General features: G+C 47.2%; 41 protein-coding genes and 5 pseudogenes (2 of these 46 cut by a window edge). 42 read left to right on the top strand and 4 right to left on the bottom strand.

The window, feature by feature from the left end; all coding sequences use genetic code 11:
• The 20 genes and pseudogenes from JO375_RS01555 to JO375_RS01460 all read left to right on the top strand — a co-directional run.
• Window positions 1-1,368 carry the 3' portion of a UxaA family hydrolase gene (locus tag JO375_RS01555; RefSeq protein ID WP_229522811.1) on the top strand. It extends 132 nt beyond the left edge of the window, so only the last 1,368 of its 1,500 coding nucleotides appear in the window; its start codon lies off the left edge, out of view; its stop codon occupies window positions 1,366-1,368.
• 124 nt (window positions 1,369-1,492) lie between these two features.
• The gene (locus tag JO375_RS01550) at window positions 1,493-1,939 is read left to right on the top strand and encodes an acetyltransferase (RefSeq protein ID WP_229522810.1); all 447 of its coding nucleotides are present in this window, start codon (window positions 1,493-1,495) and stop codon (window positions 1,937-1,939) included.
• 184 nt (window positions 1,940-2,123) lie between these two features.
• A complete protein-coding gene (locus JO375_RS01545) occupies window positions 2,124-2,981 on the top strand; it encodes a DNA-binding protein (protein ID WP_229522809.1) in 858 nt (285 codons plus the stop codon).
• A gap of 850 nt (window positions 2,982-3,831) precedes the next feature.
• Window positions 3,832-5,994, top strand: a complete 2,163-nt coding sequence (locus JO375_RS01540; RefSeq protein ID WP_229522808.1) for a DUF6055 domain-containing protein — start codon at window positions 3,832-3,834, stop codon at window positions 5,992-5,994.
• 252 nt (window positions 5,995-6,246) lie between these two features.
• Window positions 6,247-7,059 (top strand): DUF3891 family protein, encoded by an 813-nt coding sequence (locus JO375_RS01535; RefSeq protein WP_229522807.1) that lies wholly within the window; start codon window positions 6,247-6,249, stop codon window positions 7,057-7,059.
• Window positions 7,060-7,438: 379 nt separating this feature from the next.
• A complete protein-coding gene (locus JO375_RS01530) occupies window positions 7,439-8,584 on the top strand; it encodes a glucose-1-phosphate adenylyltransferase (protein WP_322098683.1) in 1,146 nt (381 codons plus the stop codon).
• Window positions 8,585-8,606: 22 nt separating this feature from the next.
• Entirely contained in the window at window positions 8,607-9,710 is a 1,104-nt protein-coding gene (glgD, locus tag JO375_RS01525) for a glucose-1-phosphate adenylyltransferase subunit GlgD (RefSeq protein ID WP_229522883.1), read from the top strand.
• Between the two features lie 45 nt (window positions 9,711-9,755).
• Window positions 9,756-12,209, top strand: coding sequence for a glycogen/starch/alpha-glucan phosphorylase (locus tag JO375_RS01520; RefSeq protein ID WP_229522805.1), 2,454 nt, complete (start codon window positions 9,756-9,758; stop codon window positions 12,207-12,209).
• Window positions 12,210-12,399: 190 nt separating this feature from the next.
• Window positions 12,400-12,951, top strand: coding sequence for a DUF2062 domain-containing protein (locus JO375_RS01515; RefSeq protein WP_229522804.1), 552 nt, complete (start codon window positions 12,400-12,402; stop codon window positions 12,949-12,951).
• Between the two features lie 194 nt (window positions 12,952-13,145).
• Window positions 13,146-15,821: a YhgE/Pip domain-containing protein gene (locus JO375_RS01510; protein WP_229522803.1), complete on the top strand. Its 2,676-nt coding sequence runs from the start codon at window positions 13,146-13,148 to the stop codon at window positions 15,819-15,821.
• Between the two features lie 282 nt (window positions 15,822-16,103).
• Window positions 16,104-17,078 (top strand): aldo/keto reductase, encoded by a 975-nt coding sequence (locus JO375_RS01505; RefSeq protein WP_229522802.1) that lies wholly within the window; start codon window positions 16,104-16,106, stop codon window positions 17,076-17,078.
• A gap of 71 nt (window positions 17,079-17,149) precedes the next feature.
• Window positions 17,150-17,416: a glutaredoxin family protein gene (locus JO375_RS01500; protein WP_229522882.1), complete on the top strand. Its 267-nt coding sequence runs from the start codon at window positions 17,150-17,152 to the stop codon at window positions 17,414-17,416.
• A 38-nt stretch (window positions 17,417-17,454) separates the two neighbouring features.
• Window positions 17,455-17,757 (top strand): annotated as a pseudogene (locus JO375_RS01495) (M20/M25/M40 family metallo-hydrolase); the annotation flags it as partial.
• A gap of 201 nt (window positions 17,758-17,958) precedes the next feature.
• Window positions 17,959-19,371, top strand: a complete 1,413-nt coding sequence (locus tag JO375_RS01490; RefSeq protein WP_229522801.1) for a discoidin domain-containing protein — start codon at window positions 17,959-17,961, stop codon at window positions 19,369-19,371.
• 286 nt (window positions 19,372-19,657) lie between these two features.
• Window positions 19,658-19,885, top strand: a complete 228-nt coding sequence (locus JO375_RS01485) for a hypothetical protein (RefSeq protein WP_229522800.1) — start codon at window positions 19,658-19,660, stop codon at window positions 19,883-19,885.
• 313 nt (window positions 19,886-20,198) lie between these two features.
• Window positions 20,199-21,113 (top strand): class I SAM-dependent methyltransferase, encoded by a 915-nt coding sequence (locus tag JO375_RS01480; protein WP_229522799.1) that lies wholly within the window; start codon window positions 20,199-20,201, stop codon window positions 21,111-21,113.
• A gap of 240 nt (window positions 21,114-21,353) precedes the next feature.
• Window positions 21,354-22,277 (top strand): annotated as a pseudogene (locus tag JO375_RS01475) (ABC transporter substrate-binding protein).
• 155 nt (window positions 22,278-22,432) lie between these two features.
• Window positions 22,433-22,855 carry a hypothetical protein gene (locus tag JO375_RS01470; RefSeq protein WP_229522798.1) on the top strand — a complete coding sequence of 141 codons (423 nt, stop codon included), beginning with the start codon at window positions 22,433-22,435 and terminating at the stop codon, window positions 22,853-22,855.
• A complete protein-coding gene (locus JO375_RS01465; protein WP_229522797.1) occupies window positions 22,852-24,228 on the top strand; it encodes a 4Fe-4S binding protein in 1,377 nt (458 codons plus the stop codon). The genes JO375_RS01470 and JO375_RS01465 overlap by 4 nt, the downstream gene beginning before the upstream one ends.
• A 105-nt stretch (window positions 24,229-24,333) precedes the next feature.
• Complete coding sequence (locus tag JO375_RS01460) at window positions 24,334-25,707, top strand: HAMP domain-containing sensor histidine kinase (RefSeq protein ID WP_229522796.1); 1,374 nt, start codon at window positions 24,334-24,336, stop codon at window positions 25,705-25,707.
• An 87-nt stretch (window positions 25,708-25,794) separates the two neighbouring features.
• Here the strand turns inward: JO375_RS01460 and JO375_RS01455 are convergent, their stop codons facing one another.
• Window positions 25,795-27,384, bottom strand: coding sequence for a multicopper oxidase family protein (locus JO375_RS01455; protein ID WP_229522795.1), 1,590 nt, complete (start codon window positions 27,382-27,384; stop codon window positions 25,795-25,797).
• A 255-nt stretch (window positions 27,385-27,639) separates the two neighbouring features.
• Between JO375_RS01455 and JO375_RS01450 the strand changes: the two genes are divergently transcribed.
• Together JO375_RS01450 and JO375_RS01445 are read left to right on the top strand one after the other, a co-directional pair.
• Window positions 27,640-28,341, top strand: a complete 702-nt coding sequence (locus JO375_RS01450) for a response regulator transcription factor (protein WP_229522794.1) — start codon at window positions 27,640-27,642, stop codon at window positions 28,339-28,341.
• A gap of 239 nt (window positions 28,342-28,580) precedes the next feature.
• Window positions 28,581-28,718, top strand: a pseudogene (locus JO375_RS01445) (carbohydrate ABC transporter permease); the annotation flags it as partial.
• Between the two features lie 248 nt (window positions 28,719-28,966).
• Here JO375_RS01445 and JO375_RS01440 read toward each other — a convergent pair.
• Window positions 28,967-29,114, bottom strand: a pseudogene (locus tag JO375_RS01440) (winged helix-turn-helix transcriptional regulator); the annotation flags it as partial.
• 75 nt (window positions 29,115-29,189) lie between these two features.
• Here JO375_RS01440 and JO375_RS01435 point away from each other — a divergent pair.
• The 15 genes and pseudogenes from JO375_RS01435 to JO375_RS01365 all read left to right on the top strand — a co-directional run bounded on the left by JO375_RS01435 (window position 29,190) and on the right by JO375_RS01365 (window position 46,971).
• Window positions 29,190-29,570, top strand: a complete 381-nt coding sequence (locus tag JO375_RS01435) for an NAD(P)H-binding protein (protein WP_229522793.1) — start codon at window positions 29,190-29,192, stop codon at window positions 29,568-29,570.
• The gene (locus JO375_RS01430) at window positions 29,539-30,135 is read left to right on the top strand and encodes an NmrA family NAD(P)-binding protein (RefSeq protein WP_229522792.1); all 597 of its coding nucleotides are present in this window, start codon (window positions 29,539-29,541) and stop codon (window positions 30,133-30,135) included. Before JO375_RS01435 ends, JO375_RS01430 begins: the two co-directional genes overlap by 32 nt.
• Before the next feature lie 123 nt (window positions 30,136-30,258).
• Window positions 30,259-31,097 (top strand): annotated as a pseudogene (locus JO375_RS01425) (cation diffusion facilitator family transporter).
• 164 nt (window positions 31,098-31,261) lie between these two features.
• Window positions 31,262-33,178, top strand: coding sequence for a heparinase II/III family protein (locus tag JO375_RS01420; RefSeq protein ID WP_229522791.1), 1,917 nt, complete (start codon window positions 31,262-31,264; stop codon window positions 33,176-33,178).
• Between the two features lie 16 nt (window positions 33,179-33,194).
• A complete protein-coding gene (locus JO375_RS01415) occupies window positions 33,195-35,105 on the top strand; it encodes a glycosyl hydrolase (RefSeq protein ID WP_229522790.1) in 1,911 nt (636 codons plus the stop codon).
• Window positions 35,106-35,160: 55 nt separating this feature from the next.
• Window positions 35,161-36,288, top strand: a complete 1,128-nt coding sequence (locus JO375_RS01410; protein ID WP_229522789.1) for a glycoside hydrolase family 88 protein — start codon at window positions 35,161-35,163, stop codon at window positions 36,286-36,288.
• A 242-nt stretch (window positions 36,289-36,530) separates the two neighbouring features.
• Complete coding sequence (locus JO375_RS01405) at window positions 36,531-37,001, top strand: RDD family protein (RefSeq protein ID WP_229522788.1); 471 nt, start codon at window positions 36,531-36,533, stop codon at window positions 36,999-37,001.
• A 101-nt stretch (window positions 37,002-37,102) separates the two neighbouring features.
• Window positions 37,103-37,822, top strand: a complete 720-nt coding sequence (locus tag JO375_RS01400) for a hypothetical protein (protein WP_229522787.1) — start codon at window positions 37,103-37,105, stop codon at window positions 37,820-37,822.
• Window positions 37,823-38,183: 361 nt separating this feature from the next.
• Window positions 38,184-38,936, top strand: a complete 753-nt coding sequence (locus JO375_RS01395; RefSeq protein WP_229522786.1) for a cyclase family protein — start codon at window positions 38,184-38,186, stop codon at window positions 38,934-38,936.
• A 163-nt stretch (window positions 38,937-39,099) separates the two neighbouring features.
• Window positions 39,100-41,067, top strand: a complete 1,968-nt coding sequence (locus tag JO375_RS01390; protein ID WP_229522785.1) for an ATP-dependent DNA helicase — start codon at window positions 39,100-39,102, stop codon at window positions 41,065-41,067.
• Window positions 41,061-41,360 (top strand): DUF6509 family protein, encoded by a 300-nt coding sequence (locus JO375_RS01385; RefSeq protein ID WP_229522784.1) that lies wholly within the window; start codon window positions 41,061-41,063, stop codon window positions 41,358-41,360. Before JO375_RS01390 ends, JO375_RS01385 begins: the two co-directional genes overlap by 7 nt.
• A gap of 288 nt (window positions 41,361-41,648) precedes the next feature.
• On the top strand, window positions 41,649-42,572 hold the full coding sequence (locus JO375_RS01380; RefSeq protein ID WP_229522783.1) for a PLP-dependent cysteine synthase family protein: 924 nt from the start codon (window positions 41,649-41,651) through the stop codon (window positions 42,570-42,572).
• Between the two features lies 1 nt (window position 42,573).
• The gene (locus JO375_RS01375; protein WP_229522782.1) at window positions 42,574-43,710 is read left to right on the top strand and encodes a bifunctional cystathionine gamma-lyase/homocysteine desulfhydrase; all 1,137 of its coding nucleotides are present in this window, start codon (window positions 42,574-42,576) and stop codon (window positions 43,708-43,710) included.
• A 71-nt stretch (window positions 43,711-43,781) separates the two neighbouring features.
• Complete coding sequence (locus JO375_RS01370; RefSeq protein ID WP_229522781.1) at window positions 43,782-43,949, top strand: hypothetical protein; 168 nt, start codon at window positions 43,782-43,784, stop codon at window positions 43,947-43,949.
• Between the two features lie 268 nt (window positions 43,950-44,217).
• A complete protein-coding gene (locus JO375_RS01365; protein ID WP_229522780.1) occupies window positions 44,218-46,971 on the top strand; it encodes a PHB depolymerase family esterase in 2,754 nt (917 codons plus the stop codon).
• 150 nt (window positions 46,972-47,121) lie between these two features.
• Here the strand turns inward: JO375_RS01365 and JO375_RS01360 are convergent, their stop codons facing one another.
• On the bottom strand, window positions 47,122-48,039 hold the full coding sequence (locus tag JO375_RS01360) for a hypothetical protein (protein ID WP_229522779.1): 918 nt from the start codon (window positions 48,037-48,039) through the stop codon (window positions 47,122-47,124).
• Window positions 48,032-48,184 carry a hypothetical protein gene (locus tag JO375_RS01355; protein ID WP_229522778.1) on the bottom strand — a complete coding sequence of 51 codons (153 nt, stop codon included), beginning with the start codon at window positions 48,182-48,184 and terminating at the stop codon, window positions 48,032-48,034. The genes JO375_RS01360 and JO375_RS01355 overlap by 8 nt, the downstream gene beginning before the upstream one ends.
• A 302-nt stretch (window positions 48,185-48,486) precedes the next feature.
• Here JO375_RS01355 and JO375_RS01350 point away from each other — a divergent pair, with 302 nt between their 5' ends.
• The 5 genes in view from JO375_RS01350 to JO375_RS01330 are tightly spaced (at most 46 nt apart) and all read left to right on the top strand, a layout consistent with a single transcriptional unit that may run on beyond the window.
• On the top strand, window positions 48,487-50,286 hold the full coding sequence (locus tag JO375_RS01350) for a VWA domain-containing protein (RefSeq protein ID WP_229522777.1): 1,800 nt from the start codon (window positions 48,487-48,489) through the stop codon (window positions 50,284-50,286).
• A 24-nt stretch (window positions 50,287-50,310) separates the two neighbouring features.
• The gene (locus JO375_RS01345; RefSeq protein ID WP_229522776.1) at window positions 50,311-53,700 is read left to right on the top strand and encodes a tubulin-like doman-containing protein; all 3,390 of its coding nucleotides are present in this window, start codon (window positions 50,311-50,313) and stop codon (window positions 53,698-53,700) included.
• 3 nt (window positions 53,701-53,703) lie between these two features.
• Entirely contained in the window at window positions 53,704-56,070 is a 2,367-nt protein-coding gene (locus JO375_RS01340; RefSeq protein ID WP_229522775.1) for a transcription initiation factor TFIID, read from the top strand.
• 46 nt (window positions 56,071-56,116) lie between these two features.
• Window positions 56,117-57,406 (top strand): vWA domain-containing protein, encoded by a 1,290-nt coding sequence (locus JO375_RS01335; RefSeq protein WP_229522774.1) that lies wholly within the window; start codon window positions 56,117-56,119, stop codon window positions 57,404-57,406.
• Between the two features lie 18 nt (window positions 57,407-57,424).
• Window positions 57,425-57,671: the 5' end (the start) of a beta-mannanase gene (locus JO375_RS01330; protein ID WP_229522881.1), read on the top strand. Its footprint extends 407 nt past the window's final position; 247 of the gene's 654 nt are visible here — the first part of the coding sequence; its start codon is at window positions 57,425-57,427; the stop codon falls past the right edge of the window.

Below are 57,671 nucleotides of genomic sequence, written 5' to 3'. Positions count from 1 at the left end.
GGACACAAAATTGCGTTGCAGAACATTCCCGAAGGTGAATACGTTCTGAAATACGGATATCCGATCGGTCACGCCACGCAGCCCATTCAGGCCGGACAGCATGTGCATACGCATAATACAAAGACCAACCTGACGGGTGTAGAGGAGTACACCTACAAACCCAAGCCGGCGCCTCTGCTATATCAACAGGAGAATCGGACGTTCCAAGGCTTTCGGCGGAAGGACGGCCGTGTGGGAATTCGAAATGAGCTGTGGATTGTACCCACGGTCGGCTGTGTGAACGGGATTGCCGAGCTCATTTTGAACCGCTTCAAGCAGGAAGTGGGCGATATTTCGCCTTTTGAACATGCGCTTGTGCTCAAGCATAACTATGGCTGCTCTCAGCTAGGGGATGATCATGCACATACACGCACGATATTATTGGATGCCGTGAAGCACGCAAACGCGGGTGGCGTGCTTGTGCTTGGTCTGGGCTGTGAGAACAACGAAATGAAGGAATTTAAGGAAGCCATCGGGGAATATGACCCGGAGCGGGTAAAGTTTTTGCTGTCCCAGGAAGTATCGGATGAAGTAGAGGAAGGGGTAAGGCTGCTGCATGAAATTTTTGCGGCCGTGCAGAAAGATCGCCGTGAGCCAGTTCCTTTGTCCGAGCTGAACATCGGCTTGAAATGCGGCGGATCTGACGGCCTGTCGGGCATTACTGCCAATCCGTTGCTCGGACGACTGTCAGATTATATGGCAGCGCAGGGTGGAACGACAGTGCTGACTGAGGTGCCAGAAATGTTTGGCGCAGAGACCATTTTGATGGAGCGTGCTGCTGATGAACAGGTATTCGGCAAGATCGTTCATCTGATTAACGATTTCAAGCAATATTTTCTGGATTACAAGCAGCCAGTATACGAAAATCCTTCACCGGGCAATAAAGCAGGTGGCATCACGACACTGGAGGATAAATCACTGGGCTGTACGCAAAAATCCGGTTCCTCCATGGTTACAGATGTTATTCAGTACGGCGAGCGTCTCAAGACCAAAGGACTCAACCTGCTTAGCGCACCAGGGAACGATCTGGTGGCCTCTTCAGCACTCGCTGCTGCAGGTTGCCAACTCGTCATTTTCACAACCGGACGCGGTACGCCTTTTGGCTCCTTCGTTCCAACGATGAAGGTATCCACCAACTCGCCGCTCTATAAGTCCAAACCGCATTGGATTGACTATAATGCAGGGTCGCTGGTGGAGGATGTCAGTATGGAAGAAGCGCTTCGCAACTTTGTCGATTACATTATCGATGTGGCCAGCGGAACCTGGGTAAACAACGAGAAAAACAATTTCAGAGAGCTGGCTATTTTTAAAAACGGTGTGACGTTGTAGAAGCTTGGAACACATCGGGAGGCGGAATTCATTCCGCTTCCTTTTTTGTTTGAATGTCTCTAAATAGGCGTGCTAGACTTAGAGGAAACACACCGTATTGCGTAAGGGAATTGGAGGAAATAAAGTGCAAAATGCAATTGTTGCTTATCGAGAAGAAAATCATGATCAGCTCGTAGATATTTGGCATCGGGCTGTACGCCGGACACACACTTTTTTAGAGGAAAAGGACATTCAATTTTATTATCAAATCGTACGAAATGGCGCTCTTAGAGAAGTGGAAATCTGGATGGATTGGAATGAAAGTGACGGTCCAACGGGTTTTATTGGGCTGGACGGACCTAAAATAGAGATGCTATTCGTCGATCCGGAGCGGCACGGACAAGGTATAGGCCGCCGGCTCATTCAGCATGCCAGGAAAATAAAGGGGACACATCTCAAGGTAGACGTGAATGAGCAAAATAAAAAAGCACATGCTTTTTACAAGCATTTAGGCTTTGTCCAAACAGGGCGGTCTGAACTGGATGGATCAGGCCGGGCATTTCCTTTGCTTCATATGGAGTGGAATCAGTGACCGAAGGTCATCCGCCCTCCATTTTTAAAATTGGAATATATTATCAGACTATGCTTGCGATATGTTTGATTTTATGATATAACTTAATTAAGTGATAAACACGTAATTAAGTTTTGTTTTAGATGGAATGTAGCTCATGCTTTGGTTTGATGGGAATTGGAAGTCGGACAAGGAGGTGGGGAGGGTGGATGATCTCATTCACTCCGACATTACTGATCTGGATACACTTGTTGATATGATCAAGCTGTCATTTTCATTTACTGATGGAGCATACATGATTGCTTTATGTGATCACTTGTATGTGCAAGCCAGCCGAAAATATCAGGAGCTCCAGCTTTATAAAGCGAGCAAGAAAGCTGTACAACTCATACATACCAAACGGCCGCTAGTGTATTACTACGGCTACAGTCATCTTATGAAAGGCATGGTCTTCCAAAAACAGGGCAATTATGAAGCCGCCCGGGATTGCATCGAAAAATATGCGGAATTGGGATGGTTTAATGGTCTTGACCTTCATGGAGAAGCAGAGGTCGAATATTATCGTCATGCGGCCAGAGCCAATTTGTATGCCCTTGACGTTTTGTCTGGAAATTCGGAAGTTTTGCAGGAATATGTCCAATTTCTTCAGGATAATCCGGAAGAGCTGTTGCCGGGGCTTTTGTCCATCGTAGAGGGGGCTTACAGGCATGGCTACTCTTTAGAGGCCATACTTAAGTCATTTACCCAACAAATTGATGATTTCAAATATTTAGAAGAGCCCGTTAATGTATCTTATTATTTTCGCTTCTGCTATCAACTGGCTCTCTACTATATCAAGCAGCACCAGTTTGTAACTGCATTAGACTATATTTTGCAATCACTCATGCTGTCAGATACTCTGGGCACGGAACATGAGCACGAGTTTAGAAAATGCACGGCTATATTTGAAATTTTTCGCTCCCAAGCTACGGCAACACAGCAAGCCCAATATATAACTATTCTAAAAGGAGTGTTAAAGGATGAAAAAATTGATTTCACAGCCTCTGTCGCTCAGTCTGTTTAGTTTGTTGGTGTTTGTTACAAGTCATGACCTTATTTCGATATTCTACCATGGCGCCAATCATTAACAGGACAGAAGTAAGGCAGAAACGAAGTTGTTTAGAGATATGAATTTGATTGGGAAGTTTGATGTGAACTTATAAAGTACACCAAATAGCAGGTGAGCTCATGATAATCCGGGCTTGCTTGCTATTTGGCGTTTTTATGAAAGGTAGTTTGTATTATATTGCGGTCAGAAACCATTGCCCCCAAGTAAGATAACGCAGTTTTTGTTGAACTGTACGGCAGTAGTAACGAAACCCTTTTCCCGGCTGATACGCTGTGGCATATTTCGTCATGTCACTTATCTGGGTTAACTATAGACCGCTACAACAGTGAGCCCAAGCGAAAGGAGCGTCATAAACCATTCCTGTGTCGCAATGCCCACTAGCGTACAAAGACCAAACATGATGATGCCAGCGCAACAAGCAACCTTTTTCATGCAAAGCTATTTTTGAATCGAACGAACCAATTCCTCCATCTAGCAATCTTCTCCTTAATGATTTGTTACTCTTGCACATACCAAACATAACACATTTATTTCCTGAAAGTCCTATTTGATTGTTTCATTTCTATAGTCTCCCTATTGCATTTTTTGTTTGGAAATATAAACCATAAAATTGTATATTAATACATTAATGCATTCATTTTTCTTTTGGTCAACCGATAAAAATAATAGGAGAATTCTTTTTTTTTCTGAAATGAAGAGAAAGGGGGTGTGCATTGACGACGCTCGAAGAGCATGGCTTATAAAGACCATGAACAAAAAAAGGATTTGCAAAACAAAATGACGTCTACACAGAAAGGAGAAAACAATGAAGAAGAAACATGTGACAAGAAAACCAAGAAAAGAGCGTGCGCTTGCAGCAGGAGTAAGTGCCTTGGCCGTGACATTGGCATTTACCGGGGGACTGTCTCTGCATACGCAGAGCGTATTGGCTCAAAGTGAGCCGGAAGCAAAAATGGTTGCCAATTCACTTGGCGAGAGCCGAAATGCGGTACAAGCAGCCTACTCTGTACGCGGTGTTCATAATGATGCGGAAGTGATTTCCAGATTAAATGCCAATGTATACGAATCGGAGCATTTTCAGTTCCTATGGGGAAACGGCGGGGAATATAAAAAAGTAACCAAGGCTTTCCTAGAGGGAAATGCAAAGATTTTGGAGGATAATTGGGGTTTATTCATAAATAAGCTTAAAATGACACCGCCTACCCGTTCGGTTCATGAGTGGATACGCGATAATAAAGATTACAAGGTCAACGTGGTCATTCTGGGAACCGGGCTTCATCTCTACGAGGGGGGATGGGCTTTTGCCGGACTTGACTCACAGGGGTACCCATACTTGATGTGCGCTCCGGATGCCATGAGTCCCAGAGTGCAACCAGGTTTACCAGTCCCTCACGAATTTGGACATGTAGTACAATTTGCCCAAGGAAGCAACAGCTGGAGAGGAAATGATTCCCTTGGTCCTTGGAGCGAAGCAGTGGGCAACTGGTTCCGGGAGGAATATACGTCCAGTGACGTTTATAAACAACAGTCAGGAACGGAGGGAGCAACCGACTTTTCCGCTCTATATTTACGCGCAAGCACGTTGACCGCCGTAAATGGACGGGCATATTACGAAGCCTGGCCGCTCCTGAAATACCTTGAGGAAAATCCGGATGGCTTACCGGGTTACGGATCGGGTTTTGTCGCAAAGCTGCTGCAGTCCGGGAAACCGGAAGACCCAACAGAGTCCATCTATGAGCTGATCCAAAGAATTAATCCTCAAGTAAAGGTGCAGGAGATGATTGGCCGTTTTGCCAGCAGAATGGCTACTTTTGATTTCCGTAATCAGAAGCTCTACAAGCGCAATGTCGAGAACATGCTCAGGTACGGAGAACTATATTGGCATCAGTATTATACGATGATGCTTAAGGTAGATGGAAGTGATAATGTCTATACCATTCCTTCTGAGCGTGCCCCTCAGGCTACCGGCTACAACATCATCCCGCTTGATGTGAAAATTCCGTTAAACGCTTCCTCCGCCACAGTACGAGTCAAATTGGATGGCTTGGCTAAAGTAAACGGTGCTGGCTGGCAAGCATATCTGATCGTTGAAAATGAGAATGGAAAAAGCCGGTACAGCCGTTCTTTCGGTAACGGGGAATCCGTCCAGGAAGAAGTCATCAAGGGGGAAAAAGCTTATTTGAGCGTGGCGGCAACCCCTACGTTGGAAAGCATGCAAAAAACCAAAATAGGTATTGGAAGCTGGCAAAGAAAGTTCTCCGAAAAAGTTATTCCTTTCGAATCAAAACCGCAATATCCTTATCAAGTCACCTTGGAAAATGCTGAACCGCAAATACGTAAGGCTGAAGAAAGTGCCGGCATCAGGGGGCACGTACACAGAAATGGCGGTGGCTTCGTAGCCGACACCGCTCGGGTCGACGATAGTGTCTATGTGGCTAAGAATGCCAAGGTTCTGGACAATGCGACCGTGACCGGGAATGTTCGCATTGAAGATTCTGCTGTGGTGCGTGGTGCCGCAAGGGTAAGCGGCTCAGCCAAGATTACAGACTATGCGCTGGTGTGTGGAAGCGCCCAGGTCGGTGAATCCGCTACCCTAAGCGGGTATGCGATTGCAGACGGTTCTGCAAAAATAACAGGTCATGGTCATGTAGGGGATCAAGCCGTTGTTACTGAACAAGCAGAAGTGTCGGAATATGGAAAGGTAGTTGAAAGCGCTTTATTGAAGGGGTATTATACTGTGAGCGGTCATGCCGTAGTTAAGGGGCTTTCGATTGGTCACGGTGGGGTCAGCAAGCGAGAACATGGAGGGGCCACCGGACAGGCTGTTACTTACGGCGATTTCTTCGATGATATGGGTTATACCATAAGTGGCGGTTCCTTTGCAGGCTATGAAAGTCTGGAGGCCTCGGTGAAAAATTTCAGGGACGGTTATGCTCGATCAGACGGCAAGGGCGGCTATATGCGCTAAAATGGCCAGTCCACAGACTAGAGTTTAAACGCCGGATATCGGCATGAACAAAACGAAAAATATTTGATATAAAATGACCTCATCCTCCACTTAACACTTCACCGTGGAATATGAGGTCATTTTTGGAAGCCGTTTTTGAGTAAGGAATTTTTACGCTTATCCTGATATAATGAAGCTAAGTTATAGCCATGGCCCTCAATCAGAAAGTTTACGCACATATCAAATGAATCCCTGAATGGAAGGGGACAGCATATGGTTATTTATGAAACGGACCAAGCTTATGTGATGACGGCGCAGCATGACCATGCTCTCATTGCAGGTGAACTGGCTTCAGAATGGGAAGAAAATGCCTTTAAAAACAGGCGGCATAAGCAGGATTTTGTATATGCGGCTCGGGAGCATGACCGAGGCTGGATTAGGCTGGATGCCGCTCCTTTTTGGAATGATCAGGTGTCTGCACCTTATACGTTTATTGATTTTCCGCCTAGCCCCCGTTTTGTGTTTTATCGTCTCGGGATCGACGAAGTCGAGCAGGTGAATCCGTATGCTGCACTGCTATGCAGCCTGATGTACAAGGAGCTCGTCGGACGAACGGAGCATGAAAAAACTCAGGACAAGCAGATTGCACGCGCTTATCAGGAAGCGGAGGAACAACGTCGGCACAGACTTAGACAAGAGCTGCCAGATGGTGTCACCTTTGACCATCAGGTACAGACGGATGTACGGAGAATGTTGTTCTGCGACGAATTAAGTCTCTTTTTGTGCAGCCGGGAACCGGGTACGCCTGCCGCAGATTATGAATGGTTTGCTGATGGTTTGAGCTTTCCGGCCGTTCGTCATGAAGGCGGACGGGTTCGGGCCGAGTGGTTATCGGAGCAGAGTGTAGGACTTTCCTTTTTTCCATTTAGAGGAAAATTCGGCGTTACTCATACTTTTAAGAAGGTAGACAAAGAGCAAATTCATGCCTCAGGTCTTCTGCAAGCCTACCGTTCCTGCGAATGGACGCATCGAACCTTTACCATTGAACATATTATGGAAATAAAAGAACACAAGGAGAATACCTGACCGTTCAACCGATCGGTCTCGCGCAGAGCAAAGCCTCCCTGAACCAACCACTCAGAGAGGCTCGTTTTTTGCTTGTTTAACGTTGTATGATTTTGCCGCAAGCGACCATTCTTTTTTTCTTCATGAAATATCGCCTCTTTCATCCCCGTCGGAACACGCCAACGATGTAAAATGATTAAAATGTTAAATGATGAACGAGATTTTACAATTTAGTGCTTCCTTACGCTCATTCCGCATAACTATGATCTTACCCTTTCCATGAATACTTACCCGTCCCTTCAGCAAAGACATGATTACGAGTATTTGTTTGCGTTTAATGGATATGATCAAATGTCCAGCTGCAATTGCTTTAGACGCACATGACAGGGAGGTCTTTGTGATGAGAAAGAAGGAAGTGATTGCCATGCTGCTTGCCGGCGGTCAGGGCAAAAGACTCAAAGGACTGACCCGCACACTGGCCAAACCGGCTGTATTTTTTGGAGGAACCTATCGGATCATTGATTTTCCTCTTAGCAATTGCGCCCATTCTGGTATCGACACTGTAGGTGTGCTGACCCAATACGAACCTTTGGTGCTTCATTCCTACATCGGCGTCGGCAGCGACTGGGATTTGGATCGCCTGGATGGAGGAGTTTTCGTGCTGCCTCCACATGAAAAAGAGAATGGGAATAGCTGGTACAGAGGCACGGCGGATGCCATTTACCGAAACCTGCATTTTTTGGATCAATATGAGCCGGAGCATGTACTCATTTTGTCAGGGGATCACATCTATAAAATGGACTATAGTCTCATGCTTGATTTTCACAAGGAAAAAGGGGCCGACTGCACGATTTCTGTTATCAATGTCGCGATTCAGGAAGCCAAACGATTCGGGATTCTGAACGCCGATGAGGATCTGAGAATATACGACTTTGAGGAAAAGCCCGAACAGCCGAAGAGTACACTGGCCTCCATGGGCATTTATTTGTTCAAGTGGGAAGTGCTGCGCCGCTATCTGCTGGAAAGCGCCAGCGACTCTGAGTCCTCGCATGATTTTGGCAAGGACATCATTCCCATGCTGCTCCAGCACGGGCGAGCACTGTATGCATATCCGTTTGCCGGGTACTGGAAGGATGTAGGCACGATTCAAAGCTTGTGGGAGGCCAACATGGACCTGCTGGCTCAGGACCCTCCTTTGGATTTGAATGATCCTTACTGGCGTATTTATACCCGCAGTCCCAATCAACCGGCTCAGTATATCACCCAGCGGGCGATCCTGAAAAACAGCATCGTAAATGAGGGTTGCATGGTGGACGGAGAAGTAAGGCATTCCGTGCTGTTCTATGGGGTCGATGTGGGCAGAGGCAGTATGATTACCGAATCTGTCATTATGCCAAACGTCAAAATTGGATGCAATGTACGCATTCATCGGGCGATCGTAAATGAAGGCGTCATGATTGATGACAACACAGTCATCGTGTCTGAGGATAGCTCGAAGGAAATTATGTTGTTCGATCAGGAAAGCCTGCTTCATGCACGAATATAACCGGATAAGGAAGGTGTCCGTTATTAGCCGACTCATTGGAGTTATCAATCTGGATCACGAGCTGGATCAATTGAAGGAGCTAACCTATTTCCGGTGCGGGGCCGCCGTTCCCTTTGCCAGCCGATATCGGCTCATTGATTTTACCTTATCCAACATGATGCATGCAGGGATGCATGAGATTGCACTGTTCGTCCGCCGCAAATACCGTTCGCTGCTGGATCATCTGGGGGAAGGACGGCCTTGGGATTTGGATCGCAGAAGGGGCGGCCTGTTCATTTTGCCACCAGACTGGAATGATCCGACGGATGTATCCCTCGGAGATTTGCAGCATGTACACAACAATCTCGATTTTTTTCATCGCTCAGCAGGGCAAACGATCGTGCACGCAGGAACGCAGCATGTCAACAAGGTGAATATTGCAGAGGTATACCGTTATCATCGGGAAAAGAATGCAGATGTTACCCTCGTCTACAAAGCGACAGAACAGCTCGAAGCAGAGCATGCGCCCTGCGTTCGATTGGAGATCGCTTGCGACGGACGTGTGACCGGCGTTCATCAGGAGCAGGATCATCATAATATTTATCTGGAAATGTTCGTGATGGACAAAAGCTTGTATCTGGATCAGGTAAAGCATTGCATTGCCCATCAGGATAACCATTTTTTCCGGGATGCCATTCAGCGAAATCCAAGCGGCCTGCGTATTTATGCCTATCCTTATGAAGGCTATCATGCGGTCATTAATTCCATCGAAAGCTACTATAAAAACAGTATGAAGCTACTGGATCAACAGCAGTTTCAAGCACTGTTTCAGAATTTGCCGGTGCATACCAAAATCAAGTATGAGGCCCCGACCCGCTACACGCACAGCGCCGAGGTGGATCATTCGCTTGTCGCCAATGGCTGTACGATTGGGGGCAAGGTTGAGAATAGCATTCTTTTTCGCGGGGTACGGATAGAAGAGGGCGCACGGGTAAGCAATTCGATTATTATGCAAAAATGCACGATCCGTACAGACGCAGTGGTCGAGAATGTCATTTTGGATAAGGATGTGCAGCTTACACCGGAACGGACTTTGATTGGAGACACCAAAGTTCCTTATGTTATTGCCAAAAATAGCGTCATTTAAAAGCTGCACACTGTACCTAAAACGGAAATACAGGAGGTTACACCTTTGTTCAGCAATAAAGAAGCATTTAAGTGCGCTTTCAAAGAACAATTGGTCGGAAGGCTGGGCAAACCGATGCAGGAAGCTCAGGCGGAAGATGTATATAAGGTTTTGGGCGGGATGATCCGCGATCAGGTTGGCAAGCAATGGGCGGAAACAAATCAGGCGTATAAGGAAGGGCAGGAGAAGCAGGTCTATTACTTTTCACTGGAGTTTTTGATAGGCCGACTGCTGGGCAGCAATTTGCTGAACCTGGGTGTGCTGGATATGGTTCGACAAGCGCTGGCAGAATTGGGCTGGGATGTGGAAGAAATTGAAGAACAGGAGGCGGATGCCGGGCTGGGGAATGGCGGTCTCGGCCGCCTGGCCGCCTGCTTCATGGATTCGCTGGCATCTCTCGGCTATGCTGGACACGGCTGCGGCATTCGCTATAAATACGGTTTGTTTGAACAGCGGATTGTAGACGGAAATCAGGTGGAGCTGCCGGATTACTGGCTGCAAAAGGGGAATGTCTGGGAGGAACGCCGTCCTGACAAGAAGGTCGAGGTTCACTTTTGGGGACGGGTCGAGACCCGTGAACAGGATGGCCGTCTCATATTTGACACGCTCGATGCCGAAACGGTCCGGGCCGTCCCATATGATATTCCGCTGATAGGCTATGGGCGTACGCAGGTGAACACACTGCGGATTTGGAGCGCGGAATCGGCGCTTGATCCTGTCCGGGGGCCGATTCGAGGCGAGGGCGGCTATTACCGCTTTCTGGACTACAACCGCTCAGTGGAATCCATCTCGGCCTTTCTTTATCCGGACGATTCCAATTATGAAGGCAAGTTGCTGCGCTTGAAGCAGCAGTATTTTCTGTGCTCGGCCGGATTGCAAAGTATTTTGCGTACGTTCGAGAAGCTTCGTTTGCCGTACAGTCGGCTGCCCGACAAGATCGCCCTGCACATTAACGACACACATCCAACGCTGGTGATCCCTGAATTGATGCGTATTTTGGTTGACCTAAAGGGCCTGGACTGGGAGGAAGCATGGGATATTACGACGCGGACAGTTTCCTATACCAATCATACAATCCTGAGTGAAGCCTTGGAACAATGGCCTGTCAGCATGGTACGGGAGCTGCTTCCCCGTATTTGCTTAATTATTGAAGAGATTAACAAACGTTATTGCGCCATGCTGCTGGAGCGTTATCCGGGCCAGGACATGAAAATTGGGCAAATGGCAATTATTTATGGTGAACAAATCCGTATGGCCCATTTGGCTATCGTCGGCAGCTACAGTGTTAACGGGGTGGCTGCGCTGCACACCCAAATTTTGAAGGAACGGGAAATGAAGCCGTTTCACGAGCTGTACCCTGACCGTTTTAACAATAAAACGAATGGGATTGCCCATCGTCGCTGGCTGATGCACGCGAACCCGGCGCTTGCAGACTTGTATGATGAAACCATCGGTTTACGTTGGAGAACGCGTCCACGCGAGCTCATCGATCTGCTTCGTTACTGTGAGGACGAGTCGTTCAAAGCACGGGTTCAGGCGATAAAGCAAAATAATAAGGTCAGGCTTGCCGAGCATGTTTTTGCAAAGCAGGGCGTACGACTGGATACGTCCTCGATTTTTGATGTACAAGTCAAACGCCTGCATGGCTACAAGCGGCAGCTGCTCAATATTTTGCATGTGATGCATCTATACAACCAGCTCCAAAATAATCCTTCGCTGGATGTGATGCCACGCACGTTTATTTTCGGGGCCAAGGCTGCTCCCGGCTATTTTCTGGCCAAGCAGACGATCAAGCTGATTAACAATGTGGCCGATACGATCAATCGGGATGTAAAAGTCAGGGACAAGCTAAAGGTTCTGTTCCTTGAAAATTATTCCGTGTCACTGGCCGAGCTCATCATTCCCGCAGCGGATGTTAGCGAGCAGATCTCCACGGCGGGGAAGGAAGCCTCAGGCACAGGGAACATGAAATTTATGATGAACGGTGCGCTCACGTTGGGTACATTGGATGGAGCCAATGTTGAAATGCATGAAATGGTGGGCGATGCCAACATGTTCATTTTTGGATTAAAGGTGGATCAGATTGAGAAATACGTTCGGGACGGCCAATATTCAGCGCACAAAACAGCCAACAGTGACGAAAGACTGCGCCAAGTGCTGGACCAACTGGTCAACGATGCTCCTTTTACGCGGCATGAGCGGGAATTTGAGGCCATTCACCAATCCATGATTGATCATAATGATGAATACTTTGTGCTCAAGGACTTCGCGGCCTATGTGGATACGCAGGTTCAGATTGAGCAGGTGTATCGGAGTCCGTCGGAGTGGACGCGGCGTGCCATTGTGAATATGGCCCATTCAGGTGCATTTTCGAGTGATTGCACGATTCAGCAGTACGCAGCCGAAATTTGGAACATTGCGCCGCTTGAGGGCCATGTTAACCAGCGAATCTTGTCCTAAAAAAGCGAAACAGGCGGAATAGCATTGCTTTTCGACCGCTGAGGGTTATAATGACAGTATAGACTTAAGTAAGGGTGGGGAACTTGCATAACCTCATTTCTGAACTAATTGTACTGTTGAAGGGGTCCTTCTATTGATAAAGCTTAATCCGAACAGGCGCAAAACTCATAAATCGAAGAAGAAATATAATATGTTCCAAAATATTTGGCGGGCAATTCGTCTGAATTTTATCAAGCTTTTGCGTGCACCCGGTGGTGTCAAAAAAATCTCCTTGGGCTTTGCCATTGGCTTTGGGCTGGAGATGATTGTCATTTCCACGGCTTCTCTCGTGTACCTGGTGTTTTATCCGGTGGTCCGTTTGTCTGGTGGTTCTTTGCCTGCGGCCATTGTGGGTAACGTAGTAGGCAAGCTGACCTTTTTGCCAATTGTACTGATGCCATTCGCCAAGCAGCTGGGAGCCTGGATTTATCCATTGCATTATCCGCGAAATGGCAGAAGCGGCCGGTTTCATGAGCATTCTTTTATGGAGCTGTTTCATGGCAACTGGTCTGTATTCAGAGACTTGCTGCATGGAGGGTTGCACATTCTGATCGGTATGTCGATCTTCGGCGTGGTATTGGGCGTAATATCGTATTTTGTCATCCAAGTCCTATATAACCGTTCCCTGTATAAACGGCTGGAAAAGCGAAAATTGCGTCACGGGGCGGCCTTTTCAGCGGCCAGACTGCTGAAGAATGGATAATACAGCAAATTAAGAAGCTCCTTGAGCCTATGATTAGGCTTGGGGGGCTTCTTTTGATATGGCAACTTTTTATATCTATGTCACGTCTAAGGGATACGTAAGATTGGCCTCATTCACTCAGATCGTTTACAATACGTTGCATACAACGGTGGACGACAGGTTAATGTACAAAGTAATACAAGGAGTGGTGAAGCTTGCGGAAGATATGGCAAATCTACTTAACCGACTGGAAAAATGTATTCAAGGTATCGACCGGGACTTTATTAGTCATTGGCATCATTCTTTTGCCTTCCGTCTATGCATGGGTAAACTTGAAGGCGATGTGGGACCCTTATGCGAATACATCAGGTATTAAAATTGCAGTTACGAGTCAGGATCAGGGTACTAAGATGAACGGGAAAAAAATAAATATCGGTGATGAGGTTTTACATAGTCTGCAACATAACAAGAAGCTTGGTTGGACCTTTGTGAATGAAGCGGAGGCACGAAGAGGTGTACTGAGTGGCGATTATTACGCCAGTCTGCTCATCCCCAAGGATTTTTCGAAGAAAATTACGAGCGTACTAACGGAAAATCCGCAAAAGCCGGAAATTGATTATGCGGTCAATGAAAAAATCAATGCGGTGGCTCCGAAAATTACTTCCTCGGGAGCAACTGCACTGACGAACCAGATTAGTCAAAACTTTATTGAAACCGCCAGTCAGGCCGTGCTGACCAAGTTGAAAGAAGCCGGGGTCAAGCTGGAAGAGGAACTGCCCACCATTCGCAACATTGAGAACCGGGTGTTGGAGCTGAACAATCGCCTTCCGGATATTAACAGATTAGGTAAACAGGCGATTGAGCTGGAGCAAAATTTGCCTAAAATCAAGGCGCAAGGACAAAAGATCATTGCACTAAAGGAGAAAATTCCTGACATTAATCGCGCAGGCGAGCTGGTGCTTAAAATGGACCGAAATCTCCCTGAACTGGATAAGGTGGCGGCGGTTATTTTGGACATACAAAAAAGACTGCCGGACATCCAACAGGCTGGAGACCGGATTGTCGAGCTGGATCAGAACTTTGACCAGGTGGGAAGTGCGTTAGCCACCGCTCTGGAGGACATGCAAACGGCGCTGAAGGTCATTCATGCTGCACAGAAAACACTCCCGGAAGTACAGAAAATCGCCGATACAGGCAAGGATTTTACAGCCGGTGTGCTTGAATTCCTGGACAATAACGATGGTGCGCTTGACTCCATTGGAGAAGTGGTCAAAGAAGACCTGCTGCTAGTACAGCAAATGGCGAATGAAGTTTCGGAGGTTACCGGCATCGTTCGCGGTGCCGATTTTGATCCTAAAGCAGCACAAGCGGCAGTGAACCGGGTTAGCGGAAGGCTGACGACAGCCGTAGGAGTGCTGGATCATATTTCTCAGTTGTTGAACCGTGTGAACGGATATTTACCGAGTCATCCGCTGGATTCGCTTATTTCGCGTGTGAACGGGCTGGAAGATCGTCTACGCCGTTTGAATAGCACGGTGACCAGCATTGGAGATGCGATCCAGCGTGGCGAGAAACCTGCACAGCAATTGCTGGATGATGCTGACCGTCTGGCTGGGGAGGTTAGCAGCGGAATTGACAGCATTTTGAGTAAATATGATACGGAGTATGCACCTGCCATCCAAAAAGCGCTGGATCAAATGAAAACCGTTGCCCGGAGCTCCGCCAATGTGTTGAATACTGCCCAAGAGCAGCTTCCTAATATTGGTAAAATATTAAATGACGCACAAGCTGCAGCAGAATTCGGTCAGCAGGAGTTGACTCGTCTCCAGCAGGACTTGCCGCAATATCGTGAGAAGCTGCATAAGGCGGCTACGACGATTCAGGGACGCATGGGCGAATTTACGAAGGATGTCAACAAAGCAGCCAACTTTGTAAATAACGATTTACCCACCGTTAAAGATAAGATTCATCAGGCGGCGGAGTTTGTACGCAACGATTTACCCAAAGCGGAGCAACAGTTTGTCAAAATGACTGACTTGATCGAAAACAAGTTCCCCGAGGCGGAAAAAGCGGTACATCAGGTTGCCAATTTTGTGAGAACAGATCTTCCGGCTGCCGAGGATTCCATCCGTCACGCGGCAGACACGATTCGTAAGCTAAGAGGGGAAAATGCACTCGGACGAGCTATTGCATTGCTCAAGGGGGATGTGAGAAAGGAAAGCGATTTTCTCGGCAGCCCGGTATTGTTAAAGCAGGAACGGATATACCCGATTCCTAACTATGGCTCTGCCATGTCCCCTTTTTACACCACATTATCGATTTGGGTCGGTGCGATGCTGCTGGTATCGATGTTCAGGGTCGACGTGGAGGACCCGGAAGGTACGCTTAAAAGCTACCAGGTATACTTTGGCCGCCTGATGACATTTTCCACCATCGGCATATTCCAGGCGCTTAGTGTATCGCTCGGAGACTTATTCCTGCTTGGAACATATGTGGATGCCAAAGTGGCATTTGTACTATCTTCCATGCTGATCAGCCTGGTGTTTACGGCGATGACCTATACGCTGGTATCTGTGTTCGGCAATATCGGCAAAGGGCTGGCAGTCATCCTGCTCGTGCTTCAATTCTCCAGTTCGGGAGGGACATTCCCGGTTGCGACGAGTACATCGTTCTTTCAGATGCTGAATCCGTTTGTACCTTTTACTTATGCGGTCAGTCTGTTGCGGGAAACGGTAGGAGGGATGCTGCCTGCAACGGTAATGCGAGATGTGCTGATGCTGCTTGTATTTATCGGTATTTGCTTCCTGTTCGGATTGGTGCTCAAGAAGCCGCTCAGCAAGTATACGAAAAAAATGGCCGAGCGTGCGAAAGAAACGAAATTGATTCCTTGATGGTAAAAAAAAGAGTGAGTTACGGCGGGGGGAGGGCGCTCCGCTGGCAACCACCGTAAAGTCACTTTTTTTCCTATGGGGTGGGTAGTATGAGAGGGAGATGCCTCGCGTATGCTGCTTCGGCAACTTCGGCATAATGCAGGGACTTTTTGCTATATATAGAGAAGTAATATGTGTTCAAGGTGTTTCAAAGCGCTTTTTTCTGTTGAATGAAATAAGTATGGCTGTATTATGGAATTTTTGTGGAATTTAAAAAATCTTTGAGCAAAGGCGGGAGATTGGATGGAATATTCATACCTGGGAAAGTCAGGCTTGAAGGTTAGTCGGTTATGTCTGGGCACGATGAATTTCGGACCCGAAACCGAAGAAAAGGATGCATTCAAAATCATGGATGCCGCACTGGATGCGGGCATTAATTTCTTTGATACGGCCAATGTATACGGTCGTGATCGCAAAGGATGGACAGAGGAAATTATCGGACGCTGGTTTCAGCAGGGTGAAGGAAGACGAGAAAAGGTCGTGCTGGCCACGAAGGTATACGGGGATATGAAAAATGAAAATGACGGTCCGAATGCAGGATCTGGCTTGTCTGCATACAAAATCCGCCGTCATTTGGATGCTTCTTTGAAGCGATTGCAGACCGACCACATAGAGCTGTATCAAATGCATCACATTGACTGGAACGTGTCATGGGATGAGCTGTGGGGCGTATTCGAATCCATTGTCGATCGGGGACAAGTGGATTATATCGGCTCCAGCAACTTTGCGGGCTGGCACATCGCTGTGGCGCAGGCTGAGGCAAAGGCACGGCGCTTCTTGGGGCTTGTATCCGAGCAGCATCTGTACAACCTGAATGAACGTACTGCCGAGCTGGAAGTATTGCCTGCAGCTCAGGCGCTGGGACTCGGTGTGATTCCCTGGAGCCCGCTCGCGGGCGGACTGCTGGGACGTAATGCATTAGCAGGTACAGGCTCCCGCAGCGCACGCGCCAAGGAAAAGATGGAACAGAATCGTGCGAAGCTGGAACAGTTTGCAGCATTGGCCCGCGAATTGGGCGAGAAAGAGGACGTGATTGCACTGGCCTGGGTCCTGTCCCATCCGGCTGTCACGGCTCCCATTATTGGCCCGCGGACATTGGAACAGCTGGAGGATGCTTTGCGGGTGCCTGAGGTCCAATTGACAGACGATGTGCTTGCCAAGCTGAACGAAATTTTCCCCGGCCCTGGCAAGCCTGCACCAGAAGCTTACGCTTGGTAATATCACACATCCATCGCAAAAGAAGCAGCAAATGAGGAGCAATCTCCTTCACTTGCTGCTTTTTATATAATCTGGACAGTACACAGGTTGTCTTGTGGAGTAAAACCGGCTGTCATTTTTGTGGAGAGATCCAATCCTATCTGGAGGCCCAAAATCAGCCGTATGAAAATATCCAAGTGGACGGAAATGATGCCCTGCGTAATGTGCTGGAGACCCAATACGGCATTCGTTACATTCCGGTCGTCGAGATAGGCGGGGATAACAAATATGAAGCTTTGCTTAACCCGGATCTGGAAGAGTTGACTAAAGCACTGGAAAGCTACAATCAAGCAGTATAGGCCGACCAAGCGGTAGGCCGACAGGCAATGGCCAGTCCACGAAAGCGGCCATTCGCTGGATTCAGGGTCCGCCGCCTGTGCTGAATGACAGCAAGCTGACCGTCATTGCGGAGCAGGCCGCTCGAGCCGCCGGTCTAAAGGCCGTTCGCCCCATATCATCCCCGGCGAGCGAGGATTTTGGGTTTTATCAGAAGAACATCCCCGGTGTATTTGTCTTTGTCGGCACTTCGGGGACCCGGGAATGGTATCATCCAGCCTTTGATCTGGATGAACGTGCGCTGCCGGGAACGGCGAAGCTGCTGGCTTCACTGGCAGAATCGGCGCTGGCATCCATAGAGTAGGGAGGTAAGTCTACTACTTCGATATGTATCCTCTCTTAGCAAAGAGGAAATTTTTTTAATTGACGTTTTTTTATCCCAGTGATAGTATAAAAATGTTATTTTATTCAAATTTAGAGGGGATATATAAGAGGATACGAGAATCATAGGTTTGTTATTCCCATGAATGATTATCAAAATTTACAGGTGATGGAGGTTAAAGAAATGGCGAAGAAAAAAGGAATGATGATGGCTTCTTTCTCATTGGTAATGGCTGCTTCTCTACTGGTTGGTGGGGCTAATGCTGGTGCAGCAGCGTCTGATTTAGAAAGCGCTTCCGATATTGAACCCATGAGCATTAGCTTGGCCGCTGCCAATATACCTGCAAAATTCAAGCCGTCGGTAGAATGGGTTTGGAAGAATAGAATGGTTAAAGAAGGCTCAACGAACCGTAAAAATTTGATTTTTGATCAAATCTATGCGGGAAAAGGAACGCTAAACTATGTAGTACGCTGGCAATCTCCCAAAAATCTCACACTTCAACAGCGTAAAGAGATGGCTTCTATGCTGAGCCGCCAGATCAATAACTGGAATAAGCAGCTGAAAGGTTACGATGGCTGGCCTTACAACAATATTACTGTCAAAATCGTTGGTTGGGCCGTTGCAAATCCAGCACAAATTATTAATAAACAATCAAATGAAATCGTTTACACCGACACTATTATCGATGATTTAAGCAAATCGAACCCAAGTATCCCTGCCAAGCTCCCGGTTGCGCCTGACGCTCTATCGCGATTTGAGCATTTTAATGATCCCAACTACTCGTATCCCGGCGGATTGGACAAGCGGTTTGATATGTATCTGTGGGCTACAGAAAATTTCGGGGGAGGAGCCGGCGGTGACTGGGGACAACGTATGAATGATGATTACATTCTGAGCACGGTGAACGCTGATGAGATTCAGATTACCGAACATGAGATTGGACATGGCTTTGGCTTAACTGATTTTTATGAAGAGCACGAGCGTCCACCAGGCGGCTTCCCAACCAACACCATTATGTGGGCCGGCAATTCTCCTAAAATAACAGAGTGGGATACCTGGATGTTGCGCTATACCTGGAGTCAGATCAAGAAGGATACTTCTCGTTTCCCAAGCGTGAATAATGGCGACGAGGGTCCTATCGATACATTACCTGACGAAAGCGCCAACATTGCGCCAGCTGCAACGGCCAGCACTTCCTATACTTCGCCTTGGGAAAATATAAGCGCACTTAATGATGGCTTTGATCCTGCCAACTCCAATGACAGAAGCCATACCGTGTACGGCAACTGGCCTGAAACGGGGACCCAGTGGGTTCAATATGATTTTGATCAAGAGCATACGGTATCGCAAACCAATGTATATTGGTTCAAAGACGGGGGTGGCATCGATGTACCCAAGTCTTACAAGATTAAGTACTGGAACGGTCGAGGCTGGTCCGATGTCAAGCAGGCTAAAGGATTGGGTACTGCGGCAGATCAATATAACACGACCACTTTTGCACCTGTAAAAACAACGAAATTAAGAATTGAAATGGTATCCAAAGGTTCGGCATCCACAGGGATTTTAGAGTGGAAAGTCGCAGCGAACAAACTGTAAGCATCACATTATTATTCAAAGGGTTGTCTCTTGCAATATGCAGAAGACAACCTTTTTTAATTCATAGCTAAACCGTTGGGAGTCTGAAGATATCAGGCTTTTTTTGTAGTTTAATTATGTACCACCTGCATCGCTAATATTTGGTTGCATGGATTACGGAGAATAAACGGGTGTACGATAATAGGTATAATGAACGTTAGACATGAAAGAAAAGAGGACGAAGAGCGATGAGTCAAGAAGTGGATGCTCCTTATGAAGTACATGTAGCATTACCGATCAAGGCGATATGGCTGAGGTTGTAGATCGTCTGGAGAGCCAGACTGCACAGGAACTGAATGACCAGGCATTGGCCTATGGTATCCCGCTGCCCGACGATATGGAGCAGCTTCGCAGGCTTGCTTTGCGGCTGCTATCCGGATGGTATGAGGAGTATTTTCGCCATGTGGATGCGAATATTGTAAGCAGGCTGGAGCAGGAAGCTGAACGGACCGAACAAGGAGAAGGAGGTATATAGCGCTACGCAATGGGTGGATCGTACAACCAATGGTTTCCGTTGGTTACAGCGCGCGGCTTTCGGCTGTGGATGAAATGTACGCGAGTATCCTTGGCTATATGGAGCGAAATTAGGCTGTACGCACAGGTTAGAGTTAATACTCTAAATAAATAGATGCAGATCCCAGATGAGATGGTGTCTACAACAAGAGTGATATTTTGTGTTGACAAAATTATTTATTTGTGCTAAAATTTTATTTTAATGTATTTGTGTATATAATAAGATTCTCCTGGCCAGGGGAATCTTATTTTTGTTTAATTAGGAGGATAATTGTATGAGGCAAAATGAGTCCAGCTTAACTTCGTTAATAGCAGCTTTTGGCCGAGCATATCATAGTAAATATGATACACCAAAAATTTTTGATGATTTTATTGCAAAAGATCTAATCTCCCAAAAAGAGTTTTCAGACATCAGTGAGAATATGATACAAGGAATACAGTTTTTCAACAAAGATGTTGCTCAAAGGTTTCAAGATGATCCGGATGAAATTTTAAAATGGATTACACAAGTCCAGCTTTCTCCAATACCCTTAGCACGTGCTGCGTATTGCGAAAAAGTATTACTTAATGAAGTTGTATTGGGATTAAAACAGTATGTGATACTTGGTGCTGGGTTAGATACTTTTTGTTTTCGGCATCCAGAATTGAATAGTAGCTTAGATATATTTGAAATTGATTACCCAGCTACACAGGAACTTAAAAAGAAAAGGTTAGATGTTGCCAATTATAAAATCCCGAGTAATCTTCATTTTGTTTCTATGGACTTCACCAATAATTTGGCTTATCCAAATCTAATAGATAAAGGTTTTGCTAACAAAAAAACTTTCTTTAGTCTTCTGGGTGTTTCTTACTATTTAACTAAAGAAGAAATTTCAACCTTGATGAATAATTTATTTGCCCTAGTCCCATCAGGAAGTTCTATTGTTTTTGATTATGCAGACGAAAAACTTTTTGAAGAAAAAGGTAGGTCTAATAGAGTTGAAAATATGGTGAAAATGGCTTCAGCAAGTGGAGAACCAATGAAATCGTGTTTCACTTATTATGAAATCGAGAATATGTTGGAAGAAACAGGTTTACTTATTTATGATCATTTATCACCAGCTACGATAAATGATCTTTTCTTTCGTAATCGGATGGATTATTTGTCTGCATTCGAAACGATTCATTATATTCATGCTATAAAAAAATAATCTTTCATTTAATAACAGACTTGCCTCTCAATCTATTACTAAGGATTGAGAGGTTTTATTATTTTTTCTTATTCGCAGTCTAAGCGAAAACGGTACCTTGGAATTGTTCTTATTTTTATTTAGAGCCTTTACATAAAAAACGAGTTCTCCCTTTACAGAACCGACATAGATTCCTATAATTAAAACTTTTTTGATCGAAATTTACATAATTAATTTGGGGGGATTATTTTGGAAAAGTGAATTATTGTACTTAGAAGTATAATTCTGGCAAGCTCTACTTTATTAGCTGCTTGCTCTAGCGGGGGATCGGATAGCGCTAGCCATACCAATCAATAGAGCAGAATAATGAGAACACGCAGACGGCTGATACAACGCAGCCATTAACGAGCCTGATGCAAGCTTCTGATCTGTCCAAATTGCGGAGGTGTCGCAAAAAAGAAACGACACGATTATTGTCAGTCTGACCGACCCGGCAGGCGTGTTCACGCCGTATTTTAACCAAAGCGGTTATGACGGCAACGTCATTTCGCAGTTGTGGACTCCGCTGGTTACGGTAGACGAGAAGGGGCTTCCGCACCTAATCTGGCGAAGAGCTGGGATATTTCCAAGGATAACCTGACCTATACGTTTCATCTGGTTCCCGGTACCCGATTCAGCGATGGCTCCCTTTTGACAGCGGAGGGGGATGCTTGGCAGTTCATTGAAACAGGCGATACCGACTTTGCTTCCTTTACTGTAACGCAGGAAAATATCGACAAGCTGAAAGGGCTTGGCTTTTTGAACATTTTGCCTTACACCCCAAGCACCGCCAACATCCCGGCTTCCCCTATATTCTGGTCCTACACGACGGACGGAATCAACCCGTATAACTATGACCAGGAAAAGGCAAAAAAGCTGCTGGATGAAGCAGGTTGGCCAGAAGCTGACCGAACCATTCGTCAATGGTGAAATCAAGGGATATGACAATCCAAAGGCCAAAGCGTTATTGAAAAAGGCTTGGCTACGACGAATATTGAAGAACGCAAGAAAGTATATAAAGAATTGTATTTACTGTTAAATAATGAATTATCTGTAATTTTAACCAACTACAAAAAGACGGTGTATGCCTACAATGGCCGGATGGAGCATGTAAAGGTCAGTCCGTTCATTGGTTTGCGCAGATGAGCCAACCACGGCGCTCGATGTGACAATACAAATATGGATTGAAATATCATCTTTTTTTGGGTTTTTGTGTTATTCGTGCAATTCCTACACAAATTCTACATACTTTCTTTTTACAATTACTCAGATAAAAGAACTTGAAAGGAAGGAAGAGATGAATGAAAACATGCGGAATCATCATTGTGCTAATTGGACTCCTCTCGTTTGTCAGCACAGCCTTGGCAGATGAAGCGACAAAATACGATGAGCATGGACAAGCAGGGCACAAAACGGTACACGAGCTACAAAACCCGGCAAAAGAAGAAATGACTTCTGATATGCAGATGGATGATACCCATTCCCACAGTATGACTATGGAGGAACACCAGCACATGGACATGAGCACCAGTAAGGATTCAGTTGCTTCTAATACATCTACGGAAAGTAGTGGACATGGAGAACATGGAGGACACAGCGAGAAAATCGTAGAAACTCCTCCAAATATCCTGGTATTAAGCACATTTGCAGGGATAATGGCGGCATTTATTCTCTATGGAGCCTGTCGTAAATGGTTACTGAAGAAGGGGCGTGCTCAAGCATGATCAACCCGGCAAATCAAACGCAGCAGGTGAACATCCCACCTGAAAAAAAGAAATATAACTTGTTGAATATTCCGTTTATAAAAGCCTTTATTAAGAGCCGATGGTATCCCGGAATATTCCAGTGGGCGGCTATGATCGTATTTTCTGTTATTGTATATGAGCTGGTTGCCGGAACGGTCAATCCCAGTCGAAATTTTGGGACTTCATTGACATGGGTGCTGTGGTGGCCGGCTATCCCCATTATTTTTCTGGTATTGGGCCGTTTTTGGTGCGCAGTCTGTCCATTCGGTAAGATCAGTGACATTGTTCGCAAGCTGGTCGGCAGCGAAAGGCCAATGCCGAAGTTTTTAAAGAAATATGGAATATGGATAATTGATATTTTTTTCATCATGATTACATGGTCCGATCACATCTGGGGAATCATTGAGTCGCCGCGCGGTTCCGGATATCTGCTGCTGCTTCTGACGACGATGGTTGTCGGTACTTCCGTATTTTTCGAAAGAAGAACCTTTTGTAAAACACTTTGTTTTCTTGGAGGATTAGCGGGCAACTATTCCCGTTCAGGTATGCTGGAACTTCGGGGAACATCTGACGTTTGCAAAACCTGCAAGACACAAGCCTGTTTTAAAGGTGACGGCAAGACAGAAGGATGTCCCATGTTTCAATTTGTCCGTACAATGGATGACAGTGCGGATTGTAACCTTTGCGGAAATTGCATAAAGTCATGCCCTAACCATTCCATCCGTATCACTCCGAGAATGCCGACTGCAGAGCTGTGGGGAATCAAAAAACCAAAAGCTGAGCATGCATTTTTGGCAGCGGTTATTATGGGTATTGTTTTTGTACAGAACCTTACGATGTTAGGAATTTGGCAGGATATTTTAAACGTAATTAGCAAGATCACGCAAACTGCCTACTACCCGGTGAATTTTACGGTTGCTTTTGTGATTTCTATGATGATTCCAATCGTCATGCTGTGGGGGACAGCGAAATTGACTGCCCGCCAGGAAACATTCGAGAAAGTGAAAGAGAATTTCGTGCGTTTTGGCTACGCCGTTATTCCGCTTGACTTGGCTGGCCACTTGGCGCATAATCTTTTCCACATGTTCACGGAAGGAAAAGCCATCTGGTTCAATACAGGTAATTTGTTTGGCTATAAATTAACTGGAGACCTGGCATTGGCTTCGGTGGGTACTGTACAGCTTATGCAGTATCTTGTTATTCTGCTGGGTCTTGTCGGTTCAGCTTATACCGTTTATCGTATTGGGAATAGGGCTTCCTGGAAAAAGCTGCTGCCTTATTATGCGCTGATGATTTTGCTGGCAGTAATCAATATGTATCTGTTCTCTTTACCGATGGATCACCGGGTATAACACAACAGCCAGTCTTCCTCGTACCACGGGTCGGCTGGCTGCTTTGTTTGCCAAAGCAGGATTGTTCCGAACAGGTTTAGGCTTTAGCAAGTAAAGGAGGATAGCATGAAATGGAATAAGGTTTATTTAAAACTCAGTCTCACCATGTTTAGTTTGTTTCTGGTGATTTTGGTCTTGCTTAGTATGGTCATCAACCAGCTTTTCAGCAACTTCTATACGAAAAAAGCACATGAGGAAGCAAATGAGCTGGCTTTACACTTATCCGTTATGCTTCGTGATCGAATCTATGCTGTGGAGACGATGGCCGAGTTTTCCGAAGCTAGCATTTATCTAGTGAATGGGCAGGGTCAATTTCTTGACATGTCCGCTTCTACAAAACAGAAAAAGATTCAGGCTTGGCCGAATGTATGGGAAAATGCACAATTGCTTCAGGGGAAGCAAATTGAAAAGGAGTTTACTGCAGGTGATCAGCTGTATTTATTGCATGGCATCCCTGTTCACAGTTCAAAAAATCCTGTGATCAAGGGAATTTACGTCGTGAGTTCCTTGGAGCATATGATCGAATCAATCCGGTCTGTTCGTTATCTTATCGGCTTGGCAGGCTTTGGTACACTGTTGCTGGCGCTCGGCTGTATTTTTATCCTGGCCAAAAAGCTGTCCGCTCCATTAGTAGAGATGGAAGCGGCTACCCGGAACATCGCAAAAGGAGAATTGGAAGTACGTCTTCCCGTCCGTTCCCATGACGAAGTAGGCTCATTGTCCAGTGCGATTAATGACCTGGCCATGGAACTCAAACGATATCGTGATACACGCTCCGAATTTTTTGCGAATGTCTCTCACGAGCTTCGAACTCCTGTCACTTATTTAAAGGGATATGCGAATGTCTTGACCCATGGACTTGTGGATCATGAAGAGGAAAAACAACAATATTTACACATTATAGCCGATGAGGCTCACCGACTAACGGTGATTATTAACGATTTGTTTGAACTTGCCAAAATGGAGGAAGGGAAAATGGCATTCCATTTAGAATCCGTTGATGTCAGACGAGCCGTTGAAAAGTCGGTAAATAAGGTGAGGATAAAAGCAGAGCAAAAGGGCTTACAATTGGTATCTGCTCTGGAAACGATACCGCGATGTTTTGTCGACCCTGTTCGCTTGGAACAGGTGCTCTTAAACTTGCTGGATAATGCCATACGTTATACCACAAAGGGGACGATCAAACTTACTTTGCAGCAAGAGAATGGATTCGGGGTCATTCTGATCTCCGATTCAGGGTCAGGAATTCCGGCGAATGAGCTTCCTTACATTTTTGAGCGGTTCTACAGGGTGGAAAAGTCTCGCTCTCGGGAGTTTGGAGGAACGGGGCTTGGCCTGGCCATTGCCCAAAAATTGGTGCAGTTGCAAGGAGGAACGATTGAGGTAGAGAGTGCAATGGGACAGGGGACCGTCTTTCGTTTGTCCTTTCCTTTTGTATAAACAGGAAGGATATGGAGAAATATGCCTGAATGTAAAGCCAGACTCCTTATCCAGGAAATCCGGCTTTGTACTGGGTAAAAATGTGCTTTATTCAGGAGTGTTGTTCAAGTCCGAATCAGGTTGGAATGGATTTAGGAAATCATTATATTTCAGGTCCGTCACCATACCAGCAGAGGCATGATGCAAGTCGTGGCAGTGAAACATCCAATCACCGGGATTATTGGCTGTAAACGCTACGATATATTCTTCTCCAGGTTTAACATTTAGAGTGTCCTTATATACGGGAGAACCTTTAAGCGGAATTCCGTCTTTGCTTAGGACTTGAAACGTGTGACCATGCAAATGCATAGGATGGTCATCGTTGGCAGAGGTATTTACAAAACGGACTTTCACCTTGTCCCCAGTTTGTACAGCAAGCGGCTCCGTGTCGGGATACACCTTGTTATTGATCGTATACTCCTGTTTTCCCTGTTGTGCACGGGTTCCTAGCTTCATGGTGTAGCTTACATCATACACATCATTCAACGAAAACTGTCCTGCTTGCGATTTACCATAGTTTGTAAGATCCACTGTAGGCAGTTTCGTTAATGGATCGGGTTGATCATTTGTTCCCTGTTCATTGGTGTATTGAATACGCTGCTTCATATTCGAAATCATTGGGCTGGAACCGTGCTCTTCCAGGTACCACGTTCCCGGGTTATCAGCCTGGAATTCAATATCCGTCCGTTCACCGGGGCCAATCGAAAGCAGCTTGTCCTTAACCCACTTAGGATCGGAGACAGCATTGCCATCGGTAGCAATGATACGGTAACGATGTCCATGCAAATGAAGCGAATGACTCAAATATCCGGCGTTAATCAAGCGCAGACGAACTGTGTCTCCTTGAGTGACCTGCAGCGGCTGCGAACTATTAATAGTTTGGCCGTTTATCGTATAGAGATCATACATACTCATATCATGCCCCGGCTGAGTAGATGCAGCTTGTTCATGTTGGCCATTTGCATCAGTTTCGGTTGAGGAATGACCCATGCCGTGCATGCTCATGCCCATGTCCATGTTCTTCATGGCTTCGTGACCACGCTCCGAGCTTGAACTCATCCATTCATCCAACATTAACGTATAATCCCGGTCCGCTTTCACCAGTTCATCTTCCACAATAAAGGAACCATAAAGCCCTTTATCGACTTGATTGACACTGTCCTGATGAGAATGATACCAGTACGTGCCGGGAACCGTCGCTTTAAAGGTATAAGTAAAGCTCTTGCCTGGAGCAATCGCATTCTGCGTGATCCCAGGAACACCATCCATTTTAAAAGGTACAGGATACCCATGGATATGCAAAGAGATGGGTACTGTTAACTGATTTTTCACGGTAATGTTTACGGTTTTTCCTTTTTTAATCCGGATTTGCGGTCCTGGCACTGAATTATTGAACGTCCAGACCGGGAGGGACGTTCCCTTTTCTACTTCCAGGTTGCTGGCCTCGGCCGTCAAAGTTGTAAGTTCACCATTTAATTCAGTAGGCCTAACGGTTTGTTTTCGCGATACTGCTTCGGCCGTGGTTGCTTTAGATAAAGCTGCTGTTGGTTTAACGTCTTTAGCTGTTGAGCAGCCAGCCAAAATGCTGATGATTATAGCAATGCCCAGGATTGTCTTTCCAAGTAAGACTTTACTCATATCACATGTCCTCCTTCTATTATTAATGAGACGCATTATAGATCACAATCATGTGGAAAGAGTGAAGTTCCACAAATTTTAATTAAAAACAATTTCCTCATAAAAACCACACAATTGCTGATTATACTCAAGACACTCAAAGAGGAGGAGTCGGTATGGATTGGAGTTGGCTGCTTGAACCCCAAATGGATACTTGCTCTCATGTTTGTTATGCTGATGTAGGGACAACGACTTCACTAAGGTAGGGGAATAGGCGTGAGCCAGTTAAGAGTGCTTGTGATTGATGACGAATGGAATATGCGAAATCTTCTGCGAATTTATTTAAGTAAAGAAGGATTTCATGTAACCGAATCATCTAACGGAAGTGAAGGTTTGAAGGCTTTTAGGAGCCAAACACATGACGTTGTTGTATTAGACGTAATGATGCCGGACATGGACGGCTGGCAGGTGTGCAAGAAAATGCGAGAAATTACGCCTGTTCCAATACTCATGCTAACCGCTCGAGGCGAGGTCAAGGACAAGGTGCTGGGACTTGGCATAGGGGCGGATGATTATGTCGTGAAGCCTGTGGACCCGGAAGAACTTATTGCCCGGATTTATGCCTTGCTGCGACGCTCCAGTCAGCAAGCCCATGTTGTGGTTAGGGAGCAGAAGCTTACATTCCCGGATTTAACCATATATCCGGAGCGGCGGCAGGTAGTGGTGCTGAACAAAAACGTCGACTTAACCCAAAAGGAATATGATATTTTACAATTATTAGCCCAGCACCCGCAACGAACGTTCGAACGGGACGCTATCGTCGAACGCTTATGGGGGAACGATTTTTTGGGGGAAAATCGAGTCATTGATACTCATATCAAAAATATCCGCGAAAAATTGCAACTTGTTGGACTATCTTATAACCCTATTAAAACCGTTTGGGGAATAGGCTACAAATGGGATGATTCGTCTTATTAGCTCGCTTTAGAGTATAGAGGTGAATGATGAATAAGTCGGATTGGACAATTGCTGTTTCTATAATCTTCGTCGGCTTGTCCTGCATGATCATGTCAGCAACCGCGTATGCGTCAAATCCGATGTTATCCTACCTTGGAATCATGCTGAAATTAGCAGTGGCCGCCGGTATATTGACATCTTTGTTTTGGCTCACATACTTATGGTTAAATAAAAGAAAAAAATAATACTAGATTCTGTAGACAAACGTGCTGTTCGGGGAATACAACAAGGATTGGCCCTTGATTCTGTCATCACTGGTGTTAACGACGATCCTGGTTGTCATTATTTACGGATTCTTTCAGAAATTCATTATGGAAGGTATCGCGGAAGGAATCATCCTTCCCGGTCCAGTTGTTTTTTTGTCCACTTTGTACTTCTTCAGCAGATTGTGGGCAAGGGAAAGCCGTAGGAACTTTCATTCTACACGAATCCGGCCATGGGCCATTTTTTTATTCAAGTAGGTGTCTCACTTCATATTGGAATCCGTCAAGATAAAAACGGATCGATGGCCGGAGAATAGGACTCCAAATAGGGTGGGGATTAAATATTAGATTCACACTGGTCCGCATAGGAGACTCCCCAATCAACCAACATCAGAAAGAGAGTATTCTACTTTAGGCGGTACTTGATTATAAACAAATCGATTGACTATACCGTCCTGTTCTAATTCCCTAAGCTGCCGTTAACACTTCTTGTGTAATCCCCGGTAAGTCTCTTTTTAATTCACCAAAACGCATATTTCTTTCACCCCCAGTTATAATTTATATTTTAGTATCATAATAGATACTACGTGTCACGAAAGTGCCTACTTGTTATTTTTAGAAGAGCAAATCATGGAGGTGCAAGCTATGCATGTGATAACAGGAGCAACTGGAAGAACGGGCAGCGCAGTCACAAATTACTTATTAGACCACAGACAGCCTATTAGGGTGATTGGTAGAAACTTAGAACGGTTAATGCCCTTTGTGCTTAAAGGAGCAGAACCAATTGTCTCTGAACCTACAAATGTGAAAAGGTTAATTAAGGCCTTTTCGGAGGCTGAAGCAGTCTACGTAATGCTGCAACCTAATTATATTATAACTAGTAATGACTTCCTCTCTTATCAAAAACGTGTAATAAGTACAATAGTATCTGCTCTAGAACAGGCAGAAGTTAAGAATGTTGTTTCGCTTAGTAGCTGGGGGGGCTGATAAAGAAAAGGGTACTGGACCAGTTACGGGATTACATCTGCTTGAACAGGGCTTAAACCAAATTGAACAGTTAAATGTTTTACATTTACGAGCAGGATATTTCATGGAAAATTTACTTTCACAAATTAAAAACATTTTGCTTCACGATGTTGCAAGAGGACCTTTTCTACCCGATGTCCAGTTTCCTATGATTTCCACACGTGACATTGGGCGAATTGCAGGAGAAGCCATGATAAAACGTAACTACCAAGGTCAACAAATAAGAGAGTTACACGGAAGCTGTGATTTGAGTATGAATGAAGCGGTGGAGCTCATAGGAAAAGCTATCGATAAACCGAAGCTCAGCTATATACAAACAACCGAAGAAGAAGCCAGAAGAGAATTGAGAATGCATGGATATTCAGAACATATTATAGACCTTGTTTTAGAAACAACAAGAGCCTTAAATACAAAGCACATTCGAATGTTGGAACAGCGCTCGTTTGAAAATACAACCCCGACTTCTTTTGAAACTTTTTTAAATGAAGTATTTATACCTCAATATGAGAAGGAAGCAGTGATTTAGCGGTTCCAGCGTATCGTGTATTCATCTACTTTAATTAACCATCTGAAACGATATGAACCCATTTGTTGCTTCTCTTCTAATGGCTAGGTAAAATATGGACGGGTTAAAAATAATACATAATAAATGACTGCACATGTAGGCAATACCGGCATCGCCCTGGTTAAGGGGATTGCTTTTGCCTTGACAGGCAGCGGCTCCATGTTTGCCACCTTGATGCATTACATTGCAGATGCAGTCAACCAGATGTTTGTATTTGCAGGCAGTGTCTTGGCGAAAAAAAAGCCGACCAAACGCTTTCCTGCCGGCTTTGGTCGCGTGATTAACCTGTTTTGTATGGTTGCCGTTATTGTCGTAACGATTATGGCTATGAAACGGTGCTTGTTTTGTCATTGGCGGTTGACGGATTTGTATGGAGCAAAGCAATGAAAGAAGTGCTGCATGAATCCAGAATAGAAGCCAAGGGGCTTGGCATTTTTATCTCTGCGTTCCGTCATGTGGGACGTGCTGCGCCACCAACCCGGCTGGTATTTTATGAGGATTTGATAGCAACAACGGGTGGGGTGCTTGCTCTGCTGGCTGTCGTGGTCACATCACTGATAGACTTTAAGCTGCTGGATGGCATTTCGAGTATTCTCATCGGCTGTCTGATGGTTGGCGTTGCGTTTCGGGTCGGATACGATAATATGGTGGGCTTGATCGGTGTATCGGCTCCCCCGGATATCGAAGAGCGTGTAGCTTCTATTATTCTTGCAGATACGTATGTAACAGACATCTACCAAATGCGTATTTCACTGGAGGGACGCTACTATCATGTGGAAGCGCTGATTGAGCTTACACCAGGAATGACGCTGGCCGACGCGGATATTAAATTCAGAGTCGAGGATGCTTTGCTGCGTGACCCTCATATTTCAGACGCTGCATTGGGCATTCTGGAATATAACGGGATTAAAAACTGGAAGTAGCGTAAAACAAGAACTTTCATGACTACAGAAATGTGGCGTGGAGGTTCTTTTACATTTTTAAAATGGCTTGGCTACCCCTTTGAATTTAGGCTGATTGTTAGATACAATGAAAGCGTTAACAAAAAGGAAGGTGAAGTGAATGCTTCTTGCGGGGAGGAATACGAATGAGTCTTCTGAAGGAGGCCTGGCCTGCTTCGCGACTCGTCACGGTGCTGGCTGGCGGGGGGCAGGATACTGCAAAGCAACGCTTAAAGAGGGAATGGACAGAAAAACTGCGGGCGACTATATCTGAACCGGTATATGCCGAGCTATGGATGGACATCGAACGTGCCTGTAATCACAGTCGGGAAACACCATGGCCTGAGCTTTCGCTGACACTGTTTCAACGATTTGCACATACGGGTGAGCGCAAGCCATATGAGGATGTGTATTTTGAGCGGCGTGGACGGATGGCTGCTTTGGTGCTGGCGGCTGTAGCCGAATCCGAACCCGGGGGGCTGAAAGAGGTGGAAGGCGGCCTGCTGGAAATATGCCGCGAGTACACATGGGCCCTTCCTGCACATGTCAGGGAAGAGGACCCTGTGACACCGCCTTGGCAGCAGGTGGATTTATTCGCGTCGGAAACAGCCCAGATGCTGGCTGAAATTTTACTGCTGCTAAGCGATCATCTGGCTGAACAGGTGGTTGCTCAGGTGCGCGGGGAGGTCGAGCGCCGAGTGCTGGAGCCTGTTTTTTGGCAGCCTCACCATTTTGAATGGGAGACAGCAGAGCATAACTGGGCTGCTGTATGCGCTTCCGGTTGCGGAATCGCGGCATTGCTGCTGGTGGAAGACAGCCTGGGCAAAGCTGAGGCTATCGAGAAAATGCTCGGCGCGCTGGATTGTTTTCTTGCAGGCTACAAGGAGGACGGAGGGTGTCCGGAAGGCGTCGGCTATTGGGTGTACGGCTTTGGCTATTTCATTTATTTTGCCGATATGCTGCGTGCATTTACAGAGGAAGCCGTAAATATTCTGTGCTCGGAAAAGGTCAGACAAATCGCTGCCTTTGCAGAACGGGTGCATTTGTCGGATGGTATGTTCGCCAATTATTCCGACAGCAGTGAAACTGAACGCTTGCCCTCTGGACTTATCTCTTATTTGAATTCCTTGCAGGAGGAACCATCGGCACTCCCTTTTCATGTACATGGTCTGCTGGAGGACCCTTGTCGCCGCTGGGCGCACGTATTGCGCAACCTGGTATGGACGAATCCTGCGACATTTGGAAGCAAGGCGGCTGGAGCCGATTATTTGCCGCAGCTTGGATGGCTGATGTGCCGCAGTCGCAGCTCCAGTCATGGCAGAGCTGAAGAGCAAAAGGGCGAATCAGGCACAATGCTTGTCTTCTCAGCCAAAGGCGGACATAACAATGAGCCACACAATCATAACGACCTTGGGCATTTTATCCTGCATGGCGGGAATGAAAATCTGCTGTGTGACTTGGGAGCAGGCTTGTATACGAAAGCTTATTTTTCACCGGGACGGGAGTCGATCATTAACATTTCCTCCGGCGGTCATTCTGTGCCCATAATCAATGGGACCATGCAGCAATCGGGTGCAAAGGCAAAGGCGGTTGTGCTGGAGATTGCTGTGGATGAGCAGAAGGAGGCACGGACAGACGCAAGGCTAAAGCTCGATTTGACCTCTGCGTATCCCGTAGAAGAACTGACCGCTTTCACACGCTCCTTTGCGTGGAATGTGCCGGAGGGAAGCGCGGGAGCAAAACTTACGGTCACCGATCATTTTGAGTTTGAAGCATCTGGCGCGAGCGGGCAGTTGTGGGAGGTAGAGGAGCTGTTGATCAGCCGTATTCAGCCTGCTGCAGGAGCGGGCTTCGTTGAATGGAAGGGAGCACATGTCGTGGCCAGATTGGATTATGATGCCAGCATGCTGCTTCCGGGGATAGAGGCTGTCAACCATATGGATCATGATGGGGTGCCGTTTGTGTTTTACAAAACAACGTTGAAGCTGACTTCAGATCGCTGTGGTGCTGCTGCAAGCGCAGATTGCAAGCTGTTTTTTGCCCTAAATGAATCATCATGTTGAATGGGAGGCAGACAGGATGAATAAGCTGCATACAGGTAATGTGTACCCTTGGCAGGCAGAGCTGGAGAAATTTATAGGACAGTTGAATACGACGCCGAATCGAGTGGAGGACGGATGGACCCGCCAACGCAAGCTTGCCGTGCTGGAGAAGCTGGTTCGTGCATATATTCAGCATCAGGATGAAACCGGAGCCATCATTGATCCTTATTCGGAAAGTGAACGGTATTACTCTACCCCGTCCTATGCGCTGGCTGCGGCAGTGTTGGTCAAAGAAGGCCGCCATGATTTGCTGGAATCCGCGGCTGCTGCCTTGACGCACAGTATTGCTTGTGTAGTAGAGGAAAAAGCGCCGGATCAGCACCCGGACTTTTTTCCTATCATGATGATGGGAGCGTATCGGCTCCTGAAACATTTGCTGCCAGAGCAAGCCACAGCCTGGAAGCGGCAGCTGAGCAGAATCCAGCCGGAACAGACCTACATTTTTACGATGAGTAAAATGAAAAATCCAAACCGGATGATCAACTGGAACGCGATCATGATTTCCGGCGAGTTTTTGCGTGCCGCCGAAGGGCTTGCAGCCGATGCCGAGTGGATGGAGGCGTACATCCGCAGCTATCATTTGCCTCGCTTTACCGGACTGGGGCTGTATCAGGACGGCCCGCTGGACCGGCCCAACAGCCCGTTCGCCTACGATATCGTCACACGCTTTCACCTGGGGGTGATGCTCGAGAACGGATATGATGGCGGTTGCGCTCTTGAGCTGCGTGACCATCTACGCAGAGGCGCGCTCAGCTCACTGCTGGCGCTATCCCCGCACGGGGAAATTCCGCCGCGCGGAAGAAGCGCACAGCATCAATGGAACGAGGCGGCTGCAGCGTTCGTCTTCACGACACATGCGCGGCATGTTTTAGCGGCAGGCGAACCCGGGCTTGCCGGTGCGTTACGGCGGGCAGCGGATCTGTGCTGGCAAGCGATTAGCCGCTGGCAGACCGATGACGGCAAGCTGCATATCGTCCGCAACCATTATTCGTCCGAGGCGCGGCATGGGTTTGAGGTATACTCCAATCACACATGCTACAGCCTGTGGACGGCGGCTGTGCTGGCTCATACCCTGCTGTACGGGGAGGGGATAGAGCGTATTGCTCCAGCTCCTATACCGGCGGAGACAGGCAGCCAGGTGTTGGAAACGGACGGCTGGTTCCAGACGGTCATTGCTTCTGTAGACGGACAGCAAATGGTTGTGCAGACGTCGGTCAATGACCCGTACAATATTCCCGGGATTGTGCGTATTCAGCAGTCCTCGCTGCCGCCACTGATGGGTCCGTCCTCAGCAGGGCATGCAGACCGAGGTTTTACAGGGTTCGCGGAAGGGGATATTTTCCCGCTAAGCTATTCTCCGGCCTGGCAAACCGAGGACGGCAAGTGGCACAGCCTGTCGGAAGGCATCCCCGGAACGCTGGAATTCGACCGGGATGGAGGGATCGATCCGCAGGATGGTGGGGGGTCTGTACAGGTAGAGCAAAGCTCAGCATCTGGCGGATCAACGGATATCACGCTGCTATGGAGAGGCCCGTTCCCGGGGGTGAGGGAAATCCGAACACATTATCATCAGGTGCGCGGAAAAATTGAGGTGGAATATGAGCTTCAAGGCAATATTCAGCATGTGGGAGCGCTTATTCCCTTAGTGGCATATGACGGTCGGGAGCGCAGCGTTATTCATCATGTCATGACAGCCGGGGAGGAAACAGAAAGCATCCGGGTGGAATATGCAGGCACAATCCTTGAAGTCGTCCCGACGACGGAAGGGACGAACGTGGCGTGGCCTGAAGAATTAGCTTCCGTAGCCTGTCGCAACGGTTTGCTTAAGGGAGCAAGAATGAAATGCACAGGCAGCCGCATTTCCTTTATCATTCGGTTGCCTGAATAATGCAGGCCGAAGCCATAGGCTTTTTTAACAGGTGGAAAAGGGGAGGGGAAAACAAATGACAAACATAGAGGCATGGCTGGAGCAATCATGGGAGCTGGCTTTGGACAAAACGCTTGCCTTGGCGTTAAGGCTAGGGGACGCTTTTCCGCATGTTGCAGAGGGAGGGCGCTATGACGATCGTGAGGAAGCGTGGTGGACAGCAGGCTTTTATCCGGGGCTGCTATGGCTTGCGAATCGGGCGCGCCCTGACAGCGGAGCCGCCGAAATTGCGCAGCGGTGCGAGAATCGTCTGGAAAAAGTGCTCTATAACAGCGAAACCGTAGACCATGATCTTGGTTTTATTTGGCTGCTCAGCGGTGTGGCCGCCCATCGGTTGACCGGAGCCGCCGAGTCCAGAAGACGCGGGCTGCTGGCCGCCAATCTGCTGGCTGCCCGTTTTAACGTGAACGGCCGTTTTATTCGCGCGTGGAACTTCCACGCCAAGGACATGGACACACGAGGCGTTGCGATTATCGACAGCATGATGAATCTGCCTTTGCTTTATTGGGCCTCGGAGGTAAGCGGAGATCCCCGTTTTGCTGCTGTAGCTGTGCAGCATGCGGATACCGTGGCACGTGAATTTTTCCGTGCGGATGGTTCCATAGCGCATGTGATCGAATTCGATCCGGAGATTGGAAAAAAGGTTGCCGAGCATGGCGGGCAGGGGTTCGCTCCTGGCTCCGCCTGGGCACGCGGCACGTCCTGGGCTTTGTACGGCTTTACGCTTTCGTACGGATACACGCGTGATTCGCGTTATTTGAGGGTGGCCGAAAACACAGCGGACTTTTTCCTGTCCCAACTGGGAGATGCGTGTCTGCCTGTGTGGGATTTTAGAGCTGATGAGGGACATCGCGGAGCATGGGATTCATCTGCTGCGGCCATTGCGGCCAGCGGATTGCTGGAGCTGGCTCAATATTCGGCGCGGGCCGGGCATTTTACCCGGGCGGCAGAGTCCATCCTCATGGGCTTGCATCACACTTGCACGGCGTGGGGCGAGGACCATGAGGGCTTGCTGATGAAGGGAACCGTACATTATCCTGAGCAAAAATACATCAACGTTCCCATTATTTACGGCGATTATTTCTTTGTCGAGGCTTTGGCAAAGCTGCGCGGAGAAGAAGGCTTGTTTAGTGTTGTTAAATAAAATTGGAGACGGGGCTGTCCCAAAAGTCGATTTGGGAAATTTCCGCCCCTATTTTATACATGATTTCATTTAACAAAAGAACCTTCATTTCCACTTACATAGTGGTTTTGAAGGTTCTTTTGCATCATTTATGGGCATTCATTCGTAAATTAAATTGACAAAACAGATGGGGAGCCGTATGATATCTCCTTGGGTAAAGGAATAAAATGGATTTTAAAAATGATAAGGAGTTATATATTATCATGACGGCTACCAACGATAACGTAAGACGAATGTACGGAGGATTTTGGATAAGAACAGCAGCGTTTTTAATTGATCTGGTCATTGTCTTTGTGCTTGTTCTTTTAATAGGAGGAGTGTTTAGTATTCCATCTATTCTGGGCATAGAGGAGACTGGTTTCATAAAAGTGTTGGTGATGTGGTTGCCGCTGATCTTGTGGCTTATAGTGCCATGGCTGTATTCTGTGCTCTGGGAGTCATCGAAGGTCAAAGCAACACCAGGGAAACTTCTGTTTTCTCTAATTGTCGTAGACAAGGAAGGAAAGCGGCTTGGATTCTGGCACGCCTCGGGGCGTTACTGGATTAAAGCTATCTCTTTTATCATTACACGTATGATTTACATCGTTGTAGCTTTTACTGCGAAAAAACAGGGAGTTCACGATCTTTGTGCCAGCACCCTGGTTGTAAATAAAAAAAGAGTTACAGCGATTTGAGCAGCCATCGTTTTTTCTACCTGTATCAGCAGATATCACCAATTCGTAAGGGAAAGCTTAAGTAGTCTTTGATTTTCAAAATAATGGGGGAACATGGATTTATGCAACAACGAAAATGGATGTTTTATACAGTTGTGTTCCTATTGCTGCTTGTAGTGGTGATGGGGTGTACAAGTAAAGGACACCCCGGAGAGATCGCCTCTGGAGATGTCAGAAAAGATGAGCCTGATAGCACTTTTTTGGAAAACTTGCAGTCAGATCTGCCGCAACCCACTGAGGCGCAATTTTCCACGCCCGAATCGGTGGTCAAAGCCTTTTTTGAAGCTGTAAATGATCATGACCTCGACAGCGCGTTAAAATGTTTTCCTATTATGGAAAAGTATCGTGCGAATTCGGTAGATAATCATTTCAGTAGACTCCATACCTATGAGCTTCAAGGGGACGCTCCCATCCCTTCCTTTGAGAGCCATAACTTTTTCAAAAGCTTTTTGGAATATGAACAGTATTGGGAGAAATTTTATATGATACTGTTCCTCAATTCAAACCCGGATATGATGGACAAACGTGTCGTTATGGGTGAAGCCAATGCCGCTACGGAACTGAAGAAAATCAAGGAAATTAAGTTGAGTAGCACATATTCTAAGCCTGAAATAGTTGCGAATCATAATATAAAGGATAAAAATGTTATAGAGCAGAGTATGAATATACAAGAAAAAAGGTTGCTTGAAGTTAAGCTTTATATAGAGGGAGAAGAACAGAATCCTGTATTAGTAAGCGTGGGGAAAATCGGATCCAATTGGCGAATTTTAAGTATAAATTAAGGTGAACGAGCTTTTGTTTAAAGCATATGGTGGTGTGCAGCGTAGAGGAGGATTTGAATCTGGAGAAGCGAAAGCGTTCGCCTTTGCCCTGGGATTATAATCTTTAAACGGTTTATGAAGATCTGAGAATCCCAGGGCAACAGCAATCGTAAGATCAAATCCTACGCGCAGCGTCCTCATACCGACGAAGTAAATTAAGGTAATTTACACAAGTATATTACAGGATCAGAAATGAATTTAAGTATTTCAATATTTAGATTAAAATTCCGTATAGTTCACATCATATTCCAAAGATTCCCCCAAACATGTACCGTTAATCACAGAACACTTTAAAACAAGAAATGAGAGAGGATGTTATGCGATGAAACTCATCGATTTGAGCGTGCCGATAAGCCCTAGTATACGCGAGCCGATAGCAGCTAAGATTGAGTATTCGAGCCATAGAGACGGCGCGCTGCAAGCGTCAGTCTTTCTTGGTCTTAAGCCTGACGATTTTCCGGAAGGCCAGGCATGGGCTACCGAAACCGTAACGCTTAACACGCATTCGGGGACACACATCGACGCACCTTGGCACTACTGGCCGACATCGGAAGGTAAACCGGCTAGAACGATTGACGAACTGCCGCTAGAATGGTTTTATTCTGATGGGGTGCTTCTTGACTTCAGTTCTAAGCCGCCAGGTTATGAGTTAACGTCAGAGGATCTGGCTGCAGAGCTGGACTGCATCGGGTACAAGCTTAAGCCGCTCGATATTGTCCTTATCCGGAGCGATGCAGATAAGCGGTTGTATGATGAACAGTATGCATTCCTTCATGTCGGTGTATCGGCTGAAGCAACCAGATGGTTGCTGGATCAAGGTATCAAGGTAGTCGGTACTGACGGCTGGGATATCCCGCTTAATCTCCAAGCAGAAGCCTACAAGCAACAACCGAGGGACGGCGTCCTTTGGGCAGCTCACTATGTCGGAAAAAACCAGGAGTATTGTCAGATCGAGAAGTTGGCCAATCTGGAGCTTCTCCCGAAGCCGTTCGGTTTCAAGGTCTGTTGCTTTCCAGTTAAAGTAGAAAGAGCGAGTGCCGGATGGGCTCGTCCCGTAGCCATCATAGAGGATTAAAACGGAAACAACGCGCTGGCAGCGGTAACGCAGCCTGCAGCGTTGTTTCTTTTTTAAAATACAAAAAGATGCAGGTTGTTCATGCAGTTTTCGTATTCCTTTGGGTTGTTTTGCGTTATAATGAAAGGATGCACATTATGAACAAATTGGAGGCACAGCCCGATTGACTACTTACCCTTTTGCCTTTGATCCATCCAAGCCGTTTATAGAGCAGGCAAGTGACTGGATTGCGGATGTATTTTATGAAGTTTTGCCTGAAGTCGGCTTTGAGGTTCGGGATGAACAAATTTATATGGCATTTCAGCTGGAGCGTGCCTATAAGGAGAAAAAGACCATTTTTGCGGAAGCGGGCGTGGGCACGGGCAAAACGCTGGTGTACCTGTTGTACGCGATTGCATATGCCCGATATACGAGAAAGCCCGCGATTATTGCTTGTGCGGACGAATCACTGATCGAACAGCTGGTAAAGCCGGAAGGGGATATAGCCAAGCTGGCACAGCATTTGAATCTGGCGATTGATGCCAGGCTGGGTAAGTCGCCGGATCAGTATATCTGCCTGAACAAGCTGGACGAGGCCCGAAACGGGCTGGATGCGGATGCGGATATCTTTCGTGATATTTATCAGGGCTTGCCGGATTTTGTCCATTTTCCAGACACGTTGCAGTCCTTCACCCCTTACGGGAACCGCAAGGAATATCCCGAGCTAACGGACGGACAATGGAGCAGACTCGGATGGGATGTATTTCAAGACTGCCTCGTTTGCTATCAGCGTCATCGGTGCGGGCAGACGTTGTCTCGTGATCATTACCGCCGGGCAGCGGATTTGGTCATCTGCTCGCATGATTTTTATATGGAGCATGTATGGACCTATGAAGCGAGAAAGCGTGAGGGCCAACTGCCATTGCTGCCTGAGCATAGCTCCGTCGTCTTTGACGAAGGACATTTGCTGGAGACAGCGGCGCAGAATGCGCTGACCTACAAGCTGAAACATACTCAGTTCGAGGCGATGATTACCCGTCTGCTGGAGGGTGAAGTGCGGGAATCTCTGGCCATGACGATTGAAGACGCGATATCGCAAAGCGAGGCTTTGTTTGCTGCGCTTCAAAAGAACAGCCAGCCGGTACAAGGCTCTGACCGCAAGGAATTTAAGCTGAATGAGCCGCTTGTTCGAGAAGTGAACCGTTTTAGCGATCTGATCGGGACGATTGAAGAAGAGCTTGTATTTGAAAGCGGACTATTTTCGCTGGATGAGTACCAGGTCAAGATCGTGGAGGAGCATCTTGAAATGATTCAGACGGCTTTGGCCTTGTTTAAACGCCCTGAGCTTTTGATTTCGTGGGTGATCGAGGATCAGGACGGATTAACACTCGTGGTTATGCCCAAAATGGTAAAGGAGATTCTCAGGGAACGAGTATTTGCCCAGCACATACCGATTGTGTTCTCATCGGCTACCCTTTCCGTGGATAACTCCTTTGATTATATGGCGCAGAGTCTCGGAATCGAAAATCCGCTGACATTTTCCGTCGCATCACCTTATAACTATTCGGATCAGATGCAAGCGGCCCTATATCCGCTGCAGCCGGAGCATCATCCAATCGAGAGAGTGCTGGCACTGCTGGAGAAATCGCAAGGCAGAGCACTTATCCTGTTTCCTTCAGAGGAGGAACTGGCTGCTTTCCAATCAGGTCTCGCTGCTTATCGAGAGGCATCTGCCTATCGTTTCCTATATGAAGGCTCGGCTGAAATCAGCCATCTGATCTCGACTTTTCAGAATGATGAGGAAAGCGTCCTGTGCGCGGTTACCTTATGGGAAGGCCTGGATATTCCTGGTCCGTCTCTATCTCATGTTATCATCTGGTCGCTGCCTTTTCCTCCGAATGATCCAGTGTTTGCCTCATTGCGCAAGGACGCGGCGGAGCCGTTTATACAGATTGATATGCCTCACATGGCGCTTAGACTTAGACAAGGTATCGGACGTTTAATTCGCTCACGTAATGATCGGGGCTGGATTTCTATCCTTGGCCAAGATTTGAATCGTCAAGAAGTACGCACTCAAGTTGAACAGCTACTGCCTGCGGGTGTAGAATGCACAGTCATTGAAGAAGAACCGGAGGGAATGAAGACATGCTAAATTTTACATCGTACACGGTGGAGCAAATTAAAGATGCTTTTGGTATTTTGAGCGGACAGCGGTATGAATTCGTCATTGATGTGGAGGTTGAGGAGGACGACGAGCTGTACACCGAAAACGGATTGCGTATCCGTGCCCTTTATTTAGTAGACGAGGGAAAATCAGAATTGTTGAAGTATGAGCTGATTGAAAAAGTAACGAATCGTTATATTGATCTTGAACTGGAAGAGGACGAGCTGCAAGCCGTGGAGAACTTTTGCAAAGAACACGTACTGGATGGAACGGCAGAGTAACAGAGAATAGAGTACCAGCCCATCGCAGCTAATAAATAACCAAATATAAAGGAGCCCTGATATCTTGATCAGGCTCCTTTTTTTATCCCAAAATAAAGTTCTGCCAGCATGGTGTACACATCATATTATGTTATCGGAGCAAGTATGTTGCTATTTGACAAATGCTTTAATTATACATAAAATCTTATTGCACAAATACTTACCGAATTACTGCGCTTTTTTGGCAATAATCGTTATTATTTGATCATTGGTTTATTTGTGATCCACCATTAAAAGGAGCTTGAGATTATGAATGTATATCGCAATACCCTTGAACTCATCGGAGGTACTCCATTAGTGGAGTTGAACAGCTATTCTCTTCCGAGAGGAATTCATCTGTTTGCCAAGCTGGAGTTTATGAATCCCGGCGGCAGTGTAAAGGACCGGGTGGGTAAGGCTCTGATTGAAAAAGCATTAAAGACAGGCCAGCTCAAGCCAGGCGGGACTTTAATTGAAGCAACAGCAGGCAACGCAGGTATTGGTCTTGCTATGGCAGCGCTTCATTATAATATCTCAGTAATTTTTACTGTCCCTGAAAAGTTTAGCCAAGAGAAACAGGAATTGATGAAGGCGCTGGGAGCACGAATCGTTCATACCCCGACAAGTGAGGGCATGAAAGGAGCCATTGAGAAAACAAAGGAGCTGGCTGCCGAGATCAAAGAGGCGTACTTGCCGCGCCAGTTCAGTAATCCGGATAATCCGGAGGCTTATTATACGACCATGGGGCCTGAAATTTGGAACGATCTGGACGGCAAAGTAGACGTATTTGTAGCGGGAGCAGGCTCAGGCGGGACGTTCATGGGAACCTCTCGTTACCTCAAGGAACAAAATCCAGCGCTTAAAACGGTCATCGTCGAGCCGGAAGGGTCCATTTTGAATGGTGGTGAGTCAGGCCCGCATAAAACGGAAGGAATCGGTATGGAATTGATTCCTGAGTTTGTGGATACGGCTTATTTTAATGCTATTCATACCATTAGCGACGCCGATGCCTTTGGCCGTGTCAAGGAATTGGCGGCACGTGAGGGGCTGCTCGTCGGCAGTTCCTCCGGATCAGCATTGCATGCCGCTTTACTGGAAGCAGAGAGCGCACCAGACGGCGCACATATTGTTACCATTTTCCCGGATAGCAGCGAACGTTATCTGAGCAAAAAAATATATGAAGGCGGGATTTAAAATGAAACGTAAAACAAAGCTGATTCACGGCGGGCTTCCTACCGATCCTCATACTGGCGCGGTTAACGTTCCTATTTATCAGGTAAGCACCTATGAGCAAGAGGAAATCGGTGTTCATAAGGGCTACGAATATTCGCGTACAGGCAATCCGACCCGGTTTGCGCTGGAGGAGCTGATCAAAGAGTTGGAGGAAGGCAAACGCGGTTTTGCTTTTGGTTCTGGTATGGCAGCGATCCATGCGGTATTTTCCTTGTTTAAAGCAGGGGATCATATTTTGCTGACCGATGATGTATACGGGGGTACCTATCGTATCGTAAGCAAGGTGCTCAGCCGTATCGGGATTGAGTCCACGTTTGTGGATACGACTGATCTGGCGGCCATTTCCAGCGCAATTCGTCCAAATACGAAGGCATTATATGTCGAAACACCAACGAATCCACTGTTGAAGATTACAGATATCCGTGCCGTTTCGGAGCTGGTGAAGAAGCATGAGCTTTTGTTGATTGTGGACAATACGTTTGCGACTCCTTATTGGCAGACGCCAATTACGCTTGGCGCGGATATCGTTGTTCACTCTGCCACCAAATATTTGGGTGGACACAGCGATGTTGTAGCCGGCTTAGCGGTAGTAAACAACGAAGAGCTGGGCGAACAGCTTCATTTTCTGCAAAATGCCATTGGCGGTATTCTCGGCCCGCAGGATTCCTGGCTGTTGATCCGAGGGATCAAAACACTGGGTCTGCGTATGGAAGCGATCGAGCAAAATGCGAAGGAAATAGCAGCCTTTCTGGAAAAGCATCCGAAGGTTAGCAAAGTGTACTATCCTGGATTGGCAAGCCATGCACAGCATGAGCTGTCCAAAGCACAGGCTGACGGCTTTGGCGGTATGATTTCGTTTGATGTAGGCAGCGATGCCAATGCGGTAGCGCTGCTAAAAAAAGTGAAGTATTTTACGCTGGCTGAGAGCTTGGGAGCAGTAGAAAGTCTGATCAGCGTTCCAGCCCGTATGACCCATGCCTCTATTCCGGCAGAACGTCGTGCAGAGCTGGGCATCACCGAAGGTTTGGTGCGGATTTCGGTGGGGATTGAAGATATGGAGGATTTGATCGAAGACTTGCAGGCGGCATTAGAAAGCTAATAATAGAGTATGAAGATCAAGAGGCAGCTGAGTCTGCCTCTTTTTATCAAAATCTTAATTATGCGAAACAATTGAACGATACAGTGTGGGAACAGGGGCTCAAAGAAGCGTTGCGGCATTTTTTGCAGGCAGATCGCAAGGGGACTAAAGATTTTAAAATTAATGCGTTAGGGCGGCATTTTGACCAGATTAACGACAGATTGATGGTGCTGTTTGATCTTTTGTGGTTGGAAAAGTAAATACAAGCAAGCTATTCACATTTTTTATAGTGTTTCCTCTTTGGTCCTGAATATAAAATTTTTAACAACGAAGTGAAGCGGACTGCTTTCTTCGTTTTTTGTTATATAAGCAGCTTCTTTTTTTGGGAAAACAGAGGAGTAAACAGAGAGGGCAACGAATAGTTTTTATATCGTTGAATTTAAGGTTGCGGAAAAGATTACGGGAAAATTCTGGTAGATTATCGTGGTTACGTCTTTCAAGGAAGCCAAAACCTGGAGGGGGAATGTTATGAGGTTCACGCATCTGGAAAAAGTAACAACTGTGCTGTCGGATCATCCGGTTCGTCTGACGTCTGCATATGCGGTCGGTCCGGTCAAGCTGCCGGAAAATTGCGGTGTGGGCAGGGAATGGTCGAACCATTTCACCCTGGAAGAATGGAATTTGGAACAGGCTTGTGAAGAGGGAGTGCGACTTTCAGCAGGAGGAACGGTCGCATGCCGATTATTAACCGAGCTGGATCCCCGGAATGCAGAGCTGAACTTGGGTGTTTTTCCGGCTTTAAACGAGCAAGAAAGACTTGTGCTGGTTTCTAATCTTCGCTGTTTGGCATCACAAGAAGTGATTATCAGACCGTTTGAAGGAACAGGGCAGATTTGGATCGACGACATGCTGGTATATGCGGAATCCGGTCCTCTTCGGTTGTATTTGAAGGAGGGCGATCATACGGTGGTCATCATCGCAGCGTTTATTCCCGATGAAGCCCGTTCCATCCGTATTAGCGGATATCAGGTATGCGATCACCCAGATGTGGCAGAGCTTCACCATGAATTTATAGAGCGCAATATACGTTTTCATATGGCCTGGCTGGAGGTTGAGAAAAGTGCTGAGCGGGAGGGGGAAAAAAGTCCGGTCTCGTTTTATTTGCTGCGTAAGGATCGTGTAGATCTTCCGGCAGACCAGACGTTATGGATCGAGGTAACAAATGATGCAGGATCAAAGCTGGATCGGTTTCAAGCAACCTGGGAGCAGGAGTACAAGTATGCCTGGGATGAGGAAATGATCGAAAACACAGGGATGCTGCATTTTACGGTTACGTATCAGGATCATGAAGCAGGGGAGCATCATTTTGTGTACTCGGTGCTTGTACATCCTTTGTCTGACGTTGTTGCGGGTCTGCAGGAAGAGTATGAGCACTTCAAGCAGGATCATATCATGGATGCCCTCCATGCTGTACGAAAAACTCAGATAGAAGGCTTGCTGAACGAACTCGAAAGATTAACGGCTTTACCGGAAGATCCCTTTGAGGGTTGGGACTATCGGGTTGTGCGTGAATATATCAAGCTATTAAAACAAATTTTTGCATATGGGTTTGCCGAACTGTCGCAGCACCCATTCTCACGTCAGGAAAAACACATCTATCTGTCTTCGAACGGGCTTGGCGAAGGCTTTTTTGTCTCCCGGCTCGATAACAGTATGCAGCGCTATACGATACAGCTTCCAAGAAGCTACTCGCCAGAACGACAGTATCCCTTGATTGTCCTGATGCCGGGCAAACGGTATGAGCTTGGTCTGCCAGATTTCCAAAAAAGGGATTTCGGGAGAAACTGGGAGGAAGAGGCGATATTTGTTACCTTTTCTTGCCGTGGTGTTACGCTCGGCAGTTACATTGGCGAAGCTGCCTTTCTGGAGGGGCTAAATGTTATTCTGCAAGGGTACCCAGTGGATGAAGACCGAATTTACTTGACGGGTTATTCTAATGGTGCATATGCGGCCTGGGCGATGGCACAGGCGTACCCTTCGCGTTTTGCAGCTATTGCTGTGATCGCAGGTGCGCCGCATCCGCAGCAGCTGATGAATCTATCGAATTTGCCGATATTGAACATCGTTGGCGATCAGGATTACTTGTTTGCTCAAGCTTATACGGCTCCGGCAACCGAGCTTGCGTCAAGTTATCTCAAGGGTGTGGTAGAGCGTTGCTCTAATCATTGGGACACGCATGAGCTGAGGCTTTTGGACGGCGTGCTGGGCTGGCTTATGCAATGGAAAAGAGATATTGCCCCTCAGCGCATTGCCTACCGGACGGAACGGGGCAGACATAATCGTGCTTATTGGCTGGAACTGACGCGAGTGGATGAACACGAGGAATACGCCGAGCTGTACGGCGAAATGAGCACCACGGGCAAGCTGGAGGTTACAGCCGTTCATGCTGACGAATTTATCATTCATCTTTCTCACGAGGTCACGGGCTTGGAACTGGCTCAGGTTTGTATCGGAGCTCGTATTTTCGTACTGGATTTGCTGGAATACAGTCGTTTTCGCTTTGTTAAAATGAAATCGCAAAAGCGGCCCTCACCTGAATACCGCCTGATTGCCGAGCGGGAAAGAGCAAGTGGTGCCAGCTCTGCAAATGAAGCAGAGACCGGGCAGGAAATCATTAGAACGAAAAGCAGAGAGAGAAATGCCTGGGGTCACGGTATGGGTGTGCTTGACGTTTATATGGATCGTCTTCATATTGTCCTTCCATCCAGCTATTCGGCCCCGGAGGAAGAGCAGGCGATGAAACGTACGGCCAATGCCTTGGCCAGCCCCAAAACAGCGACCTGGAATCCGTATATCGGTGTTCATTACCCTGTGGTGTCTGCACGTGATATTTCGGAGAAAGAGCTGGCTGACAGCAATGTGATCTGTGTCGTTTCGGACTTGACCAGACATGAACTTCTCCATCGGCATCAGGAAAATCTGCAATTCGTATGTACGGAGAAAGGGTATACGCTGGGCAGTGATTTTACGGAAGGTGAATATTGCCTGTCCTATATTCAGTCAAGTCCTTGGTCCATTTCACGGCAAATGCTTGTCGTAGCGACTAATTCACCCCGTTTGCTGGGTAAAAATCTGTTTATGCGCAAGCTGGTTATGCCCGGTTATTTTAATGGTCTCCACCCGTATTTGAATAAAGAGGTTATTGTATATGACAGCAAGGGTGTGCGTGCTTTTAACTTTGCTTCCATCAAACATGCGGCGCCAAAGCTGCAAGGTCAATAAAAAAGGTGAGCCAGCAAGACAGCGATACCTTATACAAGTCCAAAATGAAAACCGTCTGGAGGCGCGTTGGCGATCCTGACGGTTTTTTGCGGACAATTGCAGTGATTTGCAATCGATCAGACGTCATATATAGAAGGGCATTGTGACAGATCAGCTTTTATACTGCTCCATCAGATACGCGATCTTTACCTCATCGGCCAAATCACCGAAGGGTTCTAACGGATTTTCCTGAATGATATGATATAATCGTTGGATTCGTTCCTTTGGCAGCTTGCGCACATATCTGGAAATAAATGCGGCATGCGTAACCACGTAACGTTTTTTGCGGACAGCTGCACTGGCTACACGGACAAGAATATCCTCGCCCCCTGCCATCTCCAGAATGCGGCGCTCATAAAAGATGACATATCGGAATGTCCGATCCTTGATCAGCTCACGATTTAATCTGGCGATCTCTCCGATATACCTGACCATAAGCGGTTCAAAGCTTTTGATTAGCAGAGGATCGAGCTTCAGCTCCATATCTTTGCGGAGAACAAAAGATTGCAGCAGGGCCACCTGCTGAAGCCTTATCCGATCGTTGTGAATGAGCACAGCAATTTCTCGCAGCATTTCATAGGAGACACGCTCACTGAGCTGACGCTGGGCAACTGCGTGTTTATGATTGACCCCCAGTCCCTCCTGAATCTGGGTTATGCGCCCTCTGAACAGGCGTATAAGCTGCCTGCGCTGCTCATAAGGATAAATACGCTGCTGCAGAAGCACCAAGGGCAGCAGGAGAAGTGCGCCGACAATACCATACAGAAGCATTTGCTGTGCTGAATGACCCCAAAAGACAGCAGCGGCCAACAGCACGATGCCTACGGCGAGGTCTTTACGCAAATAGCGTCTGGCATTGCGTTTGGCATATGACTCCACGGGAACCAGGGCACTTCGGCCGCAGGAAGTACATTCCTCTTCCCAAAGGGCGGTGAATTGTCCGCAATACCTGCAGATTTTCAGTTTTTGGAAGGCATGCTCCGTACGGGTAAATGGGCGGAATTGTACAGCCTGTTTGGAGCTATTCATTGTGCTCACTTCTCCGGTTCAGCAGTGCCAGCAGCTCGGTGTCGATGTGTGTCATCGACAGGGCACGTTTTTTATGTATATAGTAAATGATTAATTTAAGGGCGACAAAAAGAAACAAAATCGCCAGACATCCGTAAGAGATCATAGTGTACTTCCTCTTTCTGCTTGGATTTTAACTTGGATATTTTACATGAGCAGGTTTCGCTGGCTGTCGTTTTTGTCGTATTAAGGGGAAGGCTGGTGCCCGATTGCCCTGGTTGGGGTATAATTATATCATTACTGCAGGATATTGGTAAAATCTCGCGGTATATCAGGCTTCTTCGCCACATGGAGACGACTATAGGCAGTTTTTTCAGCTGGCGCTCATGTAAAACTCATTATAATTTAATAGTAGGGGAGTACAACTGTAATTTAGAGTGAGAATTAATCGGCAAAGGGGAACAAGCGATGTTTAGTAGAGACAGAAAATGGTTTTTGGTCATCGGAATCATCTGTGCAATGATCATGATCTCAATTTCGGCATGGCCGCCGCAAACGGCAAATGCCGCTTCGCCCTCTGCTTCCAAGGTAGATGCGGTGCTGGTCGTTGATGTGAGTAATTCCATGAACACCAGTGATCCCGGGAAAATTGGCAATGAAGCCATGAAAATGTTTATTGATATGCTGTCAACGCAAAATGACAAGGTTGGGATCGTAGCGTATACGGATGTCGTACAACGCGAAAAGGCCTTGCTTAATATCAAGTCTGAAGCGGATAAGCAGGAGTTAAAAGCATTTATTGACGGGCTGAATCGAGGGGCCTATACGGACACCTCTGTAGGTGTCAAAGAAGCGATCCGTATTTTGCAGGATGGCAAAACAGCCGGACATGCGCCTATGATCGTGATGCTGGCTGACGGCAACAACGATCTGAATAAAGCGACCGGCAGAACGGAGAGCCAGTCCGAACAGGACATGGCGAAAGCTGTAGCCGAAGCTAAAAAGAGCGGCGTTCCGATCTACACCATCGGGTTGAATGCGGATGGAAAGCTGAATAAAAACAAGCTTGCCGACATTGCGCAGCAGACCGGCGGCAAGTCCTTTATTACAAGCTCGGCGGATGATTTGCCGAATATTTTGAGTGAAATTTTTGCCAGCAATTTAAAATTGAAGGTTGTGCCCTTGCAGTCCATTACGGCGAACGGCAATTATCAGGATGTTACGGTAACCGTACCGAACGATAGTGTGCTGGAGGCTAACATTTCGATAATGTCCTCGAAACCGGTGGATGCAAGGCTGATTGACCCGGCGGGTAACACGAAGTCGATTCCTTCAAGCGATGTGCTGTTGTCCAAGTCGAAAAGCTACTCGCTGATCAAGCTGCTCAAGCCCGTAGCGGGCGACTGGAAGCTTCAGGTCAAGGGAGTGCGGCAGGATCAGATTGATATCAATCTGGTGTTTAACTATGATTTGGAGCTGAAGCTGGACGCACCGTCTGCCAAATCGTACAAAAAAGGCGACACAGTTCAAATTCATTCCTATCTGACGAGCAATAATCAGCAGCTTCAGGACAAGGAATTGTATGCCAATATGAATGCTGTTCTGGAGGTCAAAGACCTAGATTCCGGTACCACGAATGAGGTGCCATTAACCAATGCTGGGGATGCTTTCACAGGCTCTTATACCATTCCGGATGAGCATGATTATCAGCTAATCGTCAGAGCAGAGGAAAAGAGCTTTTACCGTGAAACCCAGCCCCTGACTATCAGCGCTAAAACCGGGACGGGTAGTAGTACAAATACAGGCACGACCGGACAGGCAGCACCTGCCGAAAAGTCAACGCTGCCTCTCATTCTTTCAGGGCTGGGGCTGATTGTGCTGCTGGCTGCCGCTTATTTCATTTGGAAGGCGGTCAAAAAGGCCAATCGTGGCTTTGTCGGCCAAATTGTACTGGAGATCCGCGATGAAAATACCGGTGAAAAAACGTACCCGCAATACAAGAAGCTGAACACCTTCCGAGGGAAGTTCAATCTGCACCAGTTGCTGCAACTGGCACCGGAATTTGCTGGTACTGATAAGGTGGTGTTCACGCCAGCCAACCAGGATCGTATCATGGTGCGCAGTACCCCGGAGATTACGATTGAAAAATCCGGGCGGGCTGTAGACGCAGGCCGTGGTCTGGAGCTGAAAAACGGTGATCGGCTAACGATCCCGCTGGCTAGCATGGACAAAACCATTTTACTGGAATTTATTTCAGTAAACAGCTAAACGAACCCTTAGGAGGTTAAAACGATGAGACCAGTAGTTAGAGAGCATATCCAACAATTAGACGTATCACTCGGCGGGGGAATCGTAAGCGATAAAATCAGAGTGGATACCATTGATAATCCTATTTTAATTATCGGACTCGGAGGTACGGGAATTGATGCCCTCCTCCGGTTAAAATACCAAATTAACCGCAGATTCAAGCTGCCGGCAGATCCAATTTCCAAGAAGAAGAGCGAGAAGCCGGACAATGTGGAATTTCTCGCTTTTGAAACAAATGAGCAGGACCGCAACAAAAAATACAAGGGCATTGGGCTGGACCCGATCAATGAGTTTGTACTGCTGTCTAATGCCGAAATCGGCGGATTGCTGCAAAATCGCAGCATTCTGGAACCGTACATTACCGATTGGCTGTCCCCCGAGCTGAGCATTACCGATGGAATGAACGGTGCCGCAGGAGTGCGTCAAGCCGGACGCCTGCTGCTGTTCACCAAAATTAATCAGGTCGTACAAAGCATTGACAAAAAAATCAAAACCCTGTCCGAAGGCACCAACAAAAAGCTGATGGTGTTCCTGCTGTCCGGTTTGTCCGGCGGTACGGGTAGCGGCACCTTCCTGGACATCTCATATATCGTCCGGGGAATTATTGAGCGCGACTACGGCTCCGCAGGTGTAGACCGTGTGAACACTTTAGGTTATCTGTTTACACCGGATATTAACCTGGCCAACAAGAGCCTGAGCGAGCATACGCGTGAATACATTAAAAAGAACGGCTATGCCGCGTTGAAAGAACTGGACTACTGGATGAATGTGGACAGCCGCGGTGAACGCTTTAAGCAGCAGTACGGCAACATTTTGACCGTAAACTCGCCGCTGCCGCCGTTTAATCTGTGCCACCTGATTTCGGCCACGAATACGGAAGGCAAGCTGCTGGAAAATGCCTATGATTACTGTATGAATGTCACCGCCGAGAACATCACCAACTTTATGGCGAGCGAGGAAAAACAGTCGGGCGAAGAGTTCGCCATTCATGACTATATCAGCAACATTCGCACGAACATTGCCCAAATGAACAAGACCTATCCGGCAAACTACGACTACAATATTATCGGGGCATCCTCGGCCGTGTTGCCGATGGAGGAAATGACCACCTATCTGGCCTACCGGTTATTTGGTAAAATGTCCAAAATGTTCGAGAAATCGCCGAATCAAGAGGATGTCGAGAAGTTTGCCCGCAAGCTGGGCGTTGATCTGGACAGTATGATCAAAAACTTTGAATCCCGTGTGCCGGAGCCGCTGCCGGGATTTGAAAATAGTGAGCGACTAAGCTACAGCAACGTTGTAAAAATGCAGGTTGTTAATATGGACACGGAGCTGGAGCAAACGTTCCTGACGCGTGCCCGTGAAGAATACATCAAAGCGAAAAAACAGCTTCCAGGGGAGATAACCGGGCAGTTTACGGACCAGATTCGCCGGATGTTCCTGCATCCCGAGCAAGGGCCGTTTTATGTGTCGCGCATGATTTATACGGAAAAAGGATTCAGCTTGCTGAAAATGCTGCTTTCCTATATTGAAACATTGCGTGAATCCCTGCACCGTATCCCTACGGATATTGAATGGGCGCGGGAGCAGGCAAGCGAGAAGCTGGGCGATGCCAAGAGTGCCTTTGTGTCCAAGGACAAAAAGAAAAATGCGTATATAGAGGCCAAAATCAATGAATATTGGCTTCGGGCCGATGTGGAACGCACAGAGCAGCTGATTGAATTTTATGAGGACCTGTATGACCTGCTAAATAAGGAAAACAACCGCATTTATAACGTATTTACTGAAATTTTGAACGCACTGAGTGCGATTTTTGAAAAGAATGGTGATTTGCTGATCAATGGTGAGGAGCAAGCTGATCATAAGGGCAACAAAACGTACTATTGGAATCTGGTAAGTGTTCCGGATATTTCTGAAGTCGTGACCAAGCTGCTGGATAAGCGTAACGGTGATGATCTGATTCGTGATTTTGCCCAGGAATTGCTGGAAAATTCAGATCAATGGGTGAAGGATCAGGATATGGATATCATCAGCTCGATCTCCAATTTCTTGACTGAAAAGTTCGGTGATCTCATTACCCGTTCCATGGAGGATTTCCTTGTCATGAAATACGGGCAGGATGAAGCGATTGAAAAATTTGTGGAGCGCTACATTGCGAGCAAGCTGGATGAAGAGGCAGTGCCTGTTTTCCATCTGAGCAACAGCTCGGGTAATTTGTACTTCCCGTCATGGGGGTTTGTTTCGGTTCCTGTCCAGTCGCCTAATATTTTGAAAGGCGTTCGCAATTATCAAAATAATGCGATCGGCAAATCTCACTTTACAATTAAAGAGAGTGAGGTCCGTAACCGTATTTTCTGGCTTAATACACGCAATGGCGTACCGCTGTTTGTATACACGCCGCTCAAAGTTTACGAAGAAAGCTATGAAAAAACGATTCTTGAACGTGAAGGCGTTGGCCGCCATTTGGTACAGACAGGTCAGAACAACTGGACTAATCTGCCTTCGCCAATCCCTGAAAAATCATGGGGTGAAACCTATGTCAATCCGCGTGTGCAGGCCTACAATGCCCGTATTCGAAAGGACTTTGACCAAGCGAAGTCATTTGGTGTGATTCGTGAGAAGGATGTCGATCAGAATACGAGCAGCCGCTTTACCGTGCTGCGTTCACGCGCACTGGATCTGAATGCGGTGCTGGCAGGCTTTGATATGCGTTTGCAGGAATCCAAGCCCAATCTGGGTGAGGTGAAGAGAGCGTGGACTGAACTGAAACGGCTGCTGGCTGAAGGACTGGAACAGACGGGAAGCAAGGACATCTTTGGCAGTATCAATGAAGACATGGCCAAGGAGAACCTGATCCGTTCACCGGAGCTTACGCAGGTGGTTCGTGAGGAACTGGCGAAATATAGCCAAATCGAAGTCAAGGCTGCGGAACTGGAGGCTTTGCTGGGCAAATATCAGGATGAGGAAAAATGGCTGAATCAGTTCATTCAGGTGCTTTACACCGACACAATTACGAAAAAAGGCGCGTTGTATGTCTATGACCGTGACGAAGAGGAAGAGGCTTGGGAGCCGTTTGCCAACGTTATGAAGAGTCGCAATTATGTGGAGTTTGAAGTGTTTGCAAACTTCCGCGGTCTGGAAGAGAAAAAACTTGCAGCCCTGATGCGTAAGGCAGATCGCCGCGATGCTGTTTTGACTTCGTCAGAGGATATTACACCATTGCTGACAAAGCTGGATGAACTCGCTGCGACTTATACAGAAGCCCGCAATCAATTGGAATATGAAAAGGTGGAGCTGGCCAACGGAGCGGAGCTCTATGCGTTTTATGCACAGATGGCCGGAAAATTAAACGACATCCGCAGAAAGTTGAAGTAGAGTATGAGAGAGCAGCTGTTACGTTTTGCGGCTGACTATGCAGCCGCAGAGGACCAATTTATCGGAAGCGGGGATGGACGCAGCAGCATTCATTTCCCGTCCGTGTTTCTTTTTATCGGTGACGGTATGGAAGCGGTGATGAACACCATTGCAGATATCAACCGGACCAAGTGGGATAACAGCACAGGGGTAACGTATATTCAGATTCGCTCGCAGGAAGAGCAAGGGGCTGAAGAACGTTCCGTGGGTGCTATAACGCATACGGTGGCGGTATCGGAGGAAAGCAGCCACAAAACGATCCGCCGCGATTTGCATCAGGCTTTTTATACACATGAATTGCAGCTGATTGAGCTTAACACCGCGCTGCGCCGCGCAAGCGGGCATTTGGCGGATTACGGCCGATTGTATTCCTCGTTTGAGCGTGTCCATCTGTCGATCTTGACGAAAGCCGATGATCCGATGAATGTATTGGTTCCCGAGATTACGCTGTTGGCGGAATACATCTTCGCCCAATCCTTCAAGTCTGTACAGATGGATTTGTATGTGTTGATGAGTGAAGGGGATCAGGCTGCCCAATTCGGTTACAGCAGCGCAGTGTCCGTTGCTTTTATGCGGGAACTGGACTATATCCAGAGCCCGGAGTATACGTTTACGGCACCGCTCCATATGACCGAGGACAAATTGACCATCCCGGTATCCCATGCCCCGTCGCCGTTGTTCGATCTGGTCTATGTGCTGTCCGACAAGAATGAGCGTGGTATAACCGTGCCGAATAGCCTGCGCGAGAGCTGCGACATCATTTGTCATATCCAGCTTCTCAAAAATCGCTATCAGGCAGGAGATTCCTACCGGTCACAGGATGGAGGCTACAATAATACATCGTTTAAGAACAACATCATGACAGAATCCGGGCGGCAGGGCTATGTGTCGGCCGGATTTTCCCGGGTCAAGCGCCCCAACCAGTCGATCGCGCTGACGGTGCTGTATCATTTTTATGTGAAGCTGTTGGCACGTATGAGAACGGAGCGGGAGTGGGAAGTGCGGGACAAACTGACTTATTTTGGTCTTGATGCCGGCGAGCGCAGTCGTACGTGCAATGAACTTGTGCCTGGCAATGAGGCAATTATGGACATGAGCGCGCTGATGACCAGTGGAGCCAGCTATGGCTCGTTAAAGCGAATGACCTTGCGTGAGGCGGAAGAAGCCTTGTTTGGTCAGGGCTGTGAAGCCTTTTTCCGTGATAATTGTGAACGGGCCGTACACCAACGTCTGAACGATTTTCAGGCGGAGCTGCATTTGCAGTCGGCTGTACATGCGGCTGCGAAGGAGCATCCCGGGATCGGTTCATTTGAACTGGCAGACTGGACGGATGAAAATAAACCGGGAAATGTGCTTGCGGCTATTCGGGGAATGATTCGTGATACGTCGAATGATTTACAGATTAGTGCTGCCGAGCTGGACACCCTCTATAGCGGGCGGGTGGAAGATCAGCCTTTCCAGCGGTTGCCGCTTATGGATAAGCATAATGTGCGCAGCCTGATCCGTTACCTGACCGAGACAGTCTATGGACATAAGCTGCACATGCTGCGGATTCAAGCGGATTTGGAGCTATTGCGCCGCTATGAGCTGGCACTTGAAAAATGGCACGCACAGGCAAAGCATGTTACGGTACAGTTGGTCAACTTGGAGCGTGAATTGCATCAGGCTGCCAGTGACAGTATTCGCCAGGCTGACAGTTACACAGGTCAAAATCTGTTCGAGTATTACGAGCGTGTGACCGAGGATGTCATGCATGAGCTGGAAACGAAGCGGGGAAAATCCGTATTATTTGATCATCGCCATATGGGGCCCGTGTCAGGATTGCTGGACGAAGGCCTGTCCTCCCTAGTGGATCGGCTTATACAGACCTGCCGTACCTTGATCCTCAGCTCACAGCCATTTAATCAGACATTCGAAGAGGAACTGCTGCGTCGTGCCAATGTAGCTGCTGCCTATGAAAATCGGCTGGTCGTTCCACAGGATGAGCTGTTTAAAAAGCTGTACCAAACATTAGAGGAGCATGGCGGAATTAACGTGCGTTTGCTGGACTACACCCATGAGCATCGGTATGAAGAAAAGTATTTCTTCGGTGACTATGAAGGCGAATTTCTTCCCTATGCGATGGATGTAGACATTACCTCGCGTATTTACAAGCTCGGTTTTGTGCATGAACGCCGTAGCAGCGGGGTGGAAAAGCTGCATTTGATGGGCGGCTTTCATCTGGAGGATCTGATGGTTTATCGCAACGGCAAGACATATTATGAGACATATATTGCGAACGGTTTTGAGTTTCACGGAATTGCCGCGGATCGGTTGCCGGAGCTGCGGTAGCCCTTTGTTAATCTTATTTTAAAGATGGAAGGAAGCAATGATTCTTATGAAGCAGCGTAAATTCAATGTTCTCCTGCTGCTGTTCGGCTTGCTGGGGGCTGTAGTGGGCTTCATTTTAGGAGAAATTATTCTTCACCAATGGATAGGACACTGGTCGCATATTATCGTGATTGGGCTGTATTTTGGCATCATGGCGCTATGCATTGGTCTGGGATGTTTTATCGGCGAATTGATTTCACCACAGCTGAACGGACATTCATGGCGGCAGCGCTACTCAGGGCTATCCTGGAAGCTGTTGGTACCCGCTACGCTGGTCATGTTGTTTGTGGCAGGCCTGCTGTTGGAACTGGGCTATCAGGTTAACCCGGAAGGTCACAAAAGTGTACAGGACCTTGTGCTTGTGATCGATAATTCGGGAAGTATGCAGGATACAGATCCTGGTAATGAACGGCTGTCAGCTGCCAAGAGCCTGATTGGACAAATGAATGGAGACAAGCGGGTGGCCATTGTTTCCTTTGAATCCACTGCGCATTTGGTTCAGCCGTTTACTCCAATTGGCACAGACGCAGAGAAGCAGGTGGTTTATGCTAAAATCGATAGTATGCAGACCATTATATCAGGCGGTACAGAGATCGGGCTTGCGCTGGACGAGACGATGAAAGAGATCGAAACCCAGGGCAATATGGAAAAAGGTTCGCTTGTCATTATGCTGTCCGACGGCTTTAGTAAGCTGGACACCCAACAAGCCTTGGCTCCTTTTATCGCCCGCCAGATTCCGATTAATACCATCGGCCTGAAGCTGGCTCAAGCGGACGGTATCGCATTATTGCAAAATATTGCTAATCTGACAGGGGGAACTTATTCGAATGTAGCCAACGCTCAAGCTCTTACTCAAGCGTTTGGTAAAATTTACGACAGAATAGGTGATCGTACACTGGTAACGGAGCGAACAGGTGAATATGCGGACAGTCTGTATTTTGCCATTTATCGTGTAACGGCTTTGGTCATGATCGGAGTATTATTGGGCCTGGCTCTTGGATTGATGTTCGATAATCGCTTTTTGGCACGGAATTTTGCGATTGGCGGGGCTCCGGCCGGGTTGCTCGCTGGTCTCATCTTGGAAAAGGGACTGTCCGGCTCGTCAATCGGTGATCTGATGATTCGTTTGCTGGCGGCGCTCGTACTGGCGGCTCTTATCGCTGTCTCTTCATTTATTTTTCCGATTGCGGAAAATACGCGCCGATCCTCCGGTGGAGGAAGCCCGGGTGCGCCGTCAGGCCGGCGGAGAGGGGTACCGGAAGGTCCGCAGCGCAATCGACGCAGCAGTGGATTTTAGAACAGGAGGCTGGAAATGATGCAATATAGGGATGCACAGCCGGGTGATCCTGTCATATCGGAGCTGAGACACAAAATGGACGACAACCGGGTTGTGCTTCGCTGGCAGTGGCCTGAGGGCGCAGCTGTGGTATATATTGCGAAGCAATTATCTGATCCGGGTATGGAGGGACAGCAGGTGAGTCAAGGCTTACCGCCTCTTTCAAGCCTGAAACTTTTTACACGTGAGGAGTATAAGGCGGCTGGCAGTTACCGTGACAGAGTAG

It is taken from the genome of Paenibacillus farraposensis (genome assembly GCF_020736845.1).
Taxonomy (GTDB): domain Bacteria; phylum Bacillota; class Bacilli; order Paenibacillales; family Paenibacillaceae; genus Paenibacillus; species Paenibacillus farraposensis.
This window is presented reverse-complemented; position numbering and strand designations above follow the sequence as displayed.

Excerpts from the sequence above, each read along its gene's own strand:
- JO375_RS01540 (WP_229522808.1), top strand. The coding sequence starts at position 3,832 with ATGAAGAAGAAACATGTGACAAGAAAACCAAGAAAAGAGCGTGCGCTT.
- JO375_RS01535 (WP_229522807.1), top strand. The coding sequence starts at position 6,247 with ATGGTTATTTATGAAACGGACCAAGCTTATGTGATGACGGCGCAGCAT.
- JO375_RS01530 (WP_322098683.1), top strand. The coding sequence starts at position 7,439 with ATGAGAAAGAAGGAAGTGATTGCCATGCTGCTTGCCGGCGGTCAGGGC.
- JO375_RS01515 (WP_229522804.1), top strand. The coding sequence starts at position 12,400 with ATGTTCCAAAATATTTGGCGGGCAATTCGTCTGAATTTTATCAAGCTT.
- JO375_RS01505 (WP_229522802.1), top strand. The coding sequence starts at position 16,104 with ATGGAATATTCATACCTGGGAAAGTCAGGCTTGAAGGTTAGTCGGTTA.
- JO375_RS01490 (WP_229522801.1), top strand. The coding sequence starts at position 17,959 with ATGGCGAAGAAAAAAGGAATGATGATGGCTTCTTTCTCATTGGTAATG.
- JO375_RS01485 (WP_229522800.1), top strand. The coding sequence starts at position 19,658 with ATGGCTGAGGTTGTAGATCGTCTGGAGAGCCAGACTGCACAGGAACTG.
- JO375_RS01480 (WP_229522799.1), top strand. The coding sequence starts at position 20,199 with ATGAGGCAAAATGAGTCCAGCTTAACTTCGTTAATAGCAGCTTTTGGC.
- JO375_RS01470 (WP_229522798.1), top strand. The coding sequence starts at position 22,433 with ATGAAAACATGCGGAATCATCATTGTGCTAATTGGACTCCTCTCGTTT.
- JO375_RS01465 (WP_229522797.1), top strand. The coding sequence starts at position 22,852 with ATGATCAACCCGGCAAATCAAACGCAGCAGGTGAACATCCCACCTGAA.
- JO375_RS01460 (WP_229522796.1), top strand. The coding sequence starts at position 24,334 with ATGAAATGGAATAAGGTTTATTTAAAACTCAGTCTCACCATGTTTAGT.
- JO375_RS01455 (WP_229522795.1), bottom strand. The coding sequence starts at position 27,384 with ATGAGTAAAGTCTTACTTGGAAAGACAATCCTGGGCATTGCTATAATC.
- JO375_RS01430 (WP_229522792.1), top strand. The coding sequence starts at position 29,539 with ATGTTGTTTCGCTTAGTAGCTGGGGGGGCTGATAAAGAAAAGGGTACT.
- JO375_RS01420 (WP_229522791.1), top strand. The coding sequence starts at position 31,262 with ATGAGTCTTCTGAAGGAGGCCTGGCCTGCTTCGCGACTCGTCACGGTG.
- JO375_RS01415 (WP_229522790.1), top strand. The coding sequence starts at position 33,195 with ATGAATAAGCTGCATACAGGTAATGTGTACCCTTGGCAGGCAGAGCTG.
- JO375_RS01410 (WP_229522789.1), top strand. The coding sequence starts at position 35,161 with ATGACAAACATAGAGGCATGGCTGGAGCAATCATGGGAGCTGGCTTTG.
- JO375_RS01405 (WP_229522788.1), top strand. The coding sequence starts at position 36,531 with ATGACGGCTACCAACGATAACGTAAGACGAATGTACGGAGGATTTTGG.
- JO375_RS01400 (WP_229522787.1), top strand. The coding sequence starts at position 37,103 with ATGCAACAACGAAAATGGATGTTTTATACAGTTGTGTTCCTATTGCTG.
- JO375_RS01395 (WP_229522786.1), top strand. The coding sequence starts at position 38,184 with ATGAAACTCATCGATTTGAGCGTGCCGATAAGCCCTAGTATACGCGAG.
- JO375_RS01385 (WP_229522784.1), top strand. The coding sequence starts at position 41,061 with ATGCTAAATTTTACATCGTACACGGTGGAGCAAATTAAAGATGCTTTT.
- JO375_RS01380 (WP_229522783.1), top strand. The coding sequence starts at position 41,649 with ATGAATGTATATCGCAATACCCTTGAACTCATCGGAGGTACTCCATTA.
- JO375_RS01375 (WP_229522782.1), top strand. The coding sequence starts at position 42,574 with ATGAAACGTAAAACAAAGCTGATTCACGGCGGGCTTCCTACCGATCCT.
- JO375_RS01365 (WP_229522780.1), top strand. The coding sequence starts at position 44,218 with ATGAGGTTCACGCATCTGGAAAAAGTAACAACTGTGCTGTCGGATCAT.
- JO375_RS01360 (WP_229522779.1), bottom strand. The coding sequence starts at position 48,039 with ATGAATAGCTCCAAACAGGCTGTACAATTCCGCCCATTTACCCGTACG.
- JO375_RS01355 (WP_229522778.1), bottom strand. The coding sequence starts at position 48,184 with ATGATCTCTTACGGATGTCTGGCGATTTTGTTTCTTTTTGTCGCCCTT.
- JO375_RS01350 (WP_229522777.1), top strand. The coding sequence starts at position 48,487 with ATGTTTAGTAGAGACAGAAAATGGTTTTTGGTCATCGGAATCATCTGT.
- JO375_RS01345 (WP_229522776.1), top strand. The coding sequence starts at position 50,311 with ATGAGACCAGTAGTTAGAGAGCATATCCAACAATTAGACGTATCACTC.
- JO375_RS01340 (WP_229522775.1), top strand. The coding sequence starts at position 53,704 with ATGAGAGAGCAGCTGTTACGTTTTGCGGCTGACTATGCAGCCGCAGAG.
- JO375_RS01335 (WP_229522774.1), top strand. The coding sequence starts at position 56,117 with ATGAAGCAGCGTAAATTCAATGTTCTCCTGCTGCTGTTCGGCTTGCTG.